Annotated in this window: 59 protein-coding genes, 1 rRNA gene, 1 pseudogene and 1 riboswitch (1 of these 62 running past the window's edge); of the genes and pseudogenes, 17 read left to right on the forward strand and 44 right to left on the reverse strand. The window is 35.3% G+C overall.

All coding sequences use genetic code 11. The features are described 5' to 3' along the window. Together A9178_RS17625 and A9178_RS17630 are read right to left on the reverse strand one after the other, a co-directional pair. Positions 1-279, reverse strand: a 16S ribosomal RNA gene (locus tag A9178_RS17625); the annotation flags it as partial. A 412-nt stretch (positions 280-691) separates the two neighbouring features. Further along, positions 692-1,564 carry a nucleotidyltransferase-like protein gene (locus A9178_RS17630; RefSeq protein WP_068677626.1) on the reverse strand — a complete coding sequence of 291 codons (873 nt, stop codon included), beginning with the start codon at positions 1,562-1,564 and terminating at the stop codon, positions 692-694. Between the two features lie 301 nt (positions 1,565-1,865). Here A9178_RS17630 and A9178_RS17635 point away from each other — a divergent pair, with 301 nt between their 5' ends. Then, positions 1,866-2,237, forward strand: a complete 372-nt coding sequence (locus A9178_RS17635) for a YgzB family protein (protein WP_068677628.1) — start codon at positions 1,866-1,868, stop codon at positions 2,235-2,237. Positions 2,238-2,283: 46 nt separating this feature from the next. Here the strand turns inward: A9178_RS17635 and perR are convergent, their stop codons facing one another. The 4 genes from perR to A9178_RS17655 all read right to left on the reverse strand — a co-directional run bounded on the left by perR (position 2,284) and on the right by A9178_RS17655 (position 5,134). Then, positions 2,284-2,727, reverse strand: coding sequence for a peroxide-responsive transcriptional repressor PerR (perR, locus tag A9178_RS17640; RefSeq protein WP_068677630.1), 444 nt, complete (start codon positions 2,725-2,727; stop codon positions 2,284-2,286). 209 nt (positions 2,728-2,936) lie between these two features. Beyond that, entirely contained in the window at positions 2,937-3,887 is a 951-nt protein-coding gene (locus tag A9178_RS17645; RefSeq protein ID WP_068677632.1) for a D-2-hydroxyacid dehydrogenase, read from the reverse strand. Between the two features lie 161 nt (positions 3,888-4,048). Beyond that, positions 4,049-4,519, reverse strand: coding sequence for a thioredoxin-dependent thiol peroxidase (bcp, locus tag A9178_RS17650; protein WP_068677634.1), 471 nt, complete (start codon positions 4,517-4,519; stop codon positions 4,049-4,051). A 57-nt stretch (positions 4,520-4,576) separates the two neighbouring features. Further along, positions 4,577-5,134: a potassium channel family protein gene (locus A9178_RS17655; protein WP_231889885.1), complete on the reverse strand. Its 558-nt coding sequence runs from the start codon at positions 5,132-5,134 to the stop codon at positions 4,577-4,579. A 60-nt stretch (positions 5,135-5,194) separates the two neighbouring features. Between A9178_RS17655 and A9178_RS17660 the strand changes: the two genes are divergently transcribed. Next, positions 5,195-6,481 (forward strand): glutamate-1-semialdehyde 2,1-aminomutase, encoded by a 1,287-nt coding sequence (locus A9178_RS17660; RefSeq protein ID WP_068677638.1) that lies wholly within the window; start codon positions 5,195-5,197, stop codon positions 6,479-6,481. Positions 6,482-6,555: 74 nt separating this feature from the next. Here the strand turns inward: A9178_RS17660 and A9178_RS17665 are convergent, their stop codons facing one another. The 3 genes from A9178_RS17665 to A9178_RS17675 form a co-directional block, all read right to left on the reverse strand. Beyond that, a complete protein-coding gene (locus A9178_RS17665; RefSeq protein ID WP_068677640.1) occupies positions 6,556-8,307 on the reverse strand; it encodes an ABC transporter ATP-binding protein in 1,752 nt (583 codons plus the stop codon). Between the two features lie 329 nt (positions 8,308-8,636). Next, positions 8,637-9,164: a nucleoside tri-diphosphate phosphatase gene (gene ntdP, locus A9178_RS17670; RefSeq protein WP_068677642.1), complete on the reverse strand. Its 528-nt coding sequence runs from the start codon at positions 9,162-9,164 to the stop codon at positions 8,637-8,639. A gap of 139 nt (positions 9,165-9,303) precedes the next feature. After that, positions 9,304-9,636 carry a gamma-type small acid-soluble spore protein gene (locus A9178_RS17675; protein ID WP_068677643.1) on the reverse strand — a complete coding sequence of 111 codons (333 nt, stop codon included), beginning with the start codon at positions 9,634-9,636 and terminating at the stop codon, positions 9,304-9,306. Positions 9,637-9,818: 182 nt separating this feature from the next. Between A9178_RS17675 and A9178_RS19245 the strand changes: the two genes are divergently transcribed. Continuing rightward, positions 9,819-9,995 (forward strand): hypothetical protein, encoded by a 177-nt coding sequence (locus tag A9178_RS19245; protein ID WP_197482218.1) that lies wholly within the window; start codon positions 9,819-9,821, stop codon positions 9,993-9,995. 304 nt (positions 9,996-10,299) lie between these two features. On the opposite strand, the gene A9178_RS17680 is transcribed toward A9178_RS19245, so the two are convergent. Continuing rightward, positions 10,300-11,121 carry a MerR family transcriptional regulator gene (locus tag A9178_RS17680; protein ID WP_068677645.1) on the reverse strand — a complete coding sequence of 274 codons (822 nt, stop codon included), beginning with the start codon at positions 11,119-11,121 and terminating at the stop codon, positions 10,300-10,302. Between the two features lie 122 nt (positions 11,122-11,243). Here A9178_RS17680 and A9178_RS17685 point away from each other — a divergent pair, with 122 nt between their 5' ends. Continuing rightward, positions 11,244-12,611, forward strand: coding sequence for an MATE family efflux transporter (locus A9178_RS17685; RefSeq protein ID WP_156520803.1), 1,368 nt, complete (start codon positions 11,244-11,246; stop codon positions 12,609-12,611). A gap of 213 nt (positions 12,612-12,824) precedes the next feature. Here the strand turns inward: A9178_RS17685 and mutY are convergent, their stop codons facing one another. Continuing rightward, positions 12,825-13,892 (reverse strand): A/G-specific adenine glycosylase, encoded by a 1,068-nt coding sequence (gene mutY, locus A9178_RS17690; RefSeq protein ID WP_068677647.1) that lies wholly within the window; start codon positions 13,890-13,892, stop codon positions 12,825-12,827. Between the two features lie 105 nt (positions 13,893-13,997). On the opposite strand from mutY, the gene A9178_RS17695 reads away from it, so the two are divergent. Beyond that, entirely contained in the window at positions 13,998-14,984 is a 987-nt protein-coding gene (locus A9178_RS17695) for a metal-dependent hydrolase (protein WP_068677649.1), read from the forward strand. 42 nt (positions 14,985-15,026) lie between these two features. On the opposite strand, the gene A9178_RS17700 is transcribed toward A9178_RS17695, so the two are convergent. Beyond that, the gene (locus tag A9178_RS17700) at positions 15,027-15,362 is read right to left on the reverse strand and encodes a YfhH family protein (protein WP_068677651.1); all 336 of its coding nucleotides are present in this window, start codon (positions 15,360-15,362) and stop codon (positions 15,027-15,029) included. A gap of 261 nt (positions 15,363-15,623) precedes the next feature. Continuing rightward, positions 15,624-16,445 (reverse strand): recombination regulator RecX, encoded by an 822-nt coding sequence (gene recX, locus A9178_RS17705; protein WP_068677653.1) that lies wholly within the window; start codon positions 16,443-16,445, stop codon positions 15,624-15,626. A 396-nt stretch (positions 16,446-16,841) separates the two neighbouring features. Between recX and A9178_RS17710 the strand changes: the two genes are divergently transcribed. The 3 genes from A9178_RS17710 to A9178_RS17715 all read left to right on the forward strand — a co-directional run bounded on the left by A9178_RS17710 (position 16,842) and on the right by A9178_RS17715 (position 18,113). Continuing rightward, positions 16,842-17,399, forward strand: coding sequence for a GNAT family N-acetyltransferase (locus tag A9178_RS17710; RefSeq protein WP_068677655.1), 558 nt, complete (start codon positions 16,842-16,844; stop codon positions 17,397-17,399). A gap of 124 nt (positions 17,400-17,523) precedes the next feature. Further along, positions 17,524-17,652, forward strand: coding sequence for a YfhE family protein (locus tag A9178_RS19070; RefSeq protein ID WP_156520804.1), 129 nt, complete (start codon positions 17,524-17,526; stop codon positions 17,650-17,652). Between the two features lie 203 nt (positions 17,653-17,855). Continuing rightward, the gene (locus A9178_RS17715) at positions 17,856-18,113 is read left to right on the forward strand and encodes a hypothetical protein (protein WP_068677657.1); all 258 of its coding nucleotides are present in this window, start codon (positions 17,856-17,858) and stop codon (positions 18,111-18,113) included. A gap of 68 nt (positions 18,114-18,181) precedes the next feature. Here A9178_RS17715 and A9178_RS17720 read toward each other — a convergent pair whose 3' ends face one another. The 9 genes from A9178_RS17720 to A9178_RS17765 all read right to left on the reverse strand — a co-directional run bounded on the left by A9178_RS17720 (position 18,182) and on the right by A9178_RS17765 (position 28,199). Then, the gene (locus A9178_RS17720) at positions 18,182-18,883 is read right to left on the reverse strand and encodes a hypothetical protein (RefSeq protein WP_068677659.1); all 702 of its coding nucleotides are present in this window, start codon (positions 18,881-18,883) and stop codon (positions 18,182-18,184) included. Positions 18,884-18,886: 3 nt separating this feature from the next. Then, complete coding sequence (locus A9178_RS17725) at positions 18,887-19,744, reverse strand: ABC transporter ATP-binding protein (RefSeq protein WP_068677661.1); 858 nt, start codon at positions 19,742-19,744, stop codon at positions 18,887-18,889. Continuing rightward, positions 19,741-20,109: a GntR family transcriptional regulator gene (locus A9178_RS17730; RefSeq protein ID WP_068677663.1), complete on the reverse strand. Its 369-nt coding sequence runs from the start codon at positions 20,107-20,109 to the stop codon at positions 19,741-19,743. Before A9178_RS17730 ends, A9178_RS17725 begins: the two co-directional genes overlap by 4 nt. Positions 20,110-20,259: 150 nt before the next feature. Further along, positions 20,260-21,129 (reverse strand): ComEC/Rec2 family competence protein, encoded by an 870-nt coding sequence (locus A9178_RS17735; RefSeq protein WP_068677664.1) that lies wholly within the window; start codon positions 21,127-21,129, stop codon positions 20,260-20,262. Between the two features lie 113 nt (positions 21,130-21,242). Then, the gene (locus A9178_RS17740) at positions 21,243-23,384 is read right to left on the reverse strand and encodes an ATP-dependent Clp protease ATP-binding subunit (protein ID WP_068677666.1); all 2,142 of its coding nucleotides are present in this window, start codon (positions 23,382-23,384) and stop codon (positions 21,243-21,245) included. Positions 23,385-24,126: 742 nt separating this feature from the next. Further along, on the reverse strand, positions 24,127-24,996 hold the full coding sequence (locus A9178_RS17750; protein ID WP_068677670.1) for a DNA-3-methyladenine glycosylase family protein: 870 nt from the start codon (positions 24,994-24,996) through the stop codon (positions 24,127-24,129). A gap of 69 nt (positions 24,997-25,065) precedes the next feature. Beyond that, positions 25,066-25,863 (reverse strand): delta-lactam-biosynthetic de-N-acetylase, encoded by a 798-nt coding sequence (gene pdaA, locus A9178_RS17755; RefSeq protein WP_068677672.1) that lies wholly within the window; start codon positions 25,861-25,863, stop codon positions 25,066-25,068. 54 nt (positions 25,864-25,917) lie between these two features. Continuing rightward, on the reverse strand, positions 25,918-27,228 hold the full coding sequence (locus tag A9178_RS17760) for a Na+/H+ antiporter family protein (RefSeq protein ID WP_068677673.1): 1,311 nt from the start codon (positions 27,226-27,228) through the stop codon (positions 25,918-25,920). 167 nt (positions 27,229-27,395) lie between these two features. Next, positions 27,396-28,199, reverse strand: coding sequence for a YfkD famly protein (locus A9178_RS17765; RefSeq protein ID WP_068677675.1), 804 nt, complete (start codon positions 28,197-28,199; stop codon positions 27,396-27,398). Positions 28,200-28,345: 146 nt separating this feature from the next. On the opposite strand from A9178_RS17765, the gene A9178_RS17770 reads away from it, so the two are divergent. Then, positions 28,346-29,524, forward strand: coding sequence for an MFS transporter (locus A9178_RS17770; protein WP_068677677.1), 1,179 nt, complete (start codon positions 28,346-28,348; stop codon positions 29,522-29,524). 38 nt (positions 29,525-29,562) lie between these two features. Here the strand turns inward: A9178_RS17770 and A9178_RS17775 are convergent, their stop codons facing one another. The 8 genes from A9178_RS17775 to A9178_RS17810 all read right to left on the reverse strand — a co-directional run bounded on the left by A9178_RS17775 (position 29,563) and on the right by A9178_RS17810 (position 36,719). Further along, positions 29,563-30,246, reverse strand: a complete 684-nt coding sequence (locus A9178_RS17775) for an amino acid ABC transporter permease (protein WP_068677679.1) — start codon at positions 30,244-30,246, stop codon at positions 29,563-29,565. Between the two features lie 10 nt (positions 30,247-30,256). Continuing rightward, positions 30,257-31,135, reverse strand: a complete 879-nt coding sequence (locus A9178_RS17780; RefSeq protein ID WP_082918263.1) for a transporter substrate-binding domain-containing protein — start codon at positions 31,133-31,135, stop codon at positions 30,257-30,259. A gap of 155 nt (positions 31,136-31,290) precedes the next feature. Further along, positions 31,291-32,127, reverse strand: coding sequence for a YihY/virulence factor BrkB family protein (locus A9178_RS17785; protein WP_156520806.1), 837 nt, complete (start codon positions 32,125-32,127; stop codon positions 31,291-31,293). 521 nt (positions 32,128-32,648) lie between these two features. Next, entirely contained in the window at positions 32,649-32,927 is a 279-nt protein-coding gene (locus A9178_RS17790) for a hypothetical protein (protein WP_068677684.1), read from the reverse strand. A gap of 15 nt (positions 32,928-32,942) precedes the next feature. Further along, on the reverse strand, positions 32,943-33,464 hold the full coding sequence (locus A9178_RS17795; RefSeq protein WP_369801995.1) for a low molecular weight protein-tyrosine-phosphatase: 522 nt from the start codon (positions 33,462-33,464) through the stop codon (positions 32,943-32,945). A gap of 159 nt (positions 33,465-33,623) precedes the next feature. Further along, complete coding sequence (locus A9178_RS17800) at positions 33,624-34,289, reverse strand: SOS response-associated peptidase (protein WP_068677686.1); 666 nt, start codon at positions 34,287-34,289, stop codon at positions 33,624-33,626. Between the two features lie 13 nt (positions 34,290-34,302). Then, positions 34,303-35,298 (reverse strand): glutaminase, encoded by a 996-nt coding sequence (locus A9178_RS17805; protein ID WP_068677688.1) that lies wholly within the window; start codon positions 35,296-35,298, stop codon positions 34,303-34,305. 527 nt (positions 35,299-35,825) lie between these two features. Next, the gene (locus A9178_RS17810) at positions 35,826-36,719 is read right to left on the reverse strand and encodes a CAP domain-containing protein (RefSeq protein WP_068677690.1); all 894 of its coding nucleotides are present in this window, start codon (positions 36,717-36,719) and stop codon (positions 35,826-35,828) included. Positions 36,720-37,299: 580 nt separating this feature from the next. Between A9178_RS17810 and mreBH the strand changes: the two genes are divergently transcribed. Then, on the forward strand, positions 37,300-38,307 hold the full coding sequence (gene mreBH, locus A9178_RS17815; protein WP_068677692.1) for a rod-share determining protein MreBH: 1,008 nt from the start codon (positions 37,300-37,302) through the stop codon (positions 38,305-38,307). A 572-nt stretch (positions 38,308-38,879) separates the two neighbouring features. Here mreBH and A9178_RS17820 read toward each other — a convergent pair. Together A9178_RS17820 and A9178_RS17825 are read right to left on the reverse strand one after the other, a co-directional pair. Next, a complete protein-coding gene (locus A9178_RS17820) occupies positions 38,880-40,028 on the reverse strand; it encodes a saccharopine dehydrogenase family protein (RefSeq protein WP_068677694.1) in 1,149 nt (382 codons plus the stop codon). Positions 40,029-40,180: 152 nt separating this feature from the next. After that, positions 40,181-41,674: an aldehyde dehydrogenase family protein gene (locus tag A9178_RS17825; RefSeq protein ID WP_068677696.1), complete on the reverse strand. Its 1,494-nt coding sequence runs from the start codon at positions 41,672-41,674 to the stop codon at positions 40,181-40,183. A 301-nt stretch (positions 41,675-41,975) separates the two neighbouring features. Between A9178_RS17825 and A9178_RS17830 the strand changes: the two genes are divergently transcribed. Continuing rightward, a complete protein-coding gene (locus A9178_RS17830; RefSeq protein ID WP_068677698.1) occupies positions 41,976-43,313 on the forward strand; it encodes a sodium-dependent transporter in 1,338 nt (445 codons plus the stop codon). Positions 43,314-43,364: 51 nt separating this feature from the next. On the opposite strand, the gene ric is transcribed toward A9178_RS17830, so the two are convergent. The 10 genes and pseudogenes from ric to A9178_RS17880 form a co-directional block, all read right to left on the reverse strand. Beyond that, on the reverse strand, positions 43,365-44,054 hold the full coding sequence (gene ric / locus A9178_RS17835; protein WP_156520807.1) for an iron-sulfur cluster repair di-iron protein: 690 nt from the start codon (positions 44,052-44,054) through the stop codon (positions 43,365-43,367). A gap of 123 nt (positions 44,055-44,177) precedes the next feature. Then, the gene (locus A9178_RS17840) at positions 44,178-44,846 is read right to left on the reverse strand and encodes a hypothetical protein (RefSeq protein ID WP_068677703.1); all 669 of its coding nucleotides are present in this window, start codon (positions 44,844-44,846) and stop codon (positions 44,178-44,180) included. Positions 44,847-44,980: 134 nt separating this feature from the next. Further along, positions 44,981-46,864: an ABC-F family ATP-binding cassette domain-containing protein gene (locus tag A9178_RS17845; protein ID WP_068677705.1), complete on the reverse strand. Its 1,884-nt coding sequence runs from the start codon at positions 46,862-46,864 to the stop codon at positions 44,981-44,983. Positions 46,865-47,030: 166 nt separating this feature from the next. Then, on the reverse strand, positions 47,031-47,498 hold the full coding sequence (gene ribH, locus A9178_RS17850) for a 6,7-dimethyl-8-ribityllumazine synthase (RefSeq protein ID WP_068677706.1): 468 nt from the start codon (positions 47,496-47,498) through the stop codon (positions 47,031-47,033). A gap of 45 nt (positions 47,499-47,543) precedes the next feature. Next, positions 47,544-48,143 (reverse strand): annotated as a pseudogene (gene ribB, locus A9178_RS17855) (3,4-dihydroxy-2-butanone-4-phosphate synthase); the annotation flags it as partial. Between the two features lie 12 nt (positions 48,144-48,155). Continuing rightward, positions 48,156-48,812, reverse strand: coding sequence for a riboflavin synthase (gene ribE / locus A9178_RS17860; protein WP_068677710.1), 657 nt, complete (start codon positions 48,810-48,812; stop codon positions 48,156-48,158). A gap of 170 nt (positions 48,813-48,982) precedes the next feature. After that, a riboswitch (FMN riboswitch) is annotated at positions 48,983-49,130 on the reverse strand. 67 nt (positions 49,131-49,197) lie between these two features. Continuing rightward, complete coding sequence (locus A9178_RS17865; RefSeq protein WP_068677712.1) at positions 49,198-49,707, reverse strand: TlpA disulfide reductase family protein; 510 nt, start codon at positions 49,705-49,707, stop codon at positions 49,198-49,200. A 114-nt stretch (positions 49,708-49,821) separates the two neighbouring features. Continuing rightward, complete coding sequence (locus A9178_RS17870) at positions 49,822-50,052, reverse strand: excisionase family DNA-binding protein (protein WP_068677714.1); 231 nt, start codon at positions 50,050-50,052, stop codon at positions 49,822-49,824. A 39-nt stretch (positions 50,053-50,091) separates the two neighbouring features. Further along, the gene (locus A9178_RS17875) at positions 50,092-50,373 is read right to left on the reverse strand and encodes a GNAT family N-acetyltransferase (RefSeq protein WP_068677716.1); all 282 of its coding nucleotides are present in this window, start codon (positions 50,371-50,373) and stop codon (positions 50,092-50,094) included. Between the two features lie 223 nt (positions 50,374-50,596). Beyond that, positions 50,597-51,433 carry an alpha/beta fold hydrolase gene (locus A9178_RS17880; protein ID WP_068677718.1) on the reverse strand — a complete coding sequence of 279 codons (837 nt, stop codon included), beginning with the start codon at positions 51,431-51,433 and terminating at the stop codon, positions 50,597-50,599. 194 nt (positions 51,434-51,627) lie between these two features. Between A9178_RS17880 and A9178_RS17885 the strand changes: the two genes are divergently transcribed. From A9178_RS17885 to A9178_RS17900, 4 genes are all read left to right on the forward strand, one after another. After that, positions 51,628-52,371, forward strand: a complete 744-nt coding sequence (locus tag A9178_RS17885) for a DeoR/GlpR family DNA-binding transcription regulator (RefSeq protein ID WP_068677720.1) — start codon at positions 51,628-51,630, stop codon at positions 52,369-52,371. 3 nt (positions 52,372-52,374) lie between these two features. After that, complete coding sequence (gene pfkB / locus A9178_RS17890) at positions 52,375-53,286, forward strand: 1-phosphofructokinase (protein ID WP_068677722.1); 912 nt, start codon at positions 52,375-52,377, stop codon at positions 53,284-53,286. A gap of 15 nt (positions 53,287-53,301) precedes the next feature. Beyond that, positions 53,302-55,182, forward strand: a complete 1,881-nt coding sequence (locus A9178_RS17895; protein WP_068677724.1) for a PTS fructose transporter subunit IIABC — start codon at positions 53,302-53,304, stop codon at positions 55,180-55,182. A 131-nt stretch (positions 55,183-55,313) separates the two neighbouring features. Continuing rightward, positions 55,314-55,601, forward strand: a complete 288-nt coding sequence (locus A9178_RS17900; protein WP_068677726.1) for a hypothetical protein — start codon at positions 55,314-55,316, stop codon at positions 55,599-55,601. Between the two features lie 43 nt (positions 55,602-55,644). Here the strand turns inward: A9178_RS17900 and A9178_RS17905 are convergent, their stop codons facing one another. Next, positions 55,645-56,478: a DUF6612 family protein gene (locus A9178_RS17905; protein WP_068677729.1), complete on the reverse strand. Its 834-nt coding sequence runs from the start codon at positions 56,476-56,478 to the stop codon at positions 55,645-55,647. A 133-nt stretch (positions 56,479-56,611) separates the two neighbouring features. After that, positions 56,612-56,824: a hypothetical protein gene (locus tag A9178_RS17910; protein ID WP_068677731.1), complete on the reverse strand. Its 213-nt coding sequence runs from the start codon at positions 56,822-56,824 to the stop codon at positions 56,612-56,614. A 396-nt stretch (positions 56,825-57,220) separates the two neighbouring features. Here A9178_RS17910 and A9178_RS17915 point away from each other — a divergent pair, with 396 nt between their 5' ends. Continuing rightward, positions 57,221-57,541 carry an ArsR/SmtB family transcription factor gene (locus A9178_RS17915; protein ID WP_068677733.1) on the forward strand — a complete coding sequence of 107 codons (321 nt, stop codon included), beginning with the start codon at positions 57,221-57,223 and terminating at the stop codon, positions 57,539-57,541. Between the two features lie 69 nt (positions 57,542-57,610). Further along, on the forward strand, positions 57,611-57,671 hold the start of the coding sequence (locus A9178_RS17920) for a cation diffusion facilitator family transporter (protein WP_068677735.1). Its footprint extends 893 nt past the window's final position; the window shows 61 of its 954 coding nt (coding positions 1-61); its start codon is at positions 57,611-57,613; its stop codon lies off the right edge, out of view.

Below are 57,671 nucleotides of genomic sequence, written 5' to 3' on the forward strand. Positions count from 1 at the left end.
ACCAACTAGCTAATGCGCCGCGGGCCCATCTGTAAGTGACAGCTTACGCCGCCTTTTAAACTTCTTATTATGCAATAAAAAGTATTATCCGGTATTAGCTCACGTTTCCGCGAGTTATCCCAGTCTTACAGGTAGGTTGCCCACGTGTTACTCACCCGTCCGCCGCTCTTTCCACTACTTTCATCCCCGAAGGGATGAAAGTAGTTTCCAGCGCTCGACTTGCATGTATTAGGCACGCCGCCAGCGTTCGTCCTGAGCCAAGATCAAACTCTCCAAAAAAGTTTGTTCAAATTGACACCAATCAATTTGAAGTTCTTAGCTTTTCAGAAGTATTACCTTCTGTTTTTAAAAGAAAAACGAGTTTCTTTTTTTCTTGACATACTGGTTGTTTTGTTCAGTTTTCAAAGAGCAAATTTATTACTCGCTTCGTAACAGCGACTTTCATAATATATCATATTCAACATCTGAATGTCAACTATTAATTTTTAATTAATTGTCGTTAATTGAAAATGTCTTTCAGAAGCGACAATGACTACTTTATCACGGTCACCTTATTAATGTCAACACATTTTTTTACAAATTAATTATATCCAGTTAAAAGTCCCTTAAAATTACGTCTAGGAAAAACGGACAGTACATCACCTCACTACCAACACGCAATGAAATGATACTGTCCGTACTATAACAAAAGCTAAAAATCACTTATTTTGTATTTCCTATGAAACACCCCAACACCTTTCGTTTCTTCCAACACTGGTAATATAATCTCTTTTTCTTCTAAATAAGAAATGATTACAGAAAGATCAAGTGTATATGGTTCCACAAAAGGATTCATTTTTAATTCAGCATATGACCAGGGTTCATCTTTTGTTCGCATAATACTAAGCAGATGTTCAGCAGATACTTCTGCCCTATGATTGATTACATAGTCCATCGCCAATATCATTAATTGGATTTTTTTCTCCATTTCTTCACTACTATCGATAAACTCTTCATATAACTTATAAATTTCTATATCTATATTTTTAACTTGATTCCAAACGGTCACTTCGGGATAGTAACCTTTCTCTACTACTGCGAGTCTTGCTAAGTAGTGTAAAGAATAAAATACCTTACTATTCGCATCTTTATAATTCTTGGATGCAAATAATGCTTTTGCTTCGTTATAGCTTTTTACTAACTTACCAAATTCAATGGCTTTTCTAAGATTTCTTTTTTGAAGAGGAAAATCTCTTAATTTATCCTTCAAATTACTGATATATTCATTTCTGTCGTAGACGACTCTCCCATTAATTACCCATTCTACCGCTCTTCTGGAAGAGCTTGTATCAATCCATTCCATTAACGTACTTTCTTTAACAATGTGCATTGCCGCTGTTTCACTAGCACTTTCATAATGTTTTACAAACCATTCTTGTTCCGCTTCTTTGACAATAATAAGTAGAATGATATCGAAATTATCTGTTAGAGGACTATTTGGATTTGTCTTTTCCATCATTAAAATACCCAATGTATTCGGATCACTTGCACGCTCTTGATAAATTGGCCTTAAGAAATTCTCCATCTCAACTTCCTCCATCTTTCTAAAATTACCTTTACATCAAAACAACCAGTATATTTTATCACCAAAATTCGACAAAATTAATATCTATTAATATATTTCGTTATAAATAGGTGAAATCCTTTTTTGCCAGAGAATAATGTTTAAACTTTATTCTTCTGAGGTTCCGATTATTGCACACCGTAAAGATTTGCATAAGTACAACTAAGACATTCGTCCAAAAGCTTGATGAACGCTAAGCTTTCTAAAAACGAAATATTTCAAAGAATATGCTATACTACTAGTGATATAAAGGAGGAAGATCATGGCTGAACCGAGATTAGTCTATTCAAGCAAAATCAATAAAATACGATCCTTTGCTCTTATTCTTATATTTGTAGGGATTCTTTTTATGTATGGGGGCATTTTACTGAAAAAGGTAGAATGGTTAATGTTAATCTTATTTGCTTTAGGTGTATTAGCAATTGTATTTAGTTTAGTTGTATATGTTTGGATTGGTACCTTATCACTCCGGTCTGTACCAGTTGTTTGTCCGAATTGTAACAAACCAACAAAAATGCTAGGTCGTGTCGATGCTTGCATGCATTGTAAACAGCCGCTAACTTTAGATAAAAATTTAGAGGGTTTGGATTTTGATGAGAAATACAATTCCAAACGATACAAAAAGAAAAATTAACAAAAGCTATCGCCAATTTAATAGGCGATAGCTTTTGTTTTCCTTCTTAATGTTTAGTTACTATCTTGCATTCATCACATGTACCATAAACTTCTAATCGGTGATGACTTACATCAAATCCAGTTACTTTTTCAGCTAAAGATTCCACTTCATCTAAGGATGGGTAGTGAAAATCGACTATTTTACCACATTTATTGCAAATAATATGGTAATGATTAGATGTATTACAATCAAATCGACTAGATGAATCTCCATAGGTCAGTTCACGAACTAGTCCCACCTCACGCAATACCCTTAGATTATTATATACAGTAGCAACACTCATATTTGGAAACTTACCTTCAAGTGCCTTGTATATTTCATCTGCGGTTGGGTGAATCATGGCATTTAATAAATATTCAAGTACTGCATGACGTTGCGGAGTGATACGGACGCCTGATTTCTTTAAAGTATCAATTGCTTGTCGTAATCGTTCTTCAGACACAGTCATCCACCTCACTTTCGAATCTTTATAATGTATTCTAATAATATTATTAAATTATAATCTTTATAATTAGTTTACATTCTCACATGGTATTCTGTCAATATAAGTACTCTACCCACTAAATAGTATTTCTTTTCTACTATCATTATTCCCTTTTTCATTAGACATCTATCTTCAAAACTCGTTCACCACAAGTCAGGATATTTACTACCATCTTAATACCCTCTTGTTAAATCGATTTGATTAACATAACTATCCTCATTTCTACGATGGATTTGTAAGTTTTCCTCAAATATATCCAAAGCTCGATGGACATATTCCGGGGAGAGACCTGATAAATGTGGTGTTAATGTAATATTTTCTTCCGTCCAAAACGGATGTCCTTTTGGTAATGGTTCTTCTTTCACTACATCTAATATAGCGTGACCTATTTCCCCTTCTCGTATTGCTTTCAATAAATCTTCCTCTATTACAGCATCACCACGCCCCATATTTAAGAAGACAACATGATTTGACATTGCTTTAAATTGCTCATATTTAAAAATATCTTTCGTCTCCACCGTGCGAGGTAACACAGATATAACAAAATCAGCCTGAGATAGGACCTGGTTTAACTCACTAATTTTATAGTTTTCATCAAAGTGCTCTACTTTTTTACCACTTCTAGAAACTCCTATTGTATGCATTTGAAATGCTTTACCAAGTCGAGCAACTTCGCTCCCAATCGCACCAGCCCCAACAACAATCATTGTTTTTCCAGTTATTTCTCTTAAGTTTACAGCATCTTTATCCCATACTTGATTCTCTTCATTTTTGATGAGGGGCTTTTCTTGACGATAAACTTGCAAAAGCATAGATATTGCATATTCAGACATTTGAATCTTATGTATGCCCCGTACGTTTGTAACGAATATTCCTCTTTTTTTGATGCTTTCAAATGGTAAATTATCCACCCCAGCAGAAAGCACGTGAATCCATTTTAAATTCACTGCTTTCCTAATAAATTCTTCATTAATATCACTAGCATAAGTCACATACACTTCCGTATCTTGAATATACGTATTCACTTCATCAATCGTATCGCAATAAATAAAATTTTCTTCAGGGAATTTTTCATTTAATTTATTTTGATACTGATCCGCAAGCTTTCTAGAAAAAACAATCATTACTATTCCTCCCACCTTTTTTCTATTCCTTATTATTTTACTTAAATATAATGAATATTGGGAGTTATAGCAATCTCAATTTTAATCAGTCGTTAATTTATCCATTATATAAAAAAAGATGGAGCGTTAATATTTACACACTCCATCTTGCCTATCATATATTAATGTAAGTTCTCCTTAACATAGGTCAAAGCATCTTCCACATGCCCTGCGACTTTCACCTTACGATACTCTTTTTGTAGAATGCCTTCTTTATCAATGATAAATGTTGAGCGTTCCACACCGTAATATTCTTTGCCAAAGTTCTTTTTCAATTTCCATACATCGAATTCGTCTGCTAGCTTATGTTCTTCGTCTGCCAACAACTCAAATGGTAGATCATGTTTATCGATGAATTTTTGATGTCGCTCAGCTGGGTCTGGACTCACGCCAAGAATTACAGCATTTAATTTCCCGAAACTCTCATGTTGGTCACGAAAATCACAAGCCTGAGTCGTACAACCAGGCGTCATATCTTTTGGATAAAAATATAATACAACATTTTTCCCACGAAAGTCCGATAAACTAATTTGTTCACCATTTTGATTAGGTAATGTAAAGTCTTTTACTACCTTTCCTACTTCAACTGCCATTCCGTATCCCTCCAACCTAGTTTTCTATCATCACTATAACATAACGTAAGATTGCTTTCACTTATCTCTACTTCGCTCACCAGATTGGAATAACTTCATCACAAAAGCTGTCGGTAATACATAACCAAGTAATGCCTCAATAATCGCAAGCAACCGTCCAATACCAATAGGCGAAATATCACCGTAACCAATTGTAAGTAAAGTTACACCACTAAAATAAATGGAATGAATAATAGAACCAATCATCGTAGGTTGTCGTAACTCTCCATATTCTACTAAAATAATCCCCTGAAAAGATAGAATAAAATAAATCATTCCAAACCCGAGTATAACAATCACGTAAATGACTAGTAGTGCCATAAATAATTCACTAGAAAAACGACTGTCCCTTAATTCAAATTTAACATGGACTTGCCTTCCACTAATAAACCCCATTATACTTTTTGCTAACACATAACAAATCAAAATAAATATAATCCAAGGAATTAAAAACATAACCCCTACTCCTTTTAAAACATATCTATCACATATATATGCACAGATAAAGAAAGGCTTGTCTATTTTATTTTTTAATATCGTTTTCGTTCCATCTACTAAATCTGAAGGTACATCCATCGTCTTATCTAACTTTTTTTGGTATAGTAAAGTTTGGAATTAGTTTAGGGAGGAAACGCGATGCAATTCACAAAATCAGAACAACTACATAAAGAAGCACTAGAACATATTGTAGGTGGGGTTAACTCTCCATCCCGCTCCTATAAAGCAGTTGGCGGCGGTTCTCCAGTCTACATGGAACGTGGACAAGGTGCATATTTCTATGACGTAGACGGAAATAAATATATTGATTACTTAGCGGCGTATGGTCCAATCATTACTGGACACGCACACCCACATATTGCAAAAGCCATTTCTAACGCTGCATCAAATGGGGTATTATTCGGTACCCCAACACAATTGGAAAATAAATTTGCTAAAATGCTAAAACAAGCTATTCCTTCATTAGAAAAAGTGCGTTTTAATAATTCAGGTACAGAATCTGTCATGACAACCATCCGCGTTGCTCGAGCATATACTGGACGTACGAAAGTTTTAAAATTCGCTGGTTGTTATCATGGTCACTTCGATGCAGTACTAGTTGAAGCTGGTTCCGGCCCTTCTACATTAGGAACTCCAGATTCTGCCGGCGTTCCAGTTTCAACAGCGGAAGATGTAATTACCGTTCCATTTAATGACTTAGATTCTATGAAGAATGCTCTAGATAAATGGGGTAACGAAATTGCTGCAGTACTAGTAGAACCAATCGTTGGAAACTTTGGTATCGTAGAGCCACATGAGGGATTTTTACAAGAGGTCAATAATTTAGCACACAAAGCCGGTGCACTTGTTATTTACGATGAAGTAATTACGGCATTCCGCTTTACTTATGGCAGTGCACAACAGTTGTACGGTGTCGAGCCAGACTTAACAGCTATGGGTAAAATCATTGGTGGGGGACTTCCAATCGGAGCTTATGGTGGTCGTAAAGAAATCATGGAACAGGTTGCACCACTTGGCCCAGCATATCAAGCTGGAACCATGTCGGGAAACCCGGCTTCCATGGCATCTGGAATTGCTTGCTTAGAAGTTCTTAGTGCAGAAGGTGTTTATGAAAAATTAGATCAACTTGGGGAACGATTAGAAAAAGGTATTCTCGAAAAAGCCAAAGAACACGGTACCCATATTACCGTTAATCGACTAAAAGGAGCACTAACTGTTTATTTTGGAATAGATCAAGTTACCAATTATGCTGAGGCTCAAGCAAGTGATGGAGAAGCATTCGGACGATTCTTCAAACTGATGTTAAATGAAGGAATTAACCTCGCTCCATCGAAATATGAAGCATGGTTCTTAACTACCGAGCATACAGAAGAGGATATTGACCAAACGATTGAAGCAGTTGGTCGTGCGTTTGCACAGATGTAATATAACACTCTCAACCAATCATATAATAAAAAATAAACATTTTAAAAGGCGGTTCAAATACGAACCGCCTTTTATTAATCATTATCCAAATGCTGTACTTGATATAAATTATAGTAACTTCCTTGTTGTTCCATCAATTCATCATGTGACCCAATTTCCACAATCTCTCCATTTTCAATAACAACAATGCGATCAGCATGAGTGATTGTTGCTAAACGGTGTGCAACAATAAATGTTGTTCTGTCAGAAGCTAATTTTTCCATTGTCTCCTGGATGAGATGTTCACTTTCTAAATCTAATGCAGAAGTCGCTTCATCAAAAATGAGGATAGGTGGATTCTTTAAGAATACCCGCGCAATAGCAACACGCTGCTTTTGTCCACCAGATAACTTAACGCCACGTTCTCCTACAAGTGTGTCGTAACCTCGAGGAAGATTCATAATAAATTCATGAGCATTAGCCGCCTTTGCTGCAGCAATGACTTCTTCATCAGTTGCGTTAGGGTTTCCCATACGAATATTAACCGCAATAGATTCACTAAATAGAATATTATCTTGCAGCACCATTCCAATATTATTTCTTAATGAACGCGCATTGACATCACGAACATCCATACCATCTACTTTAATCGAACCCTCAGTCACATCATAAAATCGAGGTATCAAACTAACAATAGTAGATTTTCCTCCACCACTCATTCCAACAAAAGCAATGGTCTCCCCTTTTCGCACGTTAAGAGATACATTTTTCAAAACACGATTTTCTTCTTCATCATACTGAAAAGATACGTTTTCGATATCAATATTTCCTTCCACTCTTCCCAGTTTTCTTGCATTTTCTTTATCTTTAATATCATATTTTTCATTCATCAATTCCATCACGCGATCAATCGATGCAATTGCTTGAACAAGCTGTGTAGATGAATTCATTAATCTTCTTAAAGGACTGTATACTCTTTCCAAATATCCTATAAATGCCACTAATGTCCCAACACTAATATTTCCTACAATAACTTGATAACCACCAAATGCAACAACTAAAAGTGGCGCCAAATCGGTAATCGTATTCGTCACAGCAAAAGTTTTAGCATTCCAATCAACATGCTTCATAGCCCGATTTAGGAATTCATCATTTCTTTTTCCAAATTGCCCTTGTTCATATTCTTCTAGAGCAAAGCTACGAATAACCGGGATCCCCTGTACTCTCTCGTGCAAATGACCTTGCACTTCAGCTAGTGCTTGTGATCTATCACGGGTTAATTGTCGTAATTTCCCGTAAAAATATTTAATCGAAAAACCAAATAAAGGGAATAAAATAATCGATACAATGGTCATCCCAATATCCATTGTCATCATAATTCCAATTGCTATTACAATAGTAATAAGGTCTAACCAAACATTCATTAACCCCGTTACTACGAAAATCTTCGTTTGTTCGACATCATTTATCACCCGGGAAATAACTTCCCCGGTTTTTGTCTTAGAATAGTATTTTAAACTCAGTTTTTGTATGTGGTCAAACAGCTTATCCCTTATATCGTAAAGGATTCTATTCCCCACCCACTGACCAAAATATTGTCGAAAATATTCAATTGGCGGCCTTACAATAAGGAAAATCAAGAAAGCTCCCCCCATAAGCCACGCTAATTCTGTCATTTTTTCGGCATTTGTCATGTCCTGTGGGGTAATAATATCATCGACAACATATTTTAATATTAATGGCATTAATAGGGGGATTCCAAATTTAATAATTCCTATAATAATTGTCCAAAATATTTTCCAGATATAAGGTTTTACATATTCCATATATTGTCTTACAGGACTCATGTTTTCAAACTTCCTTTTGCATCTTATTTTTTAGAAGAGGCCGAGACAAAAGTATTTTAATCTAGCAAAATCCAAACATGATTGGAGCGAATAATCGCTCCGGAAATATCCTTCGCTTAGATAGCGCATTGTTCTTCTTTAAAGTTAAACACTTTAGTTACGTCCCAGCTTTTTAGGCAAATTCTATAGTTACACTAATGAGAGCATAAATAGAAAAACCTTGTTACCTTATGTAACAAGGAATTTTATTAACCACTAGATGAATGGCCAATATCTAGCGAAACACACACATTCAGTTAGATTTTTCAACTGAACACATTAAGACGTGGTTACCGATACGTTAAAAATCTTTCATACCAATTATCAATAAAATCTGGTGAGAAAGGACCTTTCCTCTGTCGTACCCATCTTAGTAAGTCCTCCATGTTATTTCGCAATATTTGATCTAATACTTCCGGATAATTCATTAGTCTCTTATGTTCCTCGTATTCATCTTCATCTAGAAGATCATACGTCATATCGGGATACACTTTTACATCTAAATCATAATCGATATACTTTAGTCCTTCATCATCATAGACAAACGGAGAGCTTATATTGCAGTAATAGTATATTCCGTCATTCCGAATCATTCCGATTATATTAAACCAATATTTAGCATGGAAGTAACAAATAGCTGGCTCCCTAGTAATCCAAGACCTTCCATCACTTTCAATGACAGGTGTTTTATCATTGGCCCCAATTACAACCAATTCATTTCCTTTTAAAACTAACGTATTCTGCCAAACTCTATGTAGTTGCCCATTGTGTTTATAGCTTTGAATTTTCATTTTGGACCCTGCATTAGGAGCAACCATAGTATCTCCCTTTCTAATTTCCAATAATCCTTGCATACATTATATAGATAAAAGAAATAAAGATAAAGTATTACGACTATACAATAGGAAAAGAGTACTCTACATAGAATAGAGCACTCTTTTATGTTTAGTACGAAAGTTATTTTTTGTTTTGTTGAGACTTTTGGTTTTGCTTTCTTACTTCTTGTGCATTTGTTTCAGAAGCAAATTCTGTACCATATTGTCCATAACCTTGCTCAGCTTGTTGATTTTGTTTTCTAACTTCCTGAGCATTTGTTTCAGAAGCAAACTCTGTACCATATTGTCCATAACCTTGCTCAGCCTGTTTGTTTTGCTTTCTTACTTCTTGTGCATTTGTTTCAGAAGCAAATTCTGTACCATATTGTCCATAACCTTGCTCAGCTTGTTGGTTTTGTTGTCTTACTTCTTGAACGTTTGTACCAGCAACTGTCTTTTTAGGATTTTTAGCCATTGATATCACCTCCGCACTAATTAATTTGTCCAGGAATTCTTTTGTTATCCATTTAATTTTTTTAAATATTTATGGTGCGCATTCAACCTCTGATAACCATCATTGGAAAGAAGTCCCGCGGTAATTTAAACCGATTATACACACATTATTATTGATCGGAATCTTTATTAGGAGGAAAAAACATGGATACTTTTAGAGATTTTTCCGAGCTAACAATGATGAGTAAGAAAAAGTGGAAAGATGAAGAGTTAGACTACTACCAACAAGCTCTATCCCAAGTTTTACCATATATTAATTCAGAAGGACTATCCAAATTACATGAGATAAATGAAGAATTGTATAGCAGAAATTTAAAATAATCAAGACGGTGGTTTAACAATTTGTTCTAAAACTTTGGGTTTTATTAAATGTGCTTAGAGAGAAATTCTCTAAGCACCAACCCAACAATCTAACAAATACCATTGCTTGGATGAAGTCCCAAACCCGGTAACAAATAGATTTGATTAATTACAGGTATTCAGATTAAAGTGTTGAATTCCACATCAAAAGTGAAACTGTCAAATGCATATTGTCTAGAAAAGGGTGTTACGGAAAAAGCAAAGAAATTACTCATAAAAAGATAGAAGTTAAACCAAACGGTAGAGGGAAAAAGTGGTAGCTTGCTTACTTTTCTTCTACTTGTATCATAATTTTCGTTACATAATTGTCTTCCCCGCTTACACTTACCTCATCAATTACATACTCTTCAAAACTATCACCACAAATACGATACCCTTCCTTACTCAAATATTTTTTCATTTTTCTATAGGTTTCTTGAATCGTCAAATAACTTCCTTTATGGTAGCCAACCACATATATTCCGGATTTTTTGATAAAAGGTTGTACTAAACCAGGTTGATCCACACGCATATAAAAATGCGAATAATTCCAATAATCTTCCGCCTCGATTTGCTCTTGAAGAATCAAGCCACCAATAGGGTAGCCAATATCAAGTTCTTCTTTCTTTGTATATTTAATAAATGACATAACCGACTTCGTAAATTCATTATCGGAGCAGTTTAAAATATTTTTACTTAATACATAGTATTCTGTTTCCATCATTTCAATTGTAAACCAATCAAAATTCAACCGTAATGCCTCTTCAATTTGCCTTTTTTTGTTTTGTATAATTTGCTGTGTACGCTGCATTTTCACAATTTTCTTTTCCATCATTTCTTCTTTTTCCGTTAGTAATTCGATGGTTTCCTCTGGGGTCTTGAAATGCAAAAAGTCTTTAATTTCTGCTAAAACCATACCAATTTCTTTTAGCATTTCAATCACGCTAAAAACCTCTGCTTGTTGAACAGAATAATAGCGATACCCATTTTCGTTTTTATATTCTGGTTTTAAAAGACCGATATCATCATAATGAAAAAGGGTTTGCTTTTTCACACCACATAAATCTGCAAATTCTCCAGTCGTAAATAGCTTTTTGGTAGACTCCAATTTTTCACCTCTTCACTCTTGACTATACGGTAACCGGATACTTTATTATCATAGCATAGAAAGGTCGAAAAGCGCTGAACGGAGCATAGACATCAAAGAATGTAAACTTGAGGTGGTATTTTATGGAAAATAATCATTTAATGATGCAAACGATAGAGCCCCATAAACTATTTATGAAGTATTTAATCCCTTCCTTATTCGGAATGATGTTAATGGCAATCAATATTTTAATTGATGGTCTATTCGTCAGTCATGGGATTGGAGAAAAAGGGCTAGCGGGGGTTAACATTGCAGTGCCGATTTATTCGGTCATTTTATCCGTTTCTTTGTGGATTGGTATGGGGGGTGCCACGTTATATTCAATTGCACTTGGTCAAAGCAATCAACATCGTGCGAAAGAAATATTTACACATTCGATTATTCTTGCTGTTGCGACGACAGGATTGATTATAGTATTCTGTCTATTATTTGAGGAACCACTTGCTTATTTATTCGGGGCAAACGATTCAATTATTTCATATGTTGATGGTTATCTTCACATTATCCTTTTATTTGGTCTTGTCTTTGTGCTTGAAAATATTTTAAGTATTTTTATCCGAAACGACGGAAATCCTACGCTTGCGATGGCAGGATTAATTGTAACATCTGTCGTGAATATTATTTTAAATTATCTTTTCATCTTTATTTTCCATTGGGGGGTGAAAGGGGCCGCTTATGCAACAGTAATTGGTACCTTCTTAGGAATTCTTGTTTTACTTACACACTATTCAAAGAGGAAAAAACAGTTAGGGTTCGTCCATACGAAACTTGATTTTTCTATACTTGGGAACATTTTCTCTATTGGTTTTCCGAGTTTTATCGTGGAAGGATCAACCGCGATGATGATGGTTACATTTAATATAACATTTAGCCATTATGTCGGAGAAACTGGGGTCGTAGCCTACGCGGTCGTCAACTATATGCATACGGTGTTTCTTATGCTTTTTATCGGAATTGGAGCAGCCCTTCAACCTATTACAAGTTACCATTACGGTGCGAAACTCTATCAACGTTTGAAACAATTTATCCGGATTGCGCTCATCACGGGATTTGGTCTGGGAGTAGCTGTATTTATTATTGGGCTTGTTGGAAAAGGCGTTATTATTAATTTATTCGGGATTGAAATTCCGGAAATTATTGATTATACGAAGATAGGGATTGTATCCTTTTTTGTGGGGTATCTGTTTTTAGGGATCAATATGGTCTTTGCGGAATACTATCAATCCATTAAAAAAACCCGCATTGCTACTTGGATTATCTTAAGTCGTAGCTTAATCTTATTCATCCCTTTACTTTGGATTTTACCAAAATTCTTCGGTCCCAATACGATTTGGCTTGTTTTTCCAGCCGCCGAGGGGTTAACGGTACTTACTATTTATCTAGCATTAAAATTCAAAAGGATAGAACTTATTCCAATAGAGATGACAGAGTTGTCCAAAAAGTTAGGATAAGTGATAAATAATAAGGTTAGTGGAAATATGTTGAATTATATTTGTTTAGCAGTTTACCCTTCAGGTTCCGGACATTATTAAAATTGAACTTTTATTATGGATATCCGGAATCCTTATAAAAGTGACTTTCCCATACTGATTCAAGCAATCAAGAGGGTATTTTTTTAACCCTCTTTCTTACTATTTTCCGATTACCCTGAATTATTAAATCCACTATAAGAATTTCATCATTTTCTGGTGAGACACGGGAAATGGGAATTCTTCAATTTCTTCTTTTGAAACGAATCTTAATCGAAAATCTTCCACTTTCTCATTATTAGTTACCGCATCATATATATCTAAATCCCATTTAATATGTGAAAAAACATGAGTTAGATTATCTATTTTACCCTTCACCTGAACACTAATTCCATATTCCTTTTGCACCCATTCAGCAACACCCTCTAGTCCCACATCTTTCAACGAAATCATTGGAAATTGCCATAGATTTGCTAATAACCCTTCATCTGGTCGCTTCTCAATCAAATATTCATCCTTATTATTTTTAATTAATAACACCATGTAGGAATGTGTTTTTTGCTTTTTAGCCTTCTTCTTTATTGGCAATTCCTCCTGTACCCCCTCCGCGAAGGCCCGACAGTACTCTTGAACTGGACAAAATAAACAAGCCGGTGATTTAGGAGTACAAATGGTTGCCCCTAAATCCATGATTGCCTGATTAAAGGAAGATGGATCTTCTTTTGAAATAACTTCCCGAACTAACTCCTCAAACTTGTTTCTCGTTTTTACTTGAGCAATATCGTCTTCTATTTTAAATACGCGAGAAAAAACACGCATGACATTACCGTCCACTGCCGGTTCTGGCTGGTCGAATGCGATGGACAGTATTGCCCCTTTTGTATATGGACCAATCCCTTTTAATGAACCTAATTCTTTAGGGGTATCGGGAACTTTTCCATCGTATGTTTCTACAACTTCCTTCACCGCCGACTGTAAATTCCTTGCACGCGAATAATAACCTAGCCCTTCCCATGTTTTTAGAACTTCTTGTTCATCCGCTTTCGCCAAATCATACACTGTTGGATATTTCTCCATAAACTGATGAAAATATGGAATAACTGTATCTACTTTAGTTTGTTGAAGCATAATTTCTGAAACCCATACTTTATAAGGGTCTTGATCTTGGCGCCAAGGCAAATCCCGTTTATTTTCGTAATACCAGTCAAGTAAATCATACTGGAATCCAAAACTGTTAAAGTTTTTTAAAATTTGTGTTATCATATTGACACTTCCTTTATGGTACAATAAAAAATATAATAATAATTTTCAATGAGGTAAAAATACATATAGTGAATGAGCTTTTTCACGAGAGGAGGGTTTTGGAACATGGATACTGCAACACATATAGTAATGGGAATTTCATTAGGTGGTTTAGCAACAATCGATCCAGTAGTTCATAATGATCCAACCCTATTTTATGCTGTTTTAACTGGCACAATCATTGGTTCGCATGCCCCTGATTTTGATACCGTATTTAAATTAAAGAACAATGCGACGTATATTCGTCATCATCGCGGAGCATCTCACTCTCTCCTCGCTATCATACTTTGGGGATTCATCGTGTCAGGATTAATTTATATGTTTGTTCCGGAGGTTAGCTATCTTCATCTCTGGTTTTGGACAGCTCTAGCTGTTATTATTCACGTATTCGTTGATTTGTTTAATGCATACGGAACCCAGGCATTCCGGCCTTTCTCGAACAAATGGATTGCACTTGGATTTATTAATACATTCGATCCTTACCTTTTCTTAATTCACTTAGGCGGAATTGGTGCATGGATGTTAGGTGCACACCCTGGATATACATGGGTATCCATTTATACCGTAATTGTTTTATATTACATCAAACGCTACATGGATAAAAGGGAAATTGTTAAAGAAATTAAAAATTATATACCAGATACAATCGAGATTGCCACATCTCCCACATTAAAGCAAAATTTCTGGCGTGTCGCTATTACAACGGAAGATAAGTTTTATGTGGCTACTGTTGAAAATGGGCATATCGAAATTGTAGATGAATTCAATAAAATTCCGTTACCTAATTCACCAATTATTGAAAAAGCATTTGAAGATAAAAATGTCGCGTCATTTTTAAATTTCTCACCTGTTTACCGTTGGGAAATTAATGAATTCGATCATTATACAGAGGTTCGCTTTATTGATTTGCGTTATCGTTCGAAAGAATATTATCCATTTGTTGCAATCGTGCAAATTGATCGTAACATGGAAATCATGAGTTCCTATACAGGTTGGATATTTTCAGAACATAAATTACGCAATAAACTTGTTATTGAAGATAACCTTATCTAATGAAAAAGACCAATTTCAGAGACTGGAATTGGTCTTTTTACATTAATCTATCACTTTTTTTCCAAGTAATGAAATTGGAATTGCTTCTTCTTTTTCATAAACTTCTCTTAGCAAGTTTACTCGATGGCCCCACGCAAAAACTCCATTAACATAATTGATTTTAAATGTAAATCCTGAATCCATTTTCAACTCATATTCTTCATTTGAATTAAAGTCATCGGGATTCATCGTATAGGCAAGCGCAACTTGCATTTTTCTTTCATTTATTTGTACTTCCGATATATTTCCTAACTGCTCTGCCTTTTGAGCCTTTTCCTTCAATTTTCCTATTTCTTTATATAATTCTTCAACCGAGTAATCACTGTATCTATAATTCATTGTTCTTCCCCCCTACACCTAATTTTACACTTGTTTAAGAAAATTGAAAGTGAAACTTGAGTGCTCATCCACAGGTTTTCCCATCACGCTCGGGCACTCATCAACCGCATGAGTGACCATCCAACGAAAATCTCATCGCGCTCGGGCACTCATCTACCGCATGAGTGACCATTAACTGGAAATTCCTTCTCGCATCGTAACTCATTCACCGCATCACTGCCCGATCGTAGGAAATTCCATCGCTTACATCCACTCCATTATTTAGTAGGAGTTTTCTTCTAAACATTCATCCAAAAAACGGTTAATATACTCCACCTGAAATCCTTTACGATACAAGGCTTCTTTTATCTTTTGCTGCAGCATGAATCCCTCATACTTTTTACTATACTTTCGTACAAGCTTATCCCCTTGATATACAATAGCATTCCATTCAGTTTCCGTGTCTTTTTCTACATCCATTTGGGATATGGCGTCCGAAATGACAGCCTGGCTAAACCCTTTTTGGAGTAAATTTACCTGTAGTTTTTGAATTTGTTGTTTACGGGATTCCCGTTTCCCAACACTTATTTTTTTCTCCAACAATTTTGATACTTTATCAAATTGCACTTCATAAGGATATAAATAAATAGCCTCATCCGCAATTGCACTAGTAACTCCTTTTTCTACTAATTCCCTTTTAATAAGTAAGGGGCCCTTACTTGAAGTGTTCATCCGTGTCCGGACAAACATCTCTGAAAAGAGTTTATCATCAAGTAATTTTTCTTTTATTAACCGATTCAGAATTACCGATATATGCTCAGGAACAACTTCTTTCTTTACCAAATATTCCCGCATTTCCTTTTTCGTTCGCATACGATAGCTTAAAAAATGAATGGCCAACGTGTAGGATTTTTGTATGGAGTCTTTTTCCAACAACATCTCAATCACGGAATCCTCCAATTCCAACCCTTTACGAAGATTAAATTCAACTAAAACGGCCTCATCTACACTGAACGCATATTCTTCCTTATCCCCATTCGTTAGAAAAATATTATATCTGTCCTTTGTCCGTTTCTGCGTTGTAATCTTGGCTATTTTTTTCATGACACACTATCCTCCTATTCTTCATATATTAACATGAAACCAGATGAAATAGCATAAAACATGCGATTAAAAACGACTTTTCTACGGTAAAAATTTCTATATAAAATTAATAAAAAAACCATTTCTTTTTTTAGAAAACCATTGTAAAATGAAACTACCAAATTACGAAAGGGTTGAGATTTAATCCAACCGTTTTTCGGGAATTAAATACTAATTAGAATTAAATAGGGAAGGCAAATGGTGCGCCACCAGTTTTTACTGGTTCTAGTGGGTTCGATTCCCACCCCGAATTTTTGTTGAAATCTAAAATAAAAATTCGAGGGTGGGTCACTCACACAATCCTTATGCCTTTTTGCGTTAGGACAGTACCCACCTGGAATGAGGAGGGTATTTTTTATGTTAAAAACTCGTGAACTGCACGAAGTCCCAGTTTTATATGAATTGATGTCGCATCCGGAAGTTTTCCCATATGTAAGACATAAAGCTTATTCCGTAGATGAATTCTACTTCATGACTAAGAAAACAATGGAAGACGAAGAAAATGGAAAGTTAATTTCTCGAACCATTCTTGACGAATATCAGCAACCTATTGGAACGATTAATCTTTTTGATATTGAAGATAATTTCGGTTTCTTAGCAACATGGATTGGGAAGCCTTATTTTGGAAAAGGTTATAATAAGCCTGCAAAAGAGAACTTCTTTAATGAACTATTTTTCTCTAATCAAATTAAGGGAATCTTCATGAAGGTGAGAAGAACAAATACCCGTTCCTTAAAAGCTGCATTGAAGCTACCTTATGTCGCACTTGCCAATGCAACCTATCCAGAAATGTATCAAAAAGTTAATAATAATGAAGACATCTATGATTTATTCGTCATTACAAAAGAACATTATATTTCCTATAAACAATTTGCTACTGTTGAATCAACCTCTACTGGAGAAGAAGTTTCTTAGAAAAACTACTTCCCTTAGGGGTTTTCTTTTTCACTAAAAGCACTGACTTTTCCGACTATATTTGAACATGAATAATCTTATAACCAACGGGAAAACTATATTAAAAAAGCGAGGGATGATGACCATGCCAAAACATAAATCCGAACACCGTGACAAAATTCTTAATAGAACGCAAGAAGTTCTTTATCAAAAGGAATTTAAGCGTGCAGATCGCGTCTATAATCAATTATCTCAAAGAGGAAACCGAAGCTAAATTGCTTCGGTTTTTCTAATTAGTCCTTTTACCCACAACAGTTATCCATATAATTGACATCGTTGTTCATAACTACCTTCCTTAGCACAACTATCTCATTCTTGGAAGTTAAAGTTAATTTTGAAACAATTTAAAACTCTTTATCCGCCATATTGCTTTTAGCTCCCGCAAAAATTATACTTAGAGTAAGGAGGATTGGTAGTATGGTAATGTTCCTGTCCATAATCACTATAATCACTGTAATTATAGCACTTATCGCAACTATGTATATTTTTAAACAAGAAGAAAATAAAGCCAAAAAGTATGAAGCAGAAGGCCAGACAGCCGATAACGAACTAGAACGATCACATGAATATGAGACGAAATCCGTATCTTACAACTTAAAAAACCTATCTTGGATTTATGTACTGATGATTGTTCTATCCTTTATCGGCTTAGGGATTTATATATACAATTTATAAAACCAAAGCGCACCTGCAAAAATTTTACCCTTGCCTAGCGAAAAATAAAGCGAAGCAAATGCTCCGCTTTATTTTGTCTTGATAATGGTAATCCTTCTTGTAAAAATATAAGATAATGCGTAAAGTATTACCCCGATACCAAACAATCGTAAGAAAAACATTAAATCTAAATCAGCAGCTAATTGTACGAAGATGTCAAATACCCATCCTTTAGCTATTCCTAGCAGAAGAAGAACTACTAATATCGCAACAACACTTCCCCCACCAAGTAATCCTGTCTTATAGAAAAGTAAACCAAACAAAAACATAAGCGCTAGTAACGAAAACATAACCGCCGTATCAATCACGATTCTATTTAACCAAGTATCATTAACAAGTTGCGCAAAATGTATAAAGTTAAACGTACTAATCCCCGTTACATCCGTAAATGATGCGGTAATCGATTGTAAAGTGCTACTTACTACTGCCTTAACAAAAGCAATTCCTAAAAAAAATAAACCAGTCGCAATAAACAAATTTTTCCTTGTAGCTCCCATTTTTAATGCAAACGGAATTCCTTCCTTTACGGTTAAGAAGCCTAAGAACATACAGTAAAAATAAGTTGCGTTTGGAAAACCAAAGTAAAATACAGCATCTTCTACCCCTATTAAAAAGTAAGAAATACTAAGCGATAATATTAAGACTCCCAATAAGATACTCCAAAAAATTGTTAATGAAAAACGAATGTCCGTTACATAGAAATATAATAGACCCTTTAATTGTCTCGCCATAAACTATGCCCCTCTCTTTGTTTCAGTTAAATGAATCATTAACTCTTGTATTGGAATACCTTCCACTTTAAGGCCACTTTGTTTCGCTTCTTCCACATTTCCGTATACATAAGCAGTCATCATACCAGCAAGTTGTTTTGTATCAATAATTTCTTTTCCTTTTATAAATTTCTCCACTTCTTCTGCAGTTCCAGATACCGCACAAGTATTCCTTCTTAATGCATCCGCTTCTTCTTTTAATACAAGTGATCCTTCACTTAAGATTAAAACTTCTTCAAACATTAAACTAACTTCATCAATTAAATGTGTAGAGAAAATAATGGTCCTTTTTTCTAATTGGTATTCTTCTAACAAAATATCGTAAAATTTCTTTCTTGAAGGTGCATCCAGCCCGATGTATGGTTCATCAAAAATAGTAATTGGCGCTTTACTCGCTAACCCAACGATTATCCCTAGGGCCGATTCCATCCCTTTCGATAATGCTTTTACTTTTGCATTTAGATTTAAGTTGTATTCCTTCACCATGTAATCTGCTAATTCTTGATCCCAATTCGGATAAAAGTAAGAGTAAATCTTGAGGACATTTTTCACCTTTAAATCTTTCTTAAAATTATTCCCCTCTTTAATTAAGCAAATGGATTCTGTCAAACGTTGATTATCAAATGGATCTTCCCCATCAATTAAAATCTCTCCCTCACTTGATAATATTTGTCCAGATAATATATTCATGAACGTTGTTTTTCCAGCCCCATTTCTCCCTAGTAAACCATAAATCTTCGGTTCATCTAGTGTAAACGAAACATTCTCTAACGCTACCTTATCTCGATACTTTTTCGTTAAATGTTTCACTTCAATTTTCATTCGTTATCCTCCCTTTTGACCATTTCAATCAACTCATCCGTACTCATTCTTAATTTTCCCGCTTCCATTTTTAACGGTAACATGTAACTTTCATAAAACGATTTCTTTCTTTTTTTAATTAAAATTTCTTTAGCATTTTCCGTAACAAACATCCCAACACCCCTTCTTTTATAAAGAATCTCTTCAGCAACTAGTTCATTAATGCCTTTTCCTGCAGTAGCTGGATTAATTTTATAAAACTTAGCGAATTCATTTGTAGAAGGTGCACGATCTCCTGCATTGAGATTCCCATCTATAATCGAGTCTTCGATTTGTTCTTTAATTTGAAGGAATATTGGTTTATTATCATCTAATGTATTTTTCATCTTATGCTCCTTCGTTAAGTGGTTAATTACTTATGTAACTAACTATAAATCCATCTAAGATATTTGTCAACGTAATATTCCGAAAATGGTAAAAATGCCTATAATTAAAACTGCACCTTCATTGATTAAAACAATGTAGGTGCAGTTTTTTTATGCTGAATATCTTATTAAATTATCCGTCGGGTTTCTACTTGGAAAGATATAAAAGTTCTTCCCATTTGTTCTTATCATTATGTCCCCAAAAGATGCCGTAGAATAAACAATTGTCTCCATTCGGTCTAAATTTTCGACCACTCTTTCAACAGGATGTCCATAATCATTATCAACGCTAAAAGTTAGAATAGCAATTTGCGGATTTACTTCTCGTAAAAATTCAAGTGAAGTACTTGTGTCCGATCCATGATGCGCCACCTTTATTATTTCCGATTGAATATCGTATTTTTCTATTAACTTTTTTTCCTGTTCCATCGTTGCATCACCCATAAATAAAAAATCCATTTCATTATAAGTCATCTTCAGTACGATGGATGACTCGTTGTTGGATTGATTTTTTTCATAAGCATTTAGCACTTTAATTTTTAAATCTGAATCAAGATGAATACGTTGATTTGGTTTTGCTGTTTTCTTAAGTATTCCTTGTTTACGAATTTCCGCAGCATATTTGGCGAATGCTCTTGTCAAATGAATTTTACCTGTATCCAGAATTTGTCTCACTTCAAATGATTTCATTACATTAATAAGTCCACCTATATGATCATAATCTGGATGGGTCGCTATTAATAAATCTATCTTCTCTATATCTTGTTTTTTCAAATAGGAAACGACCTTATCTCCCGCTTTCGGAAGTCCGCCATCAATAAGGATCGTTTTATCATTAGGTGTTTCCACTAGAATGCTGTCCCCTTGACCGACATCGATATAATGCACTTCCATAAATGGATACACTTTAGCATTGGTATGAGGTGGCACTACAGTTATAAATAATAAAATAAAAATAAGAGCTACATGTAATTTCTTCATAAATCCACCCTTTTTATCATAGTTTTGGTCTTATTAGTTTGTCTAAAAGAGGGTGAATTATTATTACCGGGCAAGAAAAAATCCCACCAACTATAGTTAGTGGGATAAGATGATTATTTATTATTTACTACGATTTCACCATCGGCTACATCTACTTTTACATGATCTACTTTTTCTTCTTCTAAAATTAAATCCGTAAGTTGGTCTTCAATTTTATCTTGGATTACTCGACGTAAAGGTCTTGCACCGAATCTTACATCATAGCCAAGTCGTACAAGTGCTTGTTTCGCCTCTAATGTAATATCAATTTTAATATTATTTTCTTCAATTGTTTCCTCTAGTTCAGCAAGCATTAGGTCAACAATTTCTAATAAGTTATCTTCTGTTAATTCATTGAAGTTGATAATAGCATCAAATCGGTTTAAGAATTCTGGTTTGAAGTAATTACTTAGTGTTTCTAATGTTGAAACAGACTCATGTTTCGCTTGATTAAAACCGACACTAACTTCCTTCACTCCAGTTCCAGCATTGCTTGTCATAATAATAACTGTCTCTTTAAAGTTAACGGTACGACCTTGGGAATCCGTTAAATGACCATCTTCCATGATTTGTAAGAACATATTTTGTACATCTGGATGGGCTTTTTCTATCTCATCTAAAAGAATTATGGAATATGGATTATGGCGTACTCGTTCTGTTAATTGTCCAGCCTCTTCATGTCCTACATATCCTGGAGGTGCTCCAATAAGTTTAGACACCGAATGTTTTTCCATATACTCACTCATATCTAGTCGTATAAGTGCATCGCGAGTACCGAATAATTCTTCCGCTAAGGCTTTGGTTAATTCCGTTTTACCAACCCCAGTAGGTCCTACAAATAGGAAGGATCCAATAGGACGATATTTCGATTTCAATCCAGCACGGCTTCGTCGAATTGCTTTTGCCACTTTTTGCACTGCTTCATCTTGACCAATTACTTTTTTACCTAGGTTCACACCTAAATCCTTCATTTTTTGTTGTTCATCGGACTGCATTTTTGTTACGGGTATCCCTGTCTTTTCTTCTACAATCAATTGGATATCAGATACATCAACATCTATTACTTTTTCTTTATCATCCGCTTTTTCCAATTGTTTTTGTAGTTGAATTTCTTGATAGCGTAAGTTTGCAGCTTGTTCGTAATCTTCTTTTTCCGCCGCTTCTTGCTTTTCTCTCACTACTTCATCAAGACGAGTTTTAATAGCTGAAGAATCCCCTTGAGAATTTCTTAAATTCAAACGTGAACCTACTTCATCCATTAAGTCAATTGCTTTATCTGGCAAGAAACGATCTTTAATATAACGATTAGATAACGTTACAAATGCTTGGACAGCTTCATCAGAATAGCGTACTTCATGGAATTTTTCATAACGGTCTTTAATTCCATTTAATATCTTGACCGTATCATCCAATGATGGCTCTTTTACCATGACTGGTTGTAGACGACGTTCCAATGCCGCATCCTTTTCAATTTGACGATATTCTTTTAATGTGGTCGCACCAATTAATTGTAATTCACCACGTGCTAAGGCTGGTTTTAATATGTTACCAGCATCCATTTGAGAACTTTCTGCAGTACCTGCACCAACGATTAAATGAATTTCGTCAATAAATACAATTACATCATTACGTGTCTTTAACTCTTCTATTAATTTTTTCATTCTTTCTTCAAATTGACCACGAATACCAGTGTTGGCAACTAATGATGCAACATCAAGCATATAAATTTCTTTGTTTAACAATTTAGTAGGTACATTTCCTTCTACAATCTTCAGAGCTAGTCCTTCTGCGATTGCCGTTTTACCTACCCCAGGTTCCCCAATGAGTACAGGGTTATTTTTATTTCTTCTATTTAACGTTTCTATAACACGTTTAATTTCATTATCACGACCAATGACTGGATCAATTTCACCAGCTCTTGCGGAATCAGTTATATTTTTACCTAATTGATCAATAAGACCTTTTTTCTTTGTTGTTTGTTGTTTAGTTCTAGTTGTTGTAAAGCCCTGATTTTGACCATTTCCTTGATTAAAAAGATTAGAAAATGCCTCTGCGTTGCCAAATGGGAAACCGGAGAAAAAGTCAGATTGATTTAACATTTGACCTTGGATTTCTTGAAAACATTTATTGCAAAGGTGCAATTCCATATTCTGATTGTTCATTTGCATTGCTGCATTAATGTTTGCTTCATTTACTCCACATTTTTGACATTTCATATTTCCCATTCCTCCTTAAAAATAAAAAGGTCATTTTTGACTTTGACTATCTTTGACCTATGACCTTATTATACTCTGACCTTTTTTGACTTTCAAGTGTTTTGGTCAAACTTTTTTTATTTTTTTTGACCTTATCCTTACCATACTTTGTACCTGTCAAATTAGCTCTACGTGAAATTCACCTTTCTGTCGTTATTTTGGAGTTCAAACCTCTATCAGTGACGGAAGGACGTGATTTTTCACTCATTCGGGCACTCATCATCCCTATGAGTGACGGAAGGGCGAGATTTTTTCCTCGTTCGGACACCTCATCACCCCCTATGAGTGACGGAAAGAGCGAGAATTTTTTCCTCGTTCGGGCACTCATCGCCCCTATGAGTGACGGAAGAGCGAGAATTTTTCCTCGTTCGGGCACTCATCTCCCCTATGAGTGACGGAAGAGCGAGAATTTTTCCTCGTTCGGGCACTCATCTCCCCTATGAGTGACGGAAGAGCGAGAATTTTTCCTCGTTCGGGCACTCATCGCCCGGATGAGTGACGGAAGAACAAGATTTTTTCCTCGTTCGGGCACTCATCGCCCCCTATGAGTGACGGAAGGACAAGTTTTTTTCCTCGTTCGGGCACTCATCGCCCCTATGAGTGACGGAAGCACAAGATTTTTTCCTCGTTCGGGCACTCATCCTTCAATACAATTATTTTAGATATAAAAAAAGCCTGGGTTATCCAAGCTTTAATATCCCATCTATTCTTCAATACTTCTCCACAACGTTAAAGATGCGTAACTACGGTATGGATGCCATTCCTGACTTATTTTCTCTAACTCTTCTTTACTCGGTTTTCGGTCCATCCCTAAAAATCCCTTCACCGCATTTTGAATCCCAATATCCGCTTTTGGAAAGTGATCTTCCCTTCCTAATCCGAACATAAGCCAGTTTTCGGCTGTCCACTGACCAATGCCACGAATTTTAATTAATTCCGTTAAAATTTCATCATCATCTTTCTCTCGCAAATTCTTTAAATCCAGTTTTCCATCGGCAATCAATCTTGAAGTATCAATCACATATTCCGCTTTTCTTCCACTAAATTGCAATTCACGTAAATCTTCTACTTTAATAGTCCCGATTTCTTCAGGCGTAGGATAGAACCATACCCCGTCTATCTTTTTCCCATAACATTCTATAAAACGGGTAGACAACACATAAGCAAATTTCATATTTAACTGTTGGTGAATGATTGTTTTCATCAAACTATAATAAAGGTCAAATTCTCTTACAATTGGGGTTCCAGGATATTGATCAAAAAGTGAAGCCAAGTTGGTACCAACAAAGTGATTAAAAATGTTAGTTAAATCTTTCTTCCATTGAAACAAGTCAAATATGTAATCTAAAATTTCTTCTTTTCTTCTAATATCTTTACTTTTCACAATGAACCGTGGCTGGTTCGTGGTGCCAATTGCTTGAACATAAATAATATGCTTTTCTTCCCCTATTACAAAAGGGATGGATATTTTACGTTCCTTTAATTGAACGGATGCAAGTGGATCAAAGGAAATTCGATATAGAGAATAATCAAAATCATAAAGTGTATCTAATTTAACTTCTTCTTCCCACATTCATAACGCCCCCTTTTCTTCCAACAATACAAAATTAAAAGAAAAAAAGCGAGGAAACAAACCCCCGCTTTAAAATCCCAGAAATCCCTCCGGTAACATATTCTTTACTAATAAATCATCTAAACTTTTGAATTCATAACCTTCTTTTTTCAAATCTTGTATAATTTTTTCTAATGCTTGAGCATTGTCAGAAGATACAGCGTGAAGCAAGATGATTGCCCCAGGATGGATTTGCTCCATAACACTATCATACGCATATTGCCAACCCTTTTGATTAGATGTATTCCAGTCTTTAAACGTGAGAGACCAGAATACATGGGTAAGTCCTAGTTCATTCGCCCATTTTAGCGTTGTTTCATTAAACATTCCACGTGGAGGACGTAGAAATTTAATATCCTTTTGATTAGTCACTTCAGCCACTGCTTCTTCTAACGTCTTTAATTCCTCTGTCATTGATTCCTTACTAACAATTGTAAAATCTGGATGGTGGTAAGAATGATTTCCTAAGATATGACCTTCATTTACCATTCTCTTTACCAAATCTGGAGAACTCTTAACATAGTGACCTGTAACAAAAAAAGTAGCCGGAACCTTTTCTTTTTTTAGTACATCAAGAATTTCGTCTGTATAACCTTCTTCATATCCATTATCAAACGTTAAGTATACGTTCTTATCCCCTGATAAATCTGCATAATAAGCACCATACTTATCCAACATTTGTTGGTATTTGCCAATATCTGGGACCTTATGTTCTTTATTTTTCTGGTATCCCCATCCATATCCACTTGCTTCTGTTTGTACTGGATTCATCCAACCAATGAAAAAAGCAAGAGAAAGGATGATCGTTGTGAAAACATATTTTTTCATAACAACCCACCTACTATTTTTCTCTTACCTTTCCACAAATTTATTTAATTTATTCTAAAGGACAAGTGCTGCTATCCACCCGAAAATGAATAAAGGGATGTTAAAATGAATAAACGTCGGAACTACTGTGTCCCAAATGTGATTATGATTTCCATCCGCATTTAACCCCGCCGTTGGACCTAATGTACTATCCGATGCAGGTGAACCTGCATCCCCTAATGCACCTGCAGTACCGATTAAAGCTGTTGTAGCTAATGGCGAGAAACCGGCTGCTAAACAAATTGGTACATATAGGGATGCTAAAATAGGTACTGTTCCAAAAGAAGAGCCAATTCCAAGTGTAATTAATAAACCGACTAATAATAATACAAATGCAATGACTGCTTTATTGTCTCCTAACATGTTAGAAGATATTTCAACTAAAGTAGAAACTGCACCTGTTTCTTGTATAACAGTCGCAAATCCTGAAGCAGATAACATAACAAATGCAATAAATCCCATCATTTTAATACCATCTGAAATAACCTGGTCTCCTTTTTTAAATGGAGTAACAAAAAATAGAAACATACAAAATAAACCAGCTAATGCACCTAAAATCAGATTAGTTGTCACAATTTGTACAACGAAAGCGGCAAGGATAGAAAGAATAGTTAGCATATGACTTCTATTAAAAGTCACATTCTGCTCATCTACTTCGCTTATTAAAGTTCCTGTGCCACCCGCTCCTTCCACAGCATCTCGATTTTTTCGGTACGTAATAAAAATAGCAACGAATAACCCAGCTACCATTCCAAGACCAGGGATTATCATTGCAAGTGCAATATCTCCCATCGGTACAGTTAAGCCACTGTCAGCCATTGCATTATAAATTGTCTCATGGAATAAAAGCCCAAAACCGGCTGGTATCATGATATATGGAGTTGTTAAACCAAAAGTTAAAGCAACAGCTACCGCTCGACGATCCAATCGCATCGAATCAAATAATTTTAATAAAGGCGGAATTAAAATAGGAATAAATGCAATGTGTACCGGAATTAAATTTTGTGATAAGCATGCTACCCCTGCAATCACAAGTAGTAACATCGTTTTCTTTCCAGTTAATACACGGATTAAAAATTTAACAAGTAAACTAGTGATTCCTGTATAACTAATCGTCACTGCAAAAGCCCCTAATAAAATATAACTTAATGCAGTACTAGACTGACCACCCATTCCACTCACAAAAAGATCGATGGATTCTACCATGGATAATCCAGACATCAATCCTGCAGTAATTGCTGCAGCAATAATTGCTATTATAACGTTCACACGTAATAAACTAAGAACTAACATGACTAGTACGGATATAATGACTACCCATTCCATTTCGATTTCACCTCGTTTTTTCCCTTAAGCACTCTAATACTTCACTATGATAAAGTATTAAAGAAAATAAATCAACCCCCTTTTTAAAAGTTAGAAAAATTGGCGTTCCATTCACTAAAATCAACTTTATACAAAAATAACCCTGAAACATTCAGGGCTATATCGTCCTATTTAATTTGAAATGAAAAAGAGACATGGTCCTGAATCGGAATCCAACCTCCAATTCCTTGTTTCGTTACATTTTTAATAATTAACCCTTTATTACTACCTTTTAACTTTATATATACCTCGCCAAAGGTTACTTGACCCTTTTCATTAACTGCAGGCGCAAAAGCATTTAATACACCAAATTTTTCTGTTGGAATATTATAGGAATTTTCCTTTTTTGTATTTTTTCCAATTACTGTTTGGTAAGACAGTGGCAACTTTGTTTTTTCCTTTGTTGCTAAAAGCATCATTCTTTTTACTTCATCTGGATTATTAATTTTATTAGTTAATGCACCTTTAATTTCCTTTTGTTCTTGTTGAACATAATTCATCACTTGGTTAACATCTCCACCAAGATTATTTAGCTCATTTGTATTGATTTTCTGATATTCCCAGTTAATATTCGTTTCTAGTGACTCATAATTTAATGGCCAACGCCCTAAATAAATCATTCCCCTGTAGCCAATCGCGATGGGAGACGGATCTAAAGCAGACTCATTTAACATTTTTATTAAATCCGGATTTTTTATCGGAATATCCGTTCCATCCATTAATTCTTTTGTTAATTCACTAGGCTCAATAACTTCCTGATCTTCAGTTGTATTTGGATACGTATTTTCTTTAGATATATCTAATACATGACTAGGTATTTCAAAAGGATCTTTACTCTTTTTATCATCTTTTTGTTCTTCAGCAGAGCTTAAAACAGGGAAGACTAATGCATAAAGACATGCCACCAATATAGTAAGAATTCTTACCTTCATTCTGTTCCTTCCTTTCATTTTTCCCTAGTTTTTTCTTAACGGTTGAAAATATACGTGGCTGAAATTAAATATTAAAGTATTCCATTGCTATTTTTTTGTTTTAGCTTTAGATTTAAATAATATTCTTTTTTATTTTGGAGGAAATTATGGTATCAACAAACACGAGATTTTGGATTTTGATTTTATTAGTGGCGATTTCCGGTTTCTCACAAGGCATGCTCCTTCCTCTTTTATCCATCATTTTGGAGCAAAATCAAATACCTTCTTCAATTAATGGAATACATGCAACAGGAATTTATATTGGTATCCTTCTTGCGTCTCCATTCATGGAAAAGCCACTACAAAAGTTCGGTTTTAAACCAATCATAATGGTTGGAGGAATACTAGTTATATTATCGATGACGTTGTTTCCATTTTGGCAGGCTTTATGGTTTTGGTTTATTTTAAGGGTAACGATTGGAATCGGTGACCAAATGATCCACTTTGGTACACAGACGTGGATTACGACAACAACACCAAAGGAAATTCGTGGGAGACGTGTAGCTTATTACGGAATGTTTTTCGGCCTGGGTTTTGCAATCGGACCATTAATGACAAGACTAATGGCCATTAACGAGACAGCCCCCTTTATTGTCTCTGCTGTCTTAAGTCTTTTGGTATGGGGCACGATGTTTTTTGTTCGAAATGAGTGGCCAAATGAGGATAATGACACAACGGTTCAGACGACAAATTCTTTAGGAAGATTTGCAGAAACCGGTAAAATAGCCTGGGTTGCTCTCTTACCAGGGTTTGGTTATGGTTTTTTAGAGGCAGCCTTGCACGGCATTTTTCCGATTTATGGACTTCGGATTGGTCATAATATAGAAATTCTCGCTTATATTATTCCTTGCTTTGCAGCAGGAAGTTTACTTACACAACTACCTTTAGGAATACTTAGTGATAAAATAGGTAGAAAAAATACGCTTCTAGTTGTATTATCTGGTGGAATTCTTTGCTTTTTAATAGCTGCGACATTCGAACACTCCGTTATCGCCTTATTCGTATCCTTTGCTCTAGCCGGTATGCTAGTAGGTTCGTTATACTCAATGGGAATCGCATTTATGACAGATTTATTACCAACTAATTTACTGCCTGCAGGAAATTTAATGATTAGTATTATTTTTAGTTTTGGTAGTATAAGTGGACCTTTTTTAGGTGGACTATTTATCGAATTCTTCCCGAACGTATCCTTTTTCTACTTAATAGTAGTAATTCTAATAATGATTACTACAGCGATTTATTTCAAAAAAGAGCCGGATAAAGCAAGAATCCATATAAATGAATAAACAAAAGACCAAATCACCCAGGATTTGGTCTTTGTTTCTTACACATACTTACTATAATGATTTTCTAATCTTTCCTGCATATAACCAATTAGGATACAAATCGGCCAATAAATAAGTGCAACTAATATATACATCGTCATCGCGTCAAACTCCCTACCCGCAACGATTTGTGTTTTTTGAAAAAGTTCTGGAACAGTGATGACAGCTGCTAAGGATGTTGCCTTCACAACATCCATAAACACATTGGTCAGAGGAGGTACCGCAATACGAATCGCCTGAGGCAAAATAATCGATCGTAATGTCGTTCCATAACCTAACCCTAATGACCTAGCCGCTTCCCATTGACCATTGTCTACAGAACTTAAGGAGGATCGATTAATTTCAGCGATATAAGCAGCACTATTCAAACCAAACCCTAATATTGCCGCACTAATCGCGTTCAACTCAATCCCTACAACTGGTAACCCGAAATACAAAATAAATAGGAAGACAAGCATCGGGGTTCCTCTCATAAATGAAATATATAAACGCGCGGGCCAGCGTAATCCCCTCACACTTGAACTCCTAGCAAGTGCTAAAAATAAACCAAGAACTAACCCAATCCCCATTCCTACCACCGAAATAAGAATGGTCATCGGCAACCCTTCTAAAACATAAGGCAAACTCCGTATCGCAAGTTCTGCATCAAACAATCCTCCAAAATCAAAACCATTCACATTCATGATACTCTCCTTACAAATCTAACCCTTCAATTTCCTCAATCTCTCCCTCAGGTTTTTGCGAGGCATCTTCTTTATAAAACTGATTTGCTAATTCGGATAATGTTCCGTCTTCACGCATTTCATTTAAAGCTTTATTAACTTCTTCTGTTACTCGATCTGCATCTTTAGGTAAAATAACACCTTGTTCTGTTGGGTGAAACTTCAATGTCGGGTGTAAATGAATATCAAAGTCAGGAAATGCTGCTACACCAAATTTGGTTAAGAAATAATCATTTATAACAACATCCGTTCTGCCATTATCCACATCCCTTAAATACGCCTCATTCGGTGCATTTCCGTATGTAACTACTTCAGCCCCATAATGTTCAGCAATTTGACTATAAATCGTAGTTGCTCCACCACCGGCTTTTTTTCCTTCTAAATCTTCCAATGACTCAATTCCAGAATTATCTTCTTTTCTCACAGCCATTGTTGTATAAGAATATTTATACGGTTCACTAAAATTAAACTCTTCTTTTCGTTTATCTGTAATTTCAATATCATTCGCTGCCATATCAATTCTTCCACTCTTAATAGCCGGAAGCATACTATCAATTCCCATAATTTCAAAAGAAACATCCAATCCTAAACGCTTACCAATCTCACGCATGATTTCAACATCATAACCTGTTAATTTTTCGTCTTCATCATAATAAGAGGAAGCAATTAAAGTTCCTGATGTCCCTACAACTATTTCTCCTGCATCCTGGATTTTCTCCCAAGCCTTATCGTTAGATGATTCATTTTCTTGCGGCTTTTCACTAGACTCACTGCCTGTACCACCACAGGCAGACAATATAGTGATACACATAATTAGCATAAAAACTAAACTACCCTTAAATCTAGCCATTTCCATTTCCCCTTTGTTATAATTTATTATCCAAGGTACATTGTAACAGTTTACAATGTATTTATCCACCATTACTAATCCATTTTCAAAGTCTCTGACCATTATTCAAAAATAAATAGACATTCGCTAAAAAAACGAATGCCTCCCCTTATTTATTATTTATAAAATGTTCCTCTTTCTTTCTTAAACTTACTAATAACTGAGTTAATAACTCCACCTAGAATAATAATAGCACCTAGTAGATAAAACCAAATCATTAAAATAATAATAGCACCTAGACTTCCGTATTTAACGGAATAGTTAGCAAATGTACTTACATAAAAAGAAAAACCATAAGAGACAATTTGCCACGCAATCGTACCCATAATCGTCCCCCAGATTGCTTCTCTAAAATAAATATGTTTATTCGGGGCTAACTTATATAAAAAAAGTAAAACGATAAAAAATATAACGGAAGATAACACCCATCTTAATGTGCCCCATAATTGTAGGAAGGTATCGGATAATCCAACAAACGCAAAAATGTATTCACCAATAATCTGGCCAAATACCGGGAGTAATAATGAGACAATGATAACTAATACCATCGCAATCGTTAAAACAATCGCAATTAGCCTTGTTGCAATGAAAGAACGATCTTCATCGATATCATATGCACGATTAAAGGCCTTCATAATAGCATTAATGGCATTTGAGGCAGCCCATAAGGTTCCGATAATCCCAATAGAAAGTAATCCACCATTCGTTTGACCCAACAATTGATCTAAGTTTGTGTCAATTAGCGTCATAATCTCATCAGGTGCATAGTAGTCAATGATTTCCATAACTGATTCCACATTGATTGGAAGATATCCAACTAGGTTAAGTAAAAACAGTAAAAATGGGAAAAGCGAAAGCAAGAAGAAATAAGCTAGTTGTGCGGCTAACCCAAAAACATCCACATCATCCATTCGTTTAAACAACTGCTTACCCATAATGATTAAGTTACCCAATTTCCTCTCTCCTATTTTCAAATGGGACTTTTCTCTTTTTAGTGCGAGTTCAAAAAGGAGGATGAAAAGGACCGAGGTCGGCTAAATTCGCAACGTCCCAGGGCTCCGATTACTCGTCCCACCGGTAAAGATTTGTGCGTCGCAGTTCGAGGCGGCGTAGCTTTGAGGCAGAAAAAAAGCGTTTCTGCATAAGTGCAACTAAGGTATTTGCCGAAGAGCACAGCAAATGCCAAGTTTTCTAATACCGGAACGTATGCTGTTAATACATGAGGAACGGACTTGCACAGGATGTGCTGACTTCTACGTTGCCCACAGGACAAGAAATGCTTCCGTGGGTATACATCGCACGCAGAAAAAGTGCTTTTCTTTTTCAAGGACGTGGACGGTCTTAGTAGAAGTTCCACTATCGCCAACTAGAAACGTCGAAGTGTCATTTTCACCGGACTTTTTGAACAACCTCTTCTTAGAAAAAAAATCGGCTTTTCGCCGATTCCCTTCCTTTACATTATGTAAGTTTCCCTCTATTTATTATTCGTAAACTTATTTATTGTTTCCTCGACTTGTTCTAATGCATTAATTGCATTATCCGCTCCACTAGTTAACGTTTCATTCCAACGATCAACTGTTGTACGGAATGATTGAATCGCTTCGGATGGATTCTTAATTAAATTAGCGGAACAAGATTTAGCAGAATTTAATTGCGTTTTTGCAAATTCTCTAGTATCTTTATCTATTAACGCAACAATCGCTCCAACTGTTGCACCTACTACCACTCCCGTAATTAATCTAGCTTTAGCCATATGTATTCTCTCCTTTTACAATGAATGTTCCATTTTTATATGGTTTAATAATTGGGTACAACCCTCTAACACTAATTCATAAGTGTAATCAAAATCCCCAGTGAAATAAGGATCTGGTACATTTTTTTCTTTAGGATTCTCAACATAATCCATTAGTTTTCCAATGGTTACTTTATGGTTAGTGGCATTCTCTAAATCCTTCAGACCTTTCATATTTTGATCATCCATTGCAATAATATAATCAAAATCCTCAAAGTCATTTTCATTTACTTTTCTCGCAACCATCCCTTTGTATGAGATATTCTTACCATCTAATACTTCTCTTGTTCCTTTGTGCGGTGCTTTACCAATATGCCACTCTCCTAGTCCACCAGAGTCCACTTCGATTTTATCGGCTAGATTTTCTTTACTGACCATACTTCGAAAAATAGCTTCTGCCATTGGTGACCTACAAATATTTCCTAAACATACAAATAATACACGTATCACTTTATCACCTATCTTACAACTAATATTATAATCAACTATTCCTATCATAAACAATATTAACCTATTTTTCCAGAAGTTCTCTTTGAAAACCCTCGTGTTCCCCAAGCCTTGATGCGAATATTTTCATTGCAACTATGCAGAAGGAAAATTTTTATGTTTTCTTATCTGTCACAAAATGCTTCCCTCAAATTAAGGAAGCATTCTCACTCACGCAATTGGTTGAATACACATTTCATCATTATTTATTGCAGCATTCACATAAGATCCTACGTTATAAGCTTTTAACTCTTCCATCTTTACTGAATGTAAAAATTGATGTGCTTGCTCGGGATGAAGTTTAATAGGAGAAATCCATTCATTTTCCTTTTCTTTTGGTAAAATAATTGGCATACGATGATGTATATCTTGCATAAATGTATTAGCTTCTTTCGTAAGAATTGTACATGTAAATAATACTTTATCCCCCTGTATCCATTTATCCCAAAGACCGGCAAATGTAAAAAGGTTACGATCTTTTATTTGAATTCGCTTTGGTTGTTTTTCACCATCTGCCTTTTTCCATTCATAAAAACTGTCTGCAACAATGAGACATCGCTTTTGTGACATTAATTTTTTAAAACTCGGTTTTTCATGTGCAGTTTCGCTTCTTGCATTAATCATTTTATACCCTATTTTTTCATCTTTCGCCCACGAAGGAACTAATCCCCAGCGTAAATATCCCGCTCGCTTTTTCCTTCCATCATGAATAATAGCTAACACATTTTGACCAGGGGCGATGTTATAACTAGGTTGATAGGAATCAATTGATTCGTCAATATCAAATTCTTCAAGAATCTCTAGTTCATCTTGAAGCAATGTATATCTACCGCACATGTTCTTCACCCCTTTAGAAAATACTCAAATCCCATTGTTTCGCTATATGCCGTAATAATCGTATTCCAGCAACACTATTTCCTTGCTCGTCTAACGCCGGGCCATACACCGCTATACCACATCCATTTAAAAATGGTAAGTTTTCCTGTCGAATCCTCGGTGGTGCAACAGCAATAATTCCACCAGATACACCGCTCTTTGCAGGTATTCCTACATACGCAGCAAATTTCCCTGATGCATCATACATCCCACATGTAAGCATTAATGATTTTGCAAGCCTAGCTACTTGCTTTGGTATTATTTCGATTCCTGTCTTCGGATCCTCCCCATCATTTGCTAGAATAACTCCGAGACGCGCTAAATCACTTAATGAAATTTCTATAGAACACTGTTTAAAGTAAGTATCCAACGCTAATTCCAATTCTGATTCCAAATATCCTAGTTCAACCAAATAATAACCTATCGCTCGATTACGTACCGAAGTTTCGTTTTCAGACTCATATACTTTCTTATTTAACCTGGGACGAGCCCCTAGAATTTTTTCAAACAGCCGAAAAAGTGGTTCCAGTTTTTCATCTGAAGTTTTTCCGTTTAATAAGGAAGTAACTGTAATAGCTCCTGCATTAACAAATGGATTAAATGGCTTTTTGATTTTCTTCATTTCTAAATGCATAATGGAATTAAACGCTTCTCCAGTAGGCTCCACGTCTACCCTGCTTAGAACGTAGGAAACACCCCTTTCCATACATGCTACTATAAAGGTAAAAACTTTGGAAATACTTTGAATCGTAAACGGAACATCAATATTCCCAGACTGAATCATCATTCCTTCATTTCCAATGATTGATATTCCTAAGTGACTTTTATTTGCTTCTTGCAAGATTGGTATGTACGAAGCGACTTCTCCCTCATTCGTATATCTCCCGAAAAACTTCACCCAATCATCCACATAATTTTGTAACCATTCTTCCGTCAACTTTGTATTTAAATTAGCCGATCCTTGTACCAACTGCACCACCTCACATAGTATTAGTATGTATATTATTAGAAAAACAAATCCCTTATTATTTTATTTATAAAAAGAATAAATAACCTTATTTAGTTTATTAGAGTTGCTCTCATAAACCATTTTAATTTCCCCCTTTCCTTACCCTTTGGATCCTTAAAGAAGCTCTATTCGACCATTCCACACAAATTCTTCTTCTTCCGGGAGCATAGAACAGTTCTATTCGACCATTCCATTCAAATTTCTCTTCTTCCGGGAGCATAGAACGGCTCTATTCGACCATTCCATTCAAATTTCTCTTCCTCCGGGAGCATAGAACAGTTCTATTCGACCATTCCATTCAAATTTCTCTTCTTCCGGGAGCATAGAACGGCTCTATTCGACCATTCCATTCAAATTTCTCTTCTTCCGGGAGCATAGGGTAGCTTTCTTATTCCACTACTTACAAAATCCCCTAAGTTTAACTTCAAAAACCAACCCACATTTCATAAAAAAAAGACTAGCATTATATACTAGTCTCATTAGCCTTATTATTTACCAATAAATTGTTGTGTCCAGTAGTTACCATTCTCTACATAACCTACTCCAATGTGAGTAAAGCTCCCGTTAAGAATGTTAGCACGGTGACCTTCACTATTCATCCAAGCATTTACTACTTCAGCTGGAGTACGTTGACCATAGGCAATGTTTTCACCTGCAGTATTGTAAGTAATACCAAAGCTCTTCATCATATCAAATGGTGAACCATAAGTTGGGCTATTATGATCAAAGTAATTATTTACTGCCATATCACGGGATTTTTCACGTGCTACTTTACTTAATGCTGTATCTACTTTTAATGCTGCTAAACCATATTTCGCTCTTTCTTGGTTTGTTAAAGTAACTACTTCTTGTTCAAATTGGCTTAATTGATTTCCTTGTTCTTTCGTAGTTTCTTGTTTAGCTGGTTGTTGAACTTCTTTTGATGGTTGTTGCACCTTATTATTAGCTGGTTTTTGAACCTCTTTTGATGGTTGTTGTACCTTATTATCAACTGGCTTTTGAACTTCTTTTGATGGTTGCTGCACTTTATTATCCGCTGGTTTTTGAACCTCTTTTGACGGTTGTTGATTTTCTACTTGTACAGGTTGCTTCTCAACTGGTTGCTCCACTTTCTCCGGAACTTGAACTTGTTGTGGTTGTAATTTAATGTTATTCCAATTTATATTATATTGATTAAATACTTTTTGAACTAACTCGTAAATCTTTGCTTGATCTAGATTTTGAGTGTTAAGTTTAACTTGTTCTCCATTAATAGAATAGTATACTTTATATGAAACATTTGCATTAGCGTTTGTATCCGCATGTGCATCTGCTGAATCAAAAGCTCCCCCAAAGATAAATGCAGCCGATAACGCTGTAACAATACCTATTTTCTTAAACATATTTATGTTCTCTCCTTTTTGCTTTTTGTCGTTCTCGAAAAGCCACCGTGTGACTTACGAACTCATCATAGCACAAGTTTTTTGTAATATTTTTGGCTCTCATTTCCAAATGAAAGATTTCAAATAAACTAGATTCATAAAAAAAGAGAAACCCTTGATTTATCTATAAAATTTAGAAACCCTAGATTTAGAAAAATTGGATGGTCGTACTTATTCCTACAAAATTTTCCATAAAGTTGATATTGACACTTTTTTAAGCAGTACCTATTGTTACAAAATAACCTTTTTTGTAAACAAAATGTTACTTGATTTATACCCTATTTCAGATTAATTTTATTAATATGCTTTTCACTATTATATATAGGAAGTTTCTAAAATCTATTGAAGGGGAAACTACTCTATAACCCCCATAAAAAAGTAGAATTAGATGAATAACTATATAAAGACTTGGTTTAGGTGAAGTTTTAACTCCACCTGTAACTTAGTCGCCCTTATTTCGAAGCTTGGCGGCACTTATCTCCCGCCTGTAGAAGCGGGTACGCCGCGTAGATAAAGTCTGGACTTCATTGGAGGAACTTATATGTTTTCAAATGCTGAAATTGGAATTGATTTAGGAACAGCAAACATCCTAATCTATTCAAAATCAAAAGGTATCGTATTAAATGAGCCATCTGTTGTGGCAATTGACATAAATACAAAACAAGTCGTAGCCGTTGGGGTTGATGCAAAGGAGATGATTGGAAAGACTCCTCAAAATATTGTACCTATTCGCCCCTTAAAAGATGGTGTTATTGCGGATTATGACGTAACCGCACAAATGTTAAAAGTTCTTTTAAAAAAGGTAAGCAAAAAAGCAGGGATTTCTACAAGAAAGCCTATTGTTGTCGTCTGCACTCCATCTGGAAGTACTTCTGTTGAAAGACGTGCGATCCACAATGCAGTCACAAGTTATGGAGCGAAAAATGTACATTTAATAGAAGAACCGGTTGCTGCAGCAATTGGGGCTGATTTACCTGTAGATGAACCTACTGCAAGTGTTGTTGTTGACATTGGCGGAGGTACAACAGAGGTAGGAATCATTTCATTCGGTGGAGTAGTTGCATGCAATTCAGTGCGTGTAGCTGGAGACCGATTGGATGAAGAAATCATTCTTCACATTCGCAAACATTACAACATTTTAATTGGGGAACGTACTGCAGAAAGTATTAAAATGGAAATTGGCCATGCAGATCCAGATCATAAGGAAGTGGAAATGGAAGTTCGTGGACGTGACATGGTTACAGGGCTACCAAAAACCATTACGATTTCATCCAAAGAAATTTACTCCGCTATCAAAGAATCTTTAGAACAAATCCTAGATACCATTCGCGCAACATTAGAAGATTGCCCTCCAGAACTAAGTGGGGATATCGTAGATCATGGTATTGTTCTAACTGGAGGCGGAGCATTATTAAACGGAATACAAAAATGGTTGTCTACAGAAATCAATGTTCCTGTCCATATTGCCCCTAGCCCACTAGAATCTGTTGCAATTGGAACAGGCCGTTCTTTACAAATGATTACAAAATTACAAAAGGCTGCAAAATAAAGTTGAAACTTCAATCAGTGGGGGTTTCGACGCACAGGACATTCTAGTGCCGACGTTGCAATAGGAATTGCGTTATTAGTCGGCCAGCCAGTTAATGCGCGATAATCCTTTCCAGTTCATGTATTTTTTAAATGCGTGAACTGTTTTTTCTAAATATAATAATAAATTTAGAAAAAGTATAGAAACCGTTTACAAATATATTCTTTTACTTTATAATATGAATTAATCAACCGTGTTCATACATGGTTAAAACCTACGAATAAGTTACTGCCTAGTCTGTTCACATTCCTTTATAGGTCTGTTCCAACAGGTGTAAGCCATTTCAATCTACTTTGGAATGGTCTTTTTTTATATATTATACTAAAAGCTAGACAATAGACTTCTATTTGAAAATACATAAGAAAAACCTGCCATCCCACAGCAGGTTCAGTATTTGATCCCTTTATTGGTATTTGAGCTCCAGGTTATCAGGAGTCGGGCTTCAGATAGCAGCACGCGCTCTTCAGATATCAGCACGCGCTCTCCAGATATCAGCACGCGCCCTCCAGATATCAGCACGCGCTCTTCAGATATCAGCACTTTAGCTCTTTTATATTTACTCCTCGCTTTGCCATTTCTTTTATATACGTATCCCCGGGTACTATCTGTTCTGGTGGTAGAACCCCTTTATTTTTGATTGTTCCTTTTCCAATCATTTGTGCAACAACAGAGATAGTATTAGCAGTAGCACGAGCCATAGCTGTTACCTGTGTTGCCTTTTCTTTATAGGTCACCATTTCATATTGACGTTTGCAAAATTGCCCGTCTTTTAAACCTGAAACAATCACCCGAAGTAGTACAACATCATCCTTTTCACCTAATTCCACTATTGGATCTAGTACTTTTAAAAATACTTCTCTCGGATTTACCTTCTGTCCATTGACATCTACCTTATATCCTTTCCGCGTTAAATTCAAATCAATCAAAAGTTTAAACTTTTCCGCATGACCTGGATAGCGTATCGTTTTATATTCTAATTCTTCTAAGTCAGGAAATGAAGTCGACAAAGTGGACGTTCCACCTGAAGTATGAAAAGCTTCTAAAGGTCCAAATTTTTCGAAGTGAATTTCTTCTACTTCAGATAGGGAAGGAATCTCTTGTTTCATGCCATTTCGAATAATAAAAGATGGGTCTGTATAATGATCAAAAACACCTTCCATGGAAAATACATGATTGTATTGAAACGGTGGCTCTGGTCTTAACGGAATTCCACCTACAAAGAGTTTAATTGACCTGACGTTATCTAATTTACTAGCCCCGTATCCAGATAAAATATTGATCATGCCAGGGGCAACCCCCAGGTCTGGAATTATCGTAACTCTAGCTTTTTTAGCTTCCTTATCTAACTCTAATACTTTATCTGTTATATGACCGATGTGCCCTCCTAAATCAACCGAGCTTACCCCTACTTTAATAGCGGTCTTTGCAACCGTTTCATTAAATGAGTAAAATAATGCATTAATAATTACATCAAATCGTCTCATAAAATTCTCTAATTCTTTAAGATTATTCGCGTCTACTTGATGGGCAGTTAGTTTATCGGATTGAAGTTGCTCACATACCTTCTTAGCACGGTGTAAATCCACATCAGCTAAACCAACAGCAGTAACATCAATACTCGCTACTAAATCTCTTGTCGCTTCTTTACCCATTAAACCAGAACCCAATACACCAACTTTCATATGATTACCTCCAGTATCTAAGAGTGTTGTTCAACATCATTGGCAGGTAACCCCCCTGGGGCTCCGATTACTCACCCCACCGTAAAGATTTGCATAAGTCCAACTAAGACATTCGAAAGGCAAGTGAATGACAAATTTTCTAAGTGTCCTCATTAGTCTACGTCAATTTGTGCACGTTGTAATTTACCACTATAATCAACATAAACTGCCTTCCACTCTGTAAATACATCCAATGCCTGCACACCAGAATCTCGATGTCCATTTCCCGTTCCTTTTGTCCCACCGAATGGTAAATGAATTTCTGCTCCAGTTGTTCCTGCATTCACGTACACGATACCTGTATCTAAATCACGTTGAGCTTGGAACACACGATTTACATCTTGAGTAAAAATAGAACTTGATAGACCAAATGACACCCCGTTATTTACCTCAATCGCTTCTTCTAGACTCTGGACAGCAATTAACGAAACAACTGGACCGAAGATTTCTTCCTGCGCTATTCTCATATCCGCCCTAGCATCTGTAAACAATGTAGGTGCAAAGAAATATCCTCCTTTAAATCCAGAGCCGCTTAATTCGTATCCACCTTCCACTAATTTAGCACCTTCATTTTTGCCGATTTCGATATAATCTTTAATTTTATTGATACCTGCTTGATTTATAATAGGTCCAACTCTCACATTCTCGTCTAACCCGTTTCCAATTGTTAAATCTTTCATCTTCCTTAATAATCTTTTCTCTAGCTTTTCTTTCACTGCCTCGTGTACGATAACCCGACTGCAAGCCGTACAGCGCTGTCCACTTGTTCCATAGGCACTCCAAACTATTCCTTCTACCGCTAAATCAAGATCCGCATCTTCCATAACGATTACCGCATTTTTCCCACCCATCTCGAGTGAAACCTTTTTTAGTTGCCTACCACAATCGGCCGCTATATTTCTTCCAACATCATTAGACCCTGTAAACGATATAACTCGGATATCTTCATGATGGACCATTGCATTTCCAACAGTCTTTCCACTCCCAAATACAACATTTATTACTCCTTTTGGTAGGCCTGCTTCTTCAAATATTTTGGCAAGTTCATAAGCCATAATTGGCGTTTCCGTGGCAGGCTTCCAAACTACTGCATTTCCAGCCACAATTGCCGGGAATGACTTCCATGTTGCGATTGCTATTGGAAAATTCCAAGGTGTAATAATCCCCACTACTCCAACTGGAACTCGCTGACTCATGGCAAACTTATTTTTCAGTTCAGCTGGTGTTGTTTGTCCGAACATTCTTCTACCTTCCCCTGCCATGTAAAAAGCCATATCGATACCTTCTTGTACCTCTCCTCTCGCTTCTTCAATCACTTTTCCGTTTTCCATCGTTAGAAGCTTGGATATATGTTCTTTTCTTTCTTTTAATAAATAACCAACCCGATATAAAATCTCTGCACGTTGTGGTGCTGGCACAAGCGCCCATTCTTTTTGGGCATTCTTTGCTGCTAAAACCGCCTCATCTACCGAATGCTGATTGGATAATGGAACTTGAACAATTTCTTTTCCATTCGCTGGATTAATAACAGCGGTTGTTTCAGCCGCTTCCACCCATTTTCCGTTAATGTAGTTCTTTAATTTATCCGTGTCCAATAAAACTGACATACAAGCATCCCCTTTCCTTTTTAAGAGACCTTATACTACTTCCAAATCCACCTGATACTATATTTTATTAAAAAAGCAATTGTTTAAGAACATCCCATGTAAACTCATTTGTTCACCTTAATACGCTTATGTTATACTTATAGAATTGTTAAGCTGAGATCTATTAGAAAACTGGTATTCACCAAGCCGTTGGGCGGATGCCTTAGTTGCATTTATGCAAATATTTACGGTGGGTGAGTAATCGGAGCCCCGGAAGAAAGTTTTAAACTTTCCTATTTGCCAAAAGAGAGGAAATAATTTAATGCAGAAAAAACAACAATGGACTTCACGTATAGGATTTATCCTTTCATCCGCTGGTGCTGCCATAGGATTAGGAGCGATATGGAAATTCCCATATATGACTGGGATGAATGGTGGAGGAGCATTTTTCCTATTATTTATCGCATTCACCATCATTATTGGATTACCTATTTTAATTGCAGAATTCATTATTGGTAGAGGTGCTGGTACAGAAGCTGTTCGTGCCTATAAAAAGCTTTCTCCAAAAGGGATTTCTAAATATATTGGGCATTGGGGAGTCGTTGGAGCCTTTTTGCTTATGTCATTTTATTGTGTCGTTGGTGGATGGGTTCTCATTTATAGTATTTTATCTATTCCCGGACTTATTGTTCAAGAAGGCGCTAATTACAATGAACTTTTCGCCCAAATCACTAGCACTCCATGGATTACCATCTTAGGTTTCGCGCTATTTCTTCTTATTAATATGATGGTTGTTTCTTTCGGAATTCAAGATGGGATTGAAAAAGCTAGTAAAATCTTAATGCCATTATTATTTATCTTTTTTATCATATTAGTTATTCGTGCAATCACGTTCGAAGGAGCTATGGAAGGTATCCGCTTCTTCCTTGAACCTGATTTTTCAAAATTAAATCAAGAAAACATTTTATATGCATTAGGACAGTCATTCTTTTCCTTAGCAGTTGGGATTTCTGTTATGGTTACGTATAGTTCTTATTTAGGAAAAGATGTAAGTTTACCAGTATCAGCTGGTTCTGTTTCTATTATGAATATATTCGTTTCCCTTTTTGCTGGGTTGGCTATCTTTCCTGTTGTTTTTGCATTTGGCTTAGAGCCTGCTGAAGGACCAGGTTTATTATTTATCGTATTACCCGAAGCATTTAGCAACATGCCATTTGGCGAAGTGTTCTTGAGTTTGTTTTTGTGGCTATTTTTATTTGCGGTCTTAACATCTTCCTTTAGTATGCTTGAAATTGTAACAGCAGCATTTACAAATAAAAATCGTTCACGAAGAAAAGTGGCAAGTATTACAACTCTTTTAGTATTCATCGCCGGTATTCCAGCTGCACTTTCAGCTAGTGTACTTAGTGAATTTACGATTTTCGGTTTGACTGTATTTGATGCTACAGACTTCCTCGTAAGTAATATTATGCTACCGGGTGGGTGTTTGTTCATAGCATTATTTATCGGTTATAAAATGGATCGAACTTTAGTGCAAAAGGAATTCTTAGCTGGGGGTCAATTTGGAATCAATACATATCGCATATGGTTTCAACTTATTCGCTGGCTAGTTCCAATTACGATTATTATTGTCTTTTTAACAACATTAGGTATCATATAAAACAAGGCTCTGGAACACCCAGAGCCTTGTTTTATAATTTATAGTATGAAACTACAGACGAGCAAATAATATATTATTTTCTAAATGAATATGTTGGAATGTATCTTCTTCTAATTCTGCTAAGCGAGCATATGTGATTTGATAAGAACCACATGCATTTGCTGGCGGTAAAAAGTCACCAGTAATCGTTCTCATCTCTTTTAGTAGATCCCCTACAGCATTATGTTCGTCTTCTAATCCACCATTAGCTACACGAATTTTTTCAAGTAATTCTTCACTTGGATTAACGTCATATTCCTTAATAAGCGGAAACACTTCATTATTTTCTTTAATTGTATGTTCTTCCATTTCTAATTTAAATTCATTATATAGCCTATACAACTCTTTTAGTTCTGGATGACTCGCACCATGTCTTGAATAAACTTTTGTAACAAATTGGCCAAGTGCAGGCAATTCTTCCATTAAATAAGCGTGATGTTTATGGGTAATGTGATCAACCAGCTCAGAAAGTGATTTGGCATCCCAGTCTATTAAATCATGGTCCTCCTTACTCCATTCTTCATAAGTTGTATTTAGCTTATCCAAGATAAGCTCACTATCCAAATTTTTTTCTGTAAAACTCTCTTCTAATGGGCGATTCCCGCCACAACAGAAATCAATTTTATATTCTTTAAATAAATCACTTGCCTTTGGAAAAACCTTCACAATATTTGCTGGTGTATGTTCAACGGTAAATTTCATTTTGACTACCCCCATTTTTTATTATCTAGACCCATTCTAAATGAAATCCACCAACGATTCTGTGATACATATCACTAATTTAAACAAAATTAAAAGCACCCATTGAAAAATGGATGCCACCCTTTAATCTTCATCAAATTGATATAATAATTCATAGTTATCTTCATTTAAAAGCTCGGCAACATGTACTCTTACCCCGTGTCCAAAAACAATTTCATCTTCAGTCATTGCAACAATCATTGCTTTCGTTTTGTTTTGAACATCTAAATAAATATCCCCAACAACCGGTCTTAATGTATCATCATTTTCTGCTAAATAGGAAATGGACTCATCTTGTAATTGCTGTTCTTCTGGTACCAAACCCTTATCATAGTACGCGATTTCCTGACTGGCATCTTTCTTACCAGGAACTAGGACGACATACTCATGATGTTTAACACCATTATCCCTTGTTGTAACAACATTCCCATTTTCTACACTTTCAACTTTTTCAATCTCATTTAAAGAGTAGTGATCAAGAAAGTCTGGTGCCGGTTTGACGATGAGAATATAATCTCCAGGTTTTGCCCTTTCATTTTCGTCAATGGTGTAACGTTTACCATAAAAAATAAAGGTATCATTATGTTTCGGTTTATAATACTGTATCTCCTTCGCTTGAGTTAGAACTTGTTGCATGTCCTTTAGGCGATACAAATGGACCGACCTTTTAAACATTGGTTTCACGCTATATACTTTATGCAATTCATTTTTATAAAAAACAAATTGACCCTTTCTTACTTGGAAAAGCTTCATCTAATTCCTCCTAATTATTTTTAATAAAGGTATATGTTTGGAAAAAATGAAAAGAATCTATCGTTTTAAAATTAGATTTATTCCTAAATTATCATATATTATTTTCCACTAAAAACATATATTTAAACATTATTCTAGGCATTTTCTATTTCTTCTACTAATAAGGACAACTCTTCCCAACGTTCCATTTTAGCTTCAAGTTCCGCTTCTATTTCTTGTTGTTCTTTAAACAATTCCTGAACTTTCCCAGCATCACTTCCAGCTTCAACTATACCATTTTGTAATTCTTCTATTTTAACTTCTAATTCTGTTATATGATCCTCTATTTGTTCCCATTCTTTCTGATCCATGTACGATAATTTTTTTCGTTGCTTTTTCGGTTTTACAGTTTCTTTTATTTTTTCTGCCTTAATCGCTGATCTTTTTTCCATTCCTTGTTTATCTAAAAACTCACTATAGTTACCGAAAAAAAGATCTATTTGACCATTTCCTTTAAATACAAATAGTTGTTCTACTACCCGATCTAAAAAATAACGATCATGGGATACAGTGATAACGACACCAGGAAAATGATCCAAATACTCTTCCAAAATACTTAATGTTTGTGTATCTAAATCATTTGTTGGTTCGTCTAGAAATAATACATTTGGTTCGGTCATTAATACCTTTAATAGATAAAGTCTTCGTTTTTCTCCACCGGAAAGCTTACGAATATACGTGTATTGAGCATATCTGGAAAACAAAAATCGCTCTAACATTTGCTCCGCAGTAATGATTTGCCCATCTGTTGTGTGAATAACCTCAGCGACTTCCTTAATATAGTCAATGATTCGCAAGTCACCATCTAGTTCCTCATCACCTTGTGTGTAATAACCAATCTTGACCGTTTCCCCAATGTCAATTTCACCTTTATCCACTTCTATTCGATTAGCCATCATATTAAGTAAAGTTGATTTCCCAGAACCATTTGGTCCAATAATTCCGATACGATCCCCCGGCACGACTAGATGATTGAAATCTTCAATTAATGTTTTTCCTGCAAAGGTTTTAGAAATTCCCTTTAACTCCATTACCTTCTTACCTAGTCTAGTTGACCCAACTTGAAATTCTAGCTGGTCTTTTTTCGTATCAAATGATTTCTCTTTCATCTCATGTATACGGTCAATCCTAGCTTTTTGCTTTGTAGAGCGAGCTTTTGCCCCTCGTCTTAGCCACGCCAATTCTCGCCTTAAGGTATTTTGATGTTTCATTTCATTACTTATCTCTAGCTCTTCACGTTCTGCTTTCTTTTCTAAAAAAATCTGGTAATTTCCTTCATATATATATAAATTCCCTTTATCTAACTCAAATATCTTATTGGTTACTCGATCTAAGAAATAACGATCATGCGTTACTAATAATAAAGAGCCTTTATAGGTTTGTAAATATTTTTCTAACCATTCCACGGTTTCATTATCCAAGTGGTTAGTCGGTTCATCCAAAATTAATAGATCAGCTGGTTGGATTAATGCTTTGGCAATTGCTACTCTCTTCTTCTGCCCACCAGAAAGTTCAGAGACCTTTTTATTGAAATCAGTAATACCAAGCTTTGTTAATACTGTTTTTGCAGTGGTATTTGCTTCCCATGCATCTTCTTCATCCATTTTTTGTTGCATGTTCATTAAATGATTTTGTATTTCTGGATTTTCTGGATCTTGCTGAAGCTTTAATAAAGCCGCTTCATACTGTCGCATTAATCTCATAATGTCCGCTTCACCATAATATATTTGTTCCATAACTGTTAAGCTAAGATCGAGATCCGGTTCTTGCGCTAAATACTCAATATGATAATCTTTCGGATGATGAATATCCCCTTTTTCTGCAGAATCAATCCCAGCAATTACTTTTAAAAAGGTAGACTTTCCTGTACCATTAACCCCGATTACTCCTATTCGTTCATTTGGCGAGATGGTGCAAGTGATATTTTTAAATAACACTTTTTCCCCATAGGATTTATATAAATTCTCAATTGTTAACATAGATATCTTCCTTTGAATAAAAACTTATTTTGCATTCTTTTTTCGATTTGTGAACCATGTAAAATGCTTGTATATCCTCTAGTTTAGCTTAGCAGACCGTATTTTTCCACTTATGAAGGTAAAAAAACCAAGCATGTATAATAAATACATACTCGGCTCTAAATCATTACCCTATTAATTTCATCATATTTGCCATTTCAATAGCTGTTACTGCAGCTTCTGAGCCTTTATTTCCCGCCTTTGTTCCAGCTCTTTCTACAGCTTGTTCTATTGTTTCGGTTGTCAATACACCGAACACAACTGGTTTCCCGTTTTTCACGGAAGCTTGCGCAACCCCTTTAGCAGCTTCATTACATACATAATCAAAATGGGGGGTAGAACCACGTATAACCGTACCTAAAGTAATCACCGCATCATATTTATCTTGACTTGCCATTTTATCAGCAATTAATGGAATTTCAAACGCACCAGGAACCCAAGCTACATCAATTTGTTTTTCATCTACACCATGTCTTTTTAACGTATCAATAGCACCGTCTAATAATTTACTCGTAATAAATTCATTAAATCTCGCGACTACGATTCCAATTCTTAAATCTGTACCAACTAAATTTCCTACGATTGTATTTACCATTTGTATTTTCTCCTCTTTTACTATATTTTCCTAATATATTTTTATTTCTGTTTTCTTTCGATAAGCAATTAAGTCTGCTATTGTAATAAATTTCAAATCAAACTTTTTCGCAAGTTCTTCTAAGTCAGGCATTCGAGCCATTGTTCCATCTTCTTTAATGATTTCGCATATAACGCCAGATGGAAAAGCTCCACTTAATTTTGCCAAATCTACAGCAGCCTCTGTATGACCTGGACGTATAAGGACGCCACCGTCTTTAGCAATAAGCGGAAAAACATGTCCAGGCTTTTTAAAGTCCTCTACTTTCACGTCCGTTTTTGTTAAAGCACGAATCGTTAGCGATCGCTCATAAGCACTTATACCAGTTGTCGTGTTCACATGATCAATAGATATAGAAAAAGCCGTTGCAAGTGGATCTGTATTATCTCTAGCCATTTGATACAATTCTAATTTTTTGGCCAAATTCTCCTCTATCGGTGTACATACAAGTCCTTTTCCATGGGTAATCATGAAATTGATAACTTCTGGAGTTATTCGGTCAGATAAAGCGATAAAATCCCCTTCATTTTCTCGATTTTCATCGTCACTTACAATAATCGGTTTCCCTTCTTTTAAATCAGCTATTGCCTCTTCAACCCGATTCATTTTTTCACTCCTTTATATGAAACCATTGTTTTGTAAAAAATCTTTACTCATTCCACCTTGTTGATTTAGTTCGTTATTATCGTTTTGGAGCATTTTTTGAACGTACTTTGCGAGCATATCGCATTCTACATTTACAATATCTCCTTCTCCTTTTTCACCAAGAATCGTCTCTTTCGCGGTATGCGGAATTAAAGAAATTGTAAAACCGTTATTTCGAACTCCAAATACGGTTAAACTTGTTCCATCCACCGTGATGGAGCCCTTATGCAAGATGTATTTAGTTAAGTCGGTTGGAATTTCTATGTTGTAATATATAGCATTTTGCTCTTTTTTCTTTTTGACTATTTTTCCAGTAGCATCAATATGTCCAGAAACAAAATGTCCACCAAATCTCCCATTCGCCGCCATAGCTCTTTCTAAATTTACTTTGGAGCCTTGTTTTAGGCTTTTTAATGACGTTGCGTTTATTGTTTCTGGCATGGCATCTACCTCAAAATAATCAGTTGTAAATTGGGTAACAGTTAAACAAATGCCATTCATCGAGATACTGTCACCAAGCCTAACATCTTCAAGAATTTTTTTCGCTGAGATAGTCATCGTTACTGCTTGGTCTGAAACCTTTTGGATTTTTTTCACTGCCCCAATTTCTTCAATAATTCCTGTAAACATAGTATCTCCCTTCTTTATTCCTTCTTTTTAGGGGGTAAAATCTTTTAACATACGAAAAAGCCCTCGATAAAAAATACCATCGAGAGCTCTGAGTTTAGAATTTTAGTTAACAAAATAAGCACTTTTAACTTATACAACAAAAATAATACAAGCCAAAAAACGCCATTCTAAAATCCCTTCTCCCATCCAGACTTTAACTGTCGGTTCCGGATTCTCACCAGATCCACCGCTTGGTTTAAATAACCGCACGGGTCACGGACTTTGAAGCATTGCTTCATCACCGCCGGTAGGGAATTTCACCCAACCCCGAAGGAATATATTGTATTCATTTAAATTTATTATATCATAAGTTTTCCTTCAATTCAAAATAAATATTTTATACATTTCAATCCATACTATTTAAGTGCTCTACCATTGTTTCATATGGCATAGCCCCTAAAGATTTGTGACGAATAATCCCTTCCGAATCAATCATATAAGTGGTCGGGATAGGATTGATTCGATATTTGGTTGAAACTTCTCCATCCCCATCTAACCCCACGGTAAAAGTCATATCGAATTCATCTACAAATTTTTGAACATTGTCTTTTTTCATTTCAGTGTCTAATAAATTAACAGCTAAAACTACTACCTCATGCTCTTCATGAAATTTTTGCATATCTGGCATTTCTACCCGACAAGGTGGACACCAAGTTGCCCAGAAATTTAGCATGACTGGTTTACCTTTATAATCGGACAAACTTACCTTTTCTCCGTCTAACGTTTCTACTTCAAAATTAGGTGCTTTATTACCTACTTCGATACCTTCCTTATTTTCCTCTGCCACTAATTGACCTGTTATAAAAAAGGAAAAAAATATCCCTAATATGATAGAAATTAAATAGTTAAACTTCATTATTCATCCTCCGCCTAACACAAATTTACTCTTATTATTCCTATCCATTCGGTTTATCATACCAAATAAAAAGTGAAATGAATGCGTAATGTAGCACTCATTTCACTTTTTTATTTAATCTTCATCTTTCACATCGATATCTTCAGGGATAGGTTCATTCAAATATTCCAAAATCATCATTCGATATTTCTCTACTTGTTCGAAATGCGTGGTGAATTGATTTTGATTAATTAGGTATTGCTCACCATCATGGATTGCACGTATTCGTCCTTGCAGTACTAATGCAGAAACTTTCGTTACTGGCATAGATAAATAATCTGCAGTTTCCTGTACAGTTAGATACATTCTCCAAACGCACCTCTCTTTACTTGATTTTACTCTTTTCTACTTTTCCGAGAGTACATCATGATATTCTTGAGTTTCTTCTAATTTCCGCTTCACGTATGGACATAAGGGAATAATTTTCTTTTTATTTTCACGAGCATATGCAACTACTTTTTCTACTAATTCTCCAGCAATTCCTTGACCACGAAGTTCATCAGATACATAAGTATGATCTACCACAATATTGTTGCCACTAGACTGGTTAAATGTTAACTCTGCAATTGGCTCCTTTACGTCATCCCCAATATAAAACATATTTTCTGCCTTATTAATTGTTACCATACTATCTCTCCTATGACATTATATATTGCTTATTATATCCATTATAACAATTATTTTGTAATATTACCCTTACACAAAATAGAAAAATGTTACCAAAAATTAACATTAGCTTAATAAATGATGGATATAATATAACAATACAATAGATTTTTGGAAAGAGTTTTACTTTATAAAAACCCCAAAAGGTATCATCGAGATTGTTTACCCCTCTTTTTCATTTAATTCATTGAGCAGTTTGCCCTTTAAAATAATAAGAAGAAATGAGATTAGAAATTTCATTTGGTCTTTCCTCTGTTACCAAATGCCCCGTTTCTTTAAAGGTTATTAGTTCAGCATTTGGTAGGTCTTGAACTAACCGCTTTCCAACATGCAATGGAACTACCTGATCATCCTCACCCCATATGAGTAAAGTAGATGTATTTATTTTCCCCAGTTCTCGAGGAGATAAATCCCCTTCACGATGACGAAGCAAGCGAATAAGGGATTTCGGAAAATTCTTCTCTTTAATTGGTCTTTCAAATTCTCTAATATGGTCAGAAGTAATATAAGAATGGTTGTAAAATACATTTCTTAAACTGTCAATCACACTACGGTTGTTCACTGCTCTCTTCACGTACAAACTAAAGAAAGGTAAATAGGAAGAATACACTAATAACCTATTAGAACTTTTTAAATAACCTGAACTAGCTAATAAAAATAACTTCTTTACTTTATCCGGCATAAGTTTAGCAGTATTTAAGGCTATTTGACCACCCATTGAGTGACCGACAATACTAACGTCGTCCATTCCGAAATAATCCATACATTTTGTTACTAATCTGGCATAGTTTTCATATGAATAAAAAAATGATGTCGACTTCTCGCTTCTCCCAAAACCAGGTAAGTCTATTGCAACAACGGAAAAGTCCTTTTCTAATAAAGGGATAATCCTATTAAACGTATAAGTCGAAGATACAAAGCCATGAATTAGGACAAGTGGCGGCTTTCCATTACAAATATATTCGCAATAGATATTTACATTATCTATATTTAACATGGTACTTGAGAGTTTTTCTTTCATCTTAACACCTCAAATTACTTTATTCATATTTTATAATTTCCCATATACTTTTAATTATCATATTAGGCAAGTGCCTAATATGTGACATAGTGCTGAATTTTTTAATAAAACAAGTATTTATCAAACCCTGGTACAAACTTGTTGATTGTTTTTGGATGTTTTTGATGGTAAAATACTGTTCAGGAGGTTATGTAATGTTAACCGAAGAAAGACATACCGTCATAATAGACTTGGTGAAAGAACAAGGTATCGTAAAAACACAAGACCTTATGCAAGCATTAAATTGTTCAGAGTCAACGATACGTCGAGACCTTGAATTCTTACACAACGAAGGGAAAATTAAGCGCATCCACGGCGGTGCAAAACGTATATATCAAATTAGTGAGGAATTAACAGTTAGTGAAAAATCACTCAAAAACGTTCAAGAGAAGTCCGCAATTGGTAAAATGGCAGCGTCTCTCATAGAAGAAAATGATGTTATATTCTTAGATGCTGGCACGACAACTTTAGCCATGATTGATTTCATTGATAGAGGGAATATTACAGTAGTAACAAACGGGATCCAACAAGCTTCCTTATTAACCGATAGACAAATTGAAACGTTATTAATTGGAGGAAGAATTAAGCAAGGTACCAAAGCTATTGTTGGTTCTACAAGTTTCACTAATTTACAATCTTTTCGTTTTAATAAAGCTTTTCTTGGGGTAAATGGTATAGATATTGAATTTGGCTGCACGACCCCTGACCCTGAAGAAGCAGCCATCAAAAAATTAGCACAACAACAATCCTCCATGACCTATGTATTAGCAGACCATACCAAATGGAAGAAAGTCAATTTTGTTCATTTGTTTAACATGGAAGATGTAACAATCATAACAAATGATTCCAATGAAGATCTTTCATTATTCAAGGAAAAAACAACAATTTTGGAGGCTTAACTAATGATTTATACAATAACACTAAATCCTTCTATCGATTACATTGTTCACGTTAAACAATTTCATCTAGGTGAATTAAATAAAATGGACGACGATGCAAAATTTCCCGGCGGAAAAGGCATCAACGTTTCAAGAGTTTTAACGGAATTAGAAAGTGATACAACAGCAGTTGGTTTTCTTGGAGGTTTCTCGGGTGATTTCATAAACGATTGGTTGAACAAAGATGGAGTCCACTCCGATTTCGTCTCCATATCTGATGATACTCGAATCAATATTAAACTTAAATCAGATGTAGAAACTGAAATTAATGGTAGAGGTCCTGTTATTACATCATCTGAGGCCAATGACCTTTTATCAAGATTAGATAAGATAAGTGAAAAAGATACCGTTATTTTATCAGGCAGTAAACCACCTTCCCTACCAGAGGACTTTTATGAAGAAATGGTTAAGAAGGTTAAAAAAACAAACGCGGAATTTGTTATTGATACAACTGGGAAAGATTTAAAAGCTACACTACCTTATAAACCGCTATTGGTAAAACCGAACCGTGAAGAATTATCAGAGCTCTTTAACGTAAATTTAAAAACAATTAAAGATGTCATTCCATATGGTAAAAAATTACTTGATATGGGAGCGAAGCATGTCATTGTATCTATGGCAGGCGACGGTGCATTGTTATTTACGAATAATGGGATTTATCAAGGATTCAACCCAAAAGGGAATGTAAAAAATTCTGTGGGTGCAGGAGATTCTATGATTGCTGGATTTATCGGTCAATATACAAAAAAACAAGATCCGATAGCCGCATTTAAAATGGGGATTGCTTGTGGAAGTGCAACAGCTTTTTCGGACGACTTAGCTAAAAAAGAAACAATCCTTTCCCTTCTCAATCAAGTAGAACTTAAAGAAATTTAACAAAGGATGATAGTCATGAAAATAACCGATTTACTTAGAAAGGACATCATGCTTCTCGACCTTCAAGCAACCGAAAAAGAAGCTGTCATTGATGAAATGATTGAAAGTTTAGTTAAACATGATGTCATAACAGACGTAAATGAGTTCAAAGATGCCATTTTAAAGAGAGAGGCACAAACGTCTACAGGACTTGGTGATGGTATTGCCATGCCACACGCCAAAAATAAGGCAGTCAAACAACCAACCGTTTTATTCGCGAAAAGTAACAAAGGTGTAAATTATGAATCCCTTGATGGACAACCTGCTTACCTCTTCTTTATGATTGCTGTACCAGAGGGAGCGAATAACACCCATTTAGAAACGTTAGCAGCGTTATCCCGTCAATTAATCGAAAAAGAATTTGTCAATAGCCTAAAAAATGCTCAAACACCAGAAGAAGTCCATGCTTTATTTGATGAAGAACAAGAAGAAGTAAAACAAGAAGATCGCTTTGATGAAGAATCAAAAGAAACAAATGAAGCGAAACCATTTGTAGTCGCGATTACTGCTTGTCCTACAGGTATTGCTCATACGTATATGGCAGAGGATGCTTTAAAGAAAAAGGCAAAAGAAATGAATGTTGATATACGAGTAGAAACTCAAGGATCCGATGGGGCAAAAAATGCTCTTTCCAAAGATGAAATCGAACGAGCAAATGCCGTTATTATTGCTGCAAGTAAAAAAGTCGATCTTGACCGGTTTAACGGAAAACATCTCATTCAACGCCCTGTTTCAGATGGGATTAACAAAACAGAGGAATTAATTACGAAGGCAGTTAATAAAGATGCTCCAATATATCAGGGAGATGGCGGTGAAAAGAAAGCCGACAACACCGATGAAAAATCAAATTCAGCATGGGGGAGAATTTATAAGGACATTATGAATGGTATTTCCCATATGCTTCCTTTTGTTGTCGGTGGTGGGATTTTAATTGCATTTTCTTTCTTGTTTGAAAGTTTTGTTGGAAGTGAGAGTACGATTTTCACATTCTTAAATGAACTCGGTGGAAATGCATTTAATTTCCTTATTCCTATATTTGCAGGATTTATTGCCTTGAGTATTGCCGATCGTCCGGGCCTAATGCCAGGTATGGTTGGTGGTTTAATTGCTGTAAATAGTAATGCTGGCTTCCTTGGCGGTTTAGTTGCCGGTTTCTTAGCTGGTTATGTAGTTATTTGGCTAAAGAAAGTATTTCGTGGATTACCGAAGTCACTTGAAGGACTAAAGCCAATCCTAATTTATCCAGTATTAGGTCTGTTGGTAACAGGAATTTTAATGTACTTTATTTTCGGTCCTATTTTTGCAACCATTAATACCGCTATGGTAACATTCTTAGAAAATCTAGGTACAGGCAATGCAGTTATCTTAGGTGCAATTTTAGGTGGTATGATGGCCATTGATATGGGTGGGCCTTTTAATAAAGCTGCTTATGCCTTCTCAATTGGTATTTTTACTGATACTGGTGATGGAAGTTTAATGGCAGCCGTTATGGCAGGTGGGATGATTCCACCACTAGCTATCGCCTTAGCGAGTACTTTATTTAAAAATAAATTTACGGAATCAGAGAAGAAATCTGGTGCTACAAACTATGTAATGGGCCTTTCCTTTATTACAGAAGGGGCAATTCCATTTGCTGCCGCAGATCCATTGCGAGTGATAGGTTCTTCTATCCTTGGTGCTGCTATTGCCGGTGGTTTAACCCAATTCTTTAATACTGCGATCCCAGCACCCCACGGTGGAATATTTGTTATTCCATTAGCAGAAAATGCAATATTTTTCCTATTATCAGTAGTTATTGGTATGATTATATCTGCCTTCGTATTAGGTATCTGGAGAAAGCCTATAGAAGAAAAATAACAGTAAAAGGGATAAGCCACAAGGGGGTTATCCCTTTTTTATTACCACAAATCCCCTACAAAATAAAAGCATTCTAAAAAACAAGCGGAACATACTAAGACTGAAATGAAAAGCAAGGGGTATGATTCCGTATGGATTTATTAAAGTTAGAAGATAAAATGCCAGATTTTGAAAATCATGAACAAGCAAAACAATGGTTTAAGAATATATTTCATAACCATTTTATTATAAGAAGCAGTGATACCTGGAATGGGAAAAAAACCTATTTGTATCATATTGTCAGAGATTTAAACCTATATCACCAATACATGAGGAGCTTTGCTAATCCTGTCAAAAGAGAAATAACGAACATGGAAACGTTTGAAAGTTATTCGACTGTAGAAATCACGGATAATGGTCACGTTAATATCTTCCTTTAAATTTAAAAAGTCAACCATTACAAAAATGGCTGACTTTTTTTCGCTAAAGTCCCGGTACATCTTTTGCCGATTCTTTTATTTCCTCTGGAATTTCGATTTTATCAATCGTATTTATATTACGATACATAGTATTCACATTTTGTTTCATAATCATTTCTTCTCCCTCAATGGTCATTTTCATATCCATATCTAAATGATACTTTTCAATTTGATAGGAATCTTTATTAATGGACATTTCCACTTGTAAATGATTAATCTCTGTATTTTTAAGAATTTCTGTTACTTCTTTACCGATTTGAGACGTAAGATCTTCTGGTATAATTTCTTTCAATAAATCTTCCGCTAATGTCTTCACTTCATCCTGATTAGGCGAGAATTTGAAAATATAGGCCTCTTCCGTTTCTTCATAACTTAGATCATCTACATAATCTTGGAACATATTTAACTGGTCTGATGTGTCCATTTGTTCTGTATTAATTAAATCCATAGGAATCGTGGATTCATCCATTTTCAACCATTCTCCAGTTAATGAATCAAAACTGTATATTTCGTTATCAACGAAATATAATTCCTGTTCCATTTCCATCGGTCCATCCATTTCTTCTCCCATTGATATAGAAGCTGTTCCTTTTTGATGCATGGCAAGGGGGTCAACAATAATAGCCCCTGACATTTTACTTTCCATTACCATGGTAGTTTCTTCCTGAGGTACACTCATCTCCTGCTTCATCTCTATATCAACTTCTGCACTATTCATTTCTTCTGCAGCTTCTAGAGCTTTGTTATAAATTTCATTTACTTCCTTGTCCCCACTACTGCATGCTGCAAGAGCCAAAAAGACAATAGTAAGTAAAAGTAGTGTAAACCCTTTTTTCATTTTAATATCCCCCAATTTAATTATGATACTATTCATACGAAAATTTATAAGAAAAGTTTCAACCTTTTTCCCAATTCCCCATTGTGAATATATGAGCATATATTCACAAAAAGCTCTATTATATAGAGCTGAGTCATTTAAACACTTTCTTTTGGATGAAATTTTCTCCTTCCTTAATTAACTCGCTAATCGGAATTTCCCTTTTACTTACCTCGTTTTCTATGATGTCTAATTCTGCTCTCATATTATTGAATTTAATGCCTTTCTCAATATTTTTACATATGTAGATATAGAAGGCGCCCAATAAATGTTTTGGTAAATTTGAATAGAATTCATCTCTTTCCACTGGTCTTCCCCCTAAGTTTATTCTTTATCTTAGAAAAACCCGCATTTGCTAATCCCCCGATGATTATGTTAGTTTTTCTTAATACATTAAAATTTTCAGTAACACGGAATACTCTTTCTCGCTAAAAATTATGTACGCTACACACATAAAATTATTTTCTGACAATACCTCATATACCCCTAAGCACAGAGTGTTAAACCTCTTATCCGTAAATAATTTTATAAAATCTCTCATTTTTTAAGAAAAGTATTTATTAAAATTGTTATGATAAAGCTTTCCCCACATCCTTTTATTCTAATTTTGTCGAATGAATTCTTTGACAATTTCATTAAAGTTTAATATATTATTATATGAGTAAATAATCATATAAGCATTTATAAAAGTGAGGGAAGCTATGTGAATGAAGAACAGATCCACCCTAATCATGACGACTTAGATGAAGAAACATTATTTGTTGTATCGCAAACATTTAAAGCTTTAGGCGATCCGACACGAATTCGTATACTCTATTTATTATTTAACAACGAGTATTCCGTTAACGAAATTGCAAAAACATTGAATTTACAACAATCAACAGTATCTCACCAATTACGTTTCCTTAAAAATTTACGCCTAGTAAAATATCGTAGAGAGGGTACTACTTTATATTATTCTCATGATGACGATCACGTAATGAATACATTAAAACAAACGATTGAACATGCAAGTCACATGTGAGGTTTCCTTATAAAAATGAATAGATTATAAAAACAACTTAAGAATAATAAGGTATAGGAGGGAATAAAAATGGGCCATGATCACCATCACCACTATGCACATTCAAATAATAAGAATGCATTACGAATTA

Source organism: Oceanobacillus sp. Castelsardo, from assembly GCF_001659985.1.
Lineage (GTDB): Bacteria > Bacillota > Bacilli > Bacillales > Amphibacillaceae > Oceanobacillus.

Coding starts and splice junctions, on each gene's coding strand:
- A9178_RS17900 (WP_068677726.1), top strand. CDS start 55,314: ATGGATTTATTAAAGTTAGAAGATAAAATGCCAGATTTTGAAAATCAT.
- ric (WP_156520807.1), bottom strand. CDS start 44,054: ATGAAATTTACCGTTGAACATACACCAGCAAATATTGTGAAGGTTTTT.
- A9178_RS17685 (WP_156520803.1), top strand. CDS start 11,244: ATGGAAAATAATCATTTAATGATGCAAACGATAGAGCCCCATAAACTA.
- A9178_RS17635 (WP_068677628.1), top strand. CDS start 1,866: ATGGCTGAACCGAGATTAGTCTATTCAAGCAAAATCAATAAAATACGA.
- ribH (WP_068677706.1), bottom strand. CDS start 47,498: ATGGTAAATACAATCGTAGGAAATTTAGTTGGTACAGATTTAAGAATT.
- A9178_RS17720 (WP_068677659.1), bottom strand. CDS start 18,883: ATGGCGAGACAATTAAAGGGTCTATTATATTTCTATGTAACGGACATT.
- A9178_RS17630 (WP_068677626.1), bottom strand. CDS start 1,564: ATGGAGAATTTCTTAAGGCCAATTTATCAAGAGCGTGCAAGTGATCCG.
- ntdP (WP_068677642.1), bottom strand. CDS start 9,164: ATGGTTGCTCCTAATGCAGGGTCCAAAATGAAAATTCAAAGCTATAAA.
- A9178_RS17820 (WP_068677694.1), bottom strand. CDS start 40,028: ATGAAAGTTGGTGTATTGGGTTCTGGTTTAATGGGTAAAGAAGCGACA.
- recX (WP_068677653.1), bottom strand. CDS start 16,445: ATGAAAAAAATAGCCAAGATTACAACGCAGAAACGGACAAAGGACAGA.
- A9178_RS17880 (WP_068677718.1), bottom strand. CDS start 51,433: ATGAAAGAAAAACTCTCAAGTACCATGTTAAATATAGATAATGTAAAT.
- A9178_RS17825 (WP_068677696.1), bottom strand. CDS start 41,674: ATGTCAGTTTTATTGGACACGGATAAATTAAAGAACTACATTAACGGA.
- A9178_RS17795 (WP_369801995.1), bottom strand. CDS start 33,464: ATGATAGGAATAGTTGATTATAATATTAGTTGTAAGATAGGTGATAAA.
- A9178_RS17895 (WP_068677724.1), top strand. CDS start 53,302: ATGAAAATAACCGATTTACTTAGAAAGGACATCATGCTTCTCGACCTT.
- A9178_RS17740 (WP_068677666.1), bottom strand. CDS start 23,384: ATGAAATGTCAAAAATGTGGAGTAAATGAAGCAAACATTAATGCAGCA.
- A9178_RS19070 (WP_156520804.1), top strand. CDS start 17,524: ATGCCAAAACATAAATCCGAACACCGTGACAAAATTCTTAATAGAACG.
- A9178_RS17780 (WP_082918263.1), bottom strand. CDS start 31,135: ATGGCTAGATTTAAGGGTAGTTTAGTTTTTATGCTAATTATGTGTATC.
- A9178_RS17830 (WP_068677698.1), top strand. CDS start 41,976: ATGCAGAAAAAACAACAATGGACTTCACGTATAGGATTTATCCTTTCA.
- pfkB (WP_068677722.1), top strand. CDS start 52,375: ATGATTTATACAATAACACTAAATCCTTCTATCGATTACATTGTTCAC.
- A9178_RS17645 (WP_068677632.1), bottom strand. CDS start 3,887: ATGATTGTTTTTTCTAGAAAGCTTGCGGATCAGTATCAAAATAAATTA.
- bcp (WP_068677634.1), bottom strand. CDS start 4,519: ATGGCAGTTGAAGTAGGAAAGGTAGTAAAAGACTTTACATTACCTAAT.
- A9178_RS17660 (WP_068677638.1), top strand. CDS start 5,195: ATGCAATTCACAAAATCAGAACAACTACATAAAGAAGCACTAGAACAT.
- A9178_RS17735 (WP_068677664.1), bottom strand. CDS start 21,129: ATGAAGAAATTACATGTAGCTCTTATTTTTATTTTATTATTTATAACT.
- ribE (WP_068677710.1), bottom strand. CDS start 48,812: ATGTTTACAGGAATTATTGAAGAAATTGGGGCAGTGAAAAAAATCCAA.
- A9178_RS17750 (WP_068677670.1), bottom strand. CDS start 24,996: ATGTGGGAAGAAGAAGTTAAATTAGATACACTTTATGATTTTGATTAT.
- A9178_RS17905 (WP_068677729.1), bottom strand. CDS start 56,478: ATGAAAAAAGGGTTTACACTACTTTTACTTACTATTGTCTTTTTGGCT.
- A9178_RS17760 (WP_068677673.1), bottom strand. CDS start 27,228: ATGGAATGGGTAGTCATTATATCCGTACTAGTCATGTTAGTTCTTAGT.
- A9178_RS17865 (WP_068677712.1), bottom strand. CDS start 49,707: ATGAAGTTTAACTATTTAATTTCTATCATATTAGGGATATTTTTTTCC.
- A9178_RS17770 (WP_068677677.1), top strand. CDS start 28,346: ATGGTATCAACAAACACGAGATTTTGGATTTTGATTTTATTAGTGGCG.
- A9178_RS17800 (WP_068677686.1), bottom strand. CDS start 34,289: ATGTGCGGTAGATATACATTGCTTCAAGATGAACTAGAGATTCTTGAA.
- A9178_RS17710 (WP_068677655.1), top strand. CDS start 16,842: ATGTTAAAAACTCGTGAACTGCACGAAGTCCCAGTTTTATATGAATTG.
- mutY (WP_068677647.1), bottom strand. CDS start 13,892: ATGATAACACAAATTTTAAAAAACTTTAACAGTTTTGGATTCCAGTAT.
- A9178_RS17885 (WP_068677720.1), top strand. CDS start 51,628: ATGTTAACCGAAGAAAGACATACCGTCATAATAGACTTGGTGAAAGAA.
- perR (WP_068677630.1), bottom strand. CDS start 2,727: ATGACTGTGTCTGAAGAACGATTACGACAAGCAATTGATACTTTAAAG.
- A9178_RS17810 (WP_068677690.1), bottom strand. CDS start 36,719: ATGTTTAAGAAAATAGGTATTGTTACAGCGTTATCGGCTGCATTTATC.
- A9178_RS17655 (WP_231889885.1), bottom strand. CDS start 5,134: ATGGATGTACCTTCAGATTTAGTAGATGGAACGAAAACGATATTAAAA.
- A9178_RS17725 (WP_068677661.1), bottom strand. CDS start 19,744: ATGAAAATTGAAGTGAAACATTTAACGAAAAAGTATCGAGATAAGGTA.
- A9178_RS17875 (WP_068677716.1), bottom strand. CDS start 50,373: ATGGTAACAATTAATAAGGCAGAAAATATGTTTTATATTGGGGATGAC.
- A9178_RS17700 (WP_068677651.1), bottom strand. CDS start 15,362: ATGAATTATAGATACAGTGATTACTCGGTTGAAGAATTATATAAAGAA.
- pdaA (WP_068677672.1), bottom strand. CDS start 25,863: ATGAAAAAATATGTTTTCACAACGATCATCCTTTCTCTTGCTTTTTTC.
- A9178_RS17695 (WP_068677649.1), top strand. CDS start 13,998: ATGGATACTGCAACACATATAGTAATGGGAATTTCATTAGGTGGTTTA.
- A9178_RS17675 (WP_068677643.1), bottom strand. CDS start 9,636: ATGGCTAAAAATCCTAAAAAGACAGTTGCTGGTACAAACGTTCAAGAA.
- A9178_RS17765 (WP_068677675.1), bottom strand. CDS start 28,199: ATGAAGGTAAGAATTCTTACTATATTGGTGGCATGTCTTTATGCATTA.
- A9178_RS17870 (WP_068677714.1), bottom strand. CDS start 50,052: ATGTATCTAACTGTACAGGAAACTGCAGATTATTTATCTATGCCAGTA.
- A9178_RS17840 (WP_068677703.1), bottom strand. CDS start 44,846: ATGAAGCTTTTCCAAGTAAGAAAGGGTCAATTTGTTTTTTATAAAAAT.
- A9178_RS17665 (WP_068677640.1), bottom strand. CDS start 8,307: ATGAGTCCTGTAAGACAATATATGGAATATGTAAAACCTTATATCTGG.
- A9178_RS17845 (WP_068677705.1), bottom strand. CDS start 46,864: ATGTTAACAATTGAGAATTTATATAAATCCTATGGGGAAAAAGTGTTA.
- A9178_RS19245 (WP_197482218.1), top strand. CDS start 9,819: ATGGATACTTTTAGAGATTTTTCCGAGCTAACAATGATGAGTAAGAAA.
- A9178_RS17730 (WP_068677663.1), bottom strand. CDS start 20,109: ATGAAAAATACATTAGATGATAATAAACCAATATTCCTTCAAATTAAA.
- A9178_RS17715 (WP_068677657.1), top strand. CDS start 17,856: ATGGTAATGTTCCTGTCCATAATCACTATAATCACTGTAATTATAGCA.
- A9178_RS17790 (WP_068677684.1), bottom strand. CDS start 32,927: ATGGCTAAAGCTAGATTAATTACGGGAGTGGTAGTAGGTGCAACAGTT.
- A9178_RS17775 (WP_068677679.1), bottom strand. CDS start 30,246: ATGAATGTGAATGGTTTTGATTTTGGAGGATTGTTTGATGCAGAACTT.
- mreBH (WP_068677692.1), top strand. CDS start 37,300: ATGTTTTCAAATGCTGAAATTGGAATTGATTTAGGAACAGCAAACATC.